Origin of the sequence: Micrococcus sp. IITD107, assembly GCF_041927415.1 — a bacterium.
Classification (GTDB): domain Bacteria; phylum Actinomycetota; class Actinomycetes; order Actinomycetales; family Micrococcaceae; genus Citricoccus; species Citricoccus terreus.
Genome location: NZ_JBHFFN010000001.1, coordinates 1 through 56,030, shown reverse-complemented (window position 1 = coordinate 56,030; position 56,030 = coordinate 1). Strand labels below are relative to the sequence as shown.

The following is a 56,030-nucleotide window of genomic DNA, read 5'->3' as shown; positions in this document are numbered from 1 at the left end:
TCCTCCGGCACCCGGGCGTCCTGGAAGGAGAGCGGGTGGGTGTCCGAGGCGTTCCAGCCGACCTTGTTGTAGGCCTTCTCGGCACGGAAGCCGGGGGTGTCCGTGGGGACCAGGATGGTGGAGATCTCCGGCTTCATCTGACCGTCGCGGCCCTCGCGCTGGCCGGTGACCGCGGTGACGGTGACCAACCGGGTGATGTCCGTGCCGGAGTTGGTGATGAACTCCTTGGAGCCGTTGATCACCCAGTGACCGTCCTCCAGCCGGGCGGTGGTGCGGGTGCCCCCGGCGTCGGATCCGGCACCGGGCTCGGTCAGGCCGAAGGCGGCGAGCGCCTGGCCGGAGGTGAGCTGGGGCAGCCACTGCTCCTTCTGGGCCTGCGTGCCGAAGCGGTAGACGGGCATGGCCCCGAGGGAGACACCGGCCTCCAGGGTGATGGCCACGGACTGGTCCACCCGGCCCAGCTGCTCCAGAGCCAGGGCCAGGGCGAAGTAGTCCCCGCCCATGCCGCCGTGCTCCTCGGGGAAGGGCAGGCCGAACAGGCCCATCTCCCCCATCTGGCGGATCACCTCGTAGGGGAAGGTGTGGGTCTCGTCGTGGTGGGCGGAGACCGGGGCCACCACCTCGTCGGCGAACTCGCGGACGGTGTCCGAGAGGGCCTGGTAGTCCTCGTCCAGTTCCAGATTCATGGGTGCCTCCTGGGCGGTGGTTCTCAGGGCGAATGCGGGGTGTGCAGTGGGGTGGTGCAGAGAGGTGCGGGGCTCGGTGTCAGACCGAGCCGTCCGCGGGCTGGACGGTGGCCAGGACCTGTCCCTTGCTGACCTGCTCGCCCACGCTGACATGGACGCTGACGGTGCCGTCCACACTGGCGGTCACGGGGTACTCCATCTTCATGGCCTCCACCCCCACCAGGGTCTGGCCGGCGGTGACGGTGTCTCCGTCCGCCACTGCCACGGAGACGACGGTGCCCGGCATCGGGGAGGTGGCCTCGGGACCGCCCGGACCGGCCCCTCCCCCGGCGGTGCCCAGTGCTCGGCGCACTCGGTCCTGACGGGTCAGTGCCGTGGCGGTGAAGCTGTGCCCGCCGTGCGAGACGTGGGCGGCCGGTCTGCCGTCGACGGTCCCCAGGCGGACCTCGGGTTCGGCCGCTGTGCCTGCACCGTCCTGAGCGTCCTGGTCACCCGGCGCACCCTCGTCAGGGACCTGCACGGCCTCGCCGTCGATCTCCAGCCAGCGCTCCGCGGAGACCCGGCCGGTGGCCCGCCAGCCGTCCAGTCGCCACGCGGCGCTCAGGTGACCCGAGGCCGAGCCGAGCCGGGCCTGCGCCGGTGCGTGGCCGTCGTCGGGAGCTGCGTCCTGGGCGGCTCCGCCGAGGGACCGTGCCGCGGACTGCAGGGCTGGACCGGTGGGCTGCGGGGTGATGAACGGGTCGCGCTCGTCCAGGAAGGTGGTGTGCAGGCGACCGGCGGACACGTCCGGGTCCGCGATCAGCTCACGCAGGTACGGGATGTTGGTGGTCAGCCCCAGCACGGCGGTGTGGGCCAGGGCCTGGTCCAGCCGAGCCAGTGCCTCGGCACGGTGGGCGCCATGGGTGATCACCTTGGCGATCATGGGGTCATAGTGTGAGCTGACCTCGCCCGGTCCGTCCAGCGAGCTGTCCACGCGCACGCCCGGGCCGGAGGGAAGCACGACGTCGGCCACGTCACCGACCGCGGGCAGGAATCCCTGGGCAGGGTCCTCGGCATAGACACGGGCCTCGATCGCATGGCCCTCCAGGGTCAGATCAGCGGAGGCGAAGGGCAGGGCCTGGCCGGCGGCGATGCGCACCTGCCATTCCACCAGGTCCAGCGGGTCTCCGTTCCAGCGGATGACCTCCTCGGTCACGGGGTGCTCGACCTGCAGGCGGGTGTTCATCTCCATGAAGAAGAACTCCTGAGGGTTCTCATCTGAGACCAGGAACTCCACCGTCCCCGCTCCCAGATACTGCACCGACCGCGCGGCGTCCACGGCGGCCTGCCCCATGCGCTCGCGCAGCTCCGGACCGTCCGGAAGGTTCTCGAACAGCGGCGCGGGGGCCTCTTCGATCACCTTCTGGTGGCGGCGCTGCAGGGAGCACTCGCGTTCGGCCAGGTGCACCGCGTGCCCCTGGGAGTCGGCCAGGACCTGGGCCTCGATGTGCCGTGGCCGCCGGACCAGACGTTCCAGGAACAGGGTGTCGTCGCCGAAGGCGCTGCGGGCGGTGCGTCGGGCGCTGGCCAGGGCCTCTGGGAGCTGCTCGGCGCTCTCGACGGCGAACATGCCCTTGCCGCCGCCTCCGGCCGAGGGCTTGATCAGCAGCGGGAACCCCACGTCCTGGGCGGCGTCCAGCAGCTGCTGATCGCTCAGTCCCGGCTCGGCGATGCCGGGGACCACCGGGACGCCGTGGGCGGTGACGTGCTGCTTGGAGCGGATCTTGTCCCCCATGGCGTGCAGCGAGTCCACGCTGGGGCCGATGAAGGTGATCCCGGCCTGGTCCAGGGCGCGCGCGAAGTCCACGTTCTCCGAGAGGAAGCCGTAGCCGGGATGGACGGCCTGGGCCCCGGAACGGCGGCAGGCCTCGATGACCGCGTCGATGTCCAGGTAGCTCTGGGCGGCCGGGGCCGGCCCCACCCGCTCGGCGTGATCGGCCTCACGGACGTGGAGTGCCTCGGTGTCCGCATCCGAGTGGATGGCCACCGAGCGGATCCCCAGGCGGCGCAGGGTGCGGATGATGCGGACGGCGATCTCGCCGCGATTGGCCACCAGGACGGTGTCGAAGAGGGGCTGGACGTCGGCGCTCACAGGGCTCACATCACTCACGGGGTCGGCAGGGCTGTTGGGGGTCTGGGTCATCGGAGCTGCACCGGTCACATGCGGAACAGGCCGAAGGAGGTGTCCGGCAATGGTGCCCGGGACACCACGTCCAGGGCCATGCCGAGCACGCGGCGCGTGTCCGCGGGGTCGATGATGCCGTCGTCCCAGAGACGCGCCGTGGAGTAGTAGGGGTTGCCCTGGTGCTCGTACTGCTCACGGATGGGCGCCTTGAACTGCTCCTCCGCCTCGGCGCTCCAGGACTCCCCGCGACCGTCGTACTGGTCGCGCTTGACCGTGGCCAGCACGGAGGACGCCTGGTTGCCGCCCATCACGGAGATGCGCGCGGCCGGCCACATCCACAGGAACCGGGGCGAGTACGCCCGCCCGCACATCGAGTAGTTGCCGGCCCCGAAGGATCCTCCGATCACCACGGTCAGCTTGGGCACCCGGCAGGTGGCCACGGCGGTGACCATCTTGGCCCCGTGCCGGGCGATGCCGCCGGCCTCGGCGTCCCGACCGACCATGAATCCGGAGATGTTCTGCAGGAACAGCAGCGGGATCCCGCGCTGGTCGCAGAGCTCGATGAAGTGAGCCCCCTTCTGAGCCGACTCAGAGAACAGCACGCCGTTGTTGGCCACGATCCCCACCGGGTGGCCGTGGATCGAGGCGAAGCCGGTGACCAGAGTGTCCCCATAGGAGGCCTTGAACTCATGGAAGTCGCTGCCGTCCACCAGTCGGGCGATGACCTCATGGACGTCATAGGAGGCGTTCACATCCGTGGGGACCGCCCCGTAGAGGTGCTCGGGGTCCACCGCCGGTTCGGCGTACTGCTGGGCCACCGCCCATGCGGCCTCCGGGGTGGGCGGGAGCGTGTCCACGATGTCCCGGACGATCTCCAGTGCGTGGTCGTCGTCCTCGGCCAGGTGGTCCACCACGCCCGAGACCTCGGCGTGCAGCTGACCGCCGCCCAGCTCCTCGGCGGTGACGACCTCGCCGATCGCGGCCTTCACCAGCGGCGGTCCGCCCAGGAAGATGGTGCCCTGGTTCCGCACGATCACCGTCTCGTCGCTCATCGCGGGGACGTAGGCGCCACCGGCGGTGCACGAACCCATGACGCAGGCGATCTGAGGGATCTTCGCCGCGGACATCTGGGCCTGGTTGAAGAAGATGCGGCCGAAGTGCTCGCGGTCCGGGAACACCTCGTCCTGCTGCGGCAGGAACGCCCCGCCGGAGTCCACCAGGTACAGGCAGGGCAGCCGGTTCTCCAGGGCGATCTCCTGGGCGCGCAGGTGCTTCTTGACCGTCATCGGGAAGTAGGTGCCGCCCTTGACCGTGGCGTCGTTGCAGACCACCATCACCAGCCGACCGCGCACCACGCCGATGCCCGCGATCACGCCGGCGGCAGGTGCGGCGTCGTCGTACATGCCGTGGGCGGCCAGCGCCCCGATCTCCAGGAACGGCGAGCCCTCATCCAGCACGCGGCGCACCCGGTCACGGGGCAGCAGCTTGCCGCGCTGGACATGCCGGTCGCGGGAGGACTCGGGGCCTCCGAGCGCGGCGGTCTCCAGACGCCGGTGCAGGTCCTCGGCCAGCTCCCGCTGGGCTCGGTCGTTGGACCGGTACTGGTCCGAGGACGGGTCCACCGTGGAGGACAGCACCGTCAGCGTGTTCGTCATGCCTGGTTCCGTCCGTCCCGATTCAGTGAATGATTCTTAACCGAAGTCACGCCGTCAGCGTAGGTGTGTGACATCACAGGTGTCAACGCAATGCCCCGCCAGACAGACCGCAGCCCCGTGATCTCGGACGATCATGGACACCCATCACCCAGAGGACTACCGTGGTTCCAGTTATCCCCCGATAACTGGAACCACAGGAACGAGGTTTGACATGCTCACCGGATCCTTCCGCGACCTGCAGGTCGGGCAGGTCCAGGGCTCACGGTCCAAGATCCTCTCCCAGGACGTGATCGAGGCCTTCGCCGAGATCAGCGAAGACCGCCACCCCCTGCACCTGGATGAGCAGTATGCCGCCGAACATCGCTTCGGCCGCCGGATCGCCCATGGGGCACTGCTGATCTCCACGTTCCTGGGCCTGGTCGAGCTGGATCCGCGTCATTTCGTGGCGTTCTACGGGATCGATCGGCTCCGCTTCATCGGCCCGACCTTCTCCGGGGACACCATCCACGCCGAGACTGAGGTCGTCTCCATCGAGCCGCGTCCCCGTGACGGCGGGGAGCCCGAGTCGGCCGTCGTGACCTACACCGCCACAGTGTTCACCCACCGGGACGAACCGGTCATGGTCGGCCAGTTCAAGATCCTCGCCCACTGAGCCCGCCCGCCCCACCTCGGAGACGCACCATGCCCGCACAGCCTCAGCCCTGGTGGCAGGACCTGGACACCACACCCTTCCACTGGCACATCCCCCAGCAGTTCAACATCGCCACGGCCTGCCTGGAGACCGCCGACCCCGAGGACCTCGCCCTGGTGGTGGCCACCGAGGACGGCCACCGCGAGACCACCTTCGGCCAGCTGCGCACTGAAACGCTGAGGCTGGCCCGGTGGATGCAGCAGGCCGGGCTGGAGCGTGGAGATCGGGTCGCCGTGCTGCTGCCCCAATGCCGCGAACTGGTGACCATGCATCTGGCCGCCTACGCGGTGGGCCTGGTGGTGGTCCCCCTGACCGTGAAATTCGGTCCCGACGCGGTGCGCTTCCGCCTCCAGGACTCCGGCAGCCGGACCGTGGTGCTCAGCGCCGCCGACCTGGACCGGTTCCAGGATGCGCTGGAGTCGTGCCCCGAGCTGGAGACGGTGGTGCTCACCGGCACCGACCTCCCGCATCCTGGACACCTCAGCTATGACCAGCTCGTGGCCGAGCATGAGGAGGCCACCGACTACGGTCGGGCGTCGGCCGAGGATCCGGCGCTGATCATCTACACCTCCGGGACCACCGGCAATCCGAAGGGGGCTCTGCACCCGCACCGTGTGCTCGCCGCCCATCTGCCCGGCGTGCGGATGACCCACGAGGCCTTTCCCCAGCCTGGTGACCGCATGTGGACCCCGGCCGAGTGGGCCTGGATCGGCGGACTGCTGGATGTGCTCTTCCCGAGCCTGGCCTGCGGCGTCCCCGTGGTCGCCTCCACCGTGAAGTTCTCCCCCGAACTGGTCCGGCGACTGGTCGAGGAGCTCGGGGTGCGCAACGCCTTCCTGCCGCCCACCGCCCTGAAGCAGCTGCGGGCCTCCGGACTCTCCCTCGGTGATCGGCGTCCCCGGACGGTGACCTCCGGCGGCGAGGCCCTCGGAGAGGAGCTGCAGGCCTGGGCGCGGGAGCACCTGGGCGTGCACGTCAATGAGTTCTACGGCCAGACGGAGATGAACATGGTCGTCGGCCAGGACCGGTCCAGCTGGGCGCCGGCGCCCGGCAGCATGGGCCGGGCCGTCCCCGGGTTCACGGTGGCCGTGCTGGACCCCCTGGGCGAACCCCAGCCGCCGGGCGAGGTCGGCGAGCTCTGCGTGCAGACACCGAATCCCGGCGAGTTCCTCGGCTACTGGAACCAGCCGGAGAAGACGGCCGAGAAGTACCTGAACGGCCATCTGCGCACCGGGGATCTGGGCAGCATGGACGACGACGGCCACCTCACCTTCCACGGGCGGGTGGACGATGTCATCTCCTCGGCCGGCTATCGGATCGGACCGGGTGAGATCGAGGAGTCCCTGATGTCCCACCCTGCCGTGGTCCAGGCCGCGGTGATCGGCCTTCCCGATCCGGACCGGGGCGAGGTGGTCGCCGCCTACCTGGTCCTGCGCGAGGACACCGAGCCCACGGACGAACTGCGGGAGGAGCTGCGGCAGCACGTCAAGCACCGTCTGGCGTTCTACCAGTACCCTCCCGTTATCGAGTTCCGCGACGAGCTGCCGATGACGCCCACCGGGAAGATCCAGCGTCGGCTCCTGCGTCAGACCTGACCGGCCGACCCGCTTCCGCCGCCCCACCGACGAGACGAGACACCGTGCCCCAGGCCCTGCCCGCCGACGCCTCCACCCCGCGTGCCGCCGCCAAGGCTGACCGACGCCAAGCCCTGCTCGAGGCCGCCGAGCGGCTCTTCGCCGAGCACGGGTATGAGGGGGTGCGCCTGGAGGACCTGGGAGCGGCCTGTGGGATCAGCGGACCGGGGATCTACCGTCATTTCTCCGGCAAGTCCGCCGTGCTGGGCACCCTGCTGGTGCGGGTGAGCCAGGACCTGCTGGACGGCGGGGAGCAGATCGAGCAGGAGGCCGAGCGGCTGGATCTGCCGCCGGAGCAGGTCCTGGCCCGGCTGACCACCTTCCAGACCGACTTCGCGTTGGACCACCGGGACATCATCACGGTCCAGTGGCGCGAGCGCCGCCACCTGGATCCTCCGGACGCCCGCGAGGTGTCCCGCCTGCAGCGGACCTACATCGCCGTCTGGGCCCGTCAGCTGCTGCGTCTGCACCCCCACGAGGATCAGGCCACGGCCGTCTTCCGCGCCCAGGCGGCCTTCGGACTGATCAACTCGACCCCGCACTCGGTCCGCCGCTCCCACACCGACCGGGCCGGTCGTCGTCGTCTGCTGGCCGAACTGGCCCTGGCGGCGCTGGTGCACCCCGGCACCCCGTAGAGTGGCACCAACCACAGTGTCCGATCGGCTTGGCCTGATCGACCACCCCCCGGTAGTGACGAGGAGGTCACCGACCCGTGCAGCTGCGTGAAGTCCGCACCGAGGATCTCGACCGTTTTTTCGAGCATCAGCAGGATCCCGAGGCCAACCTGATGGCCGCCTATGCCGCCCGCAACCCCAGTGATCGCGGTGTCTTCGACTATCACTGGTCCCGTCTGCTGCGTGACGAGGACACGATCGTGCGCACCATCGACCAGGACGGCGAAGTGGCCGGCGCCGTGCTCTGCCAGTTGGTGGACGGCGTCCCGGAGCTCTCCTTCTGGACCGCACGTCCGTTCTGGGGCCAGGGCATCACCACCGCCGCCGTGGACGCGTTCCTGGCCGAGTACCCCCAACGCCCCATCACGGCGCGGGTCCCGGCGGACAACATCGGCTCCCAGAAGGTGCTCACCCGCCGCGGCTTCGCCGTGACCGGCGAGGAGCAGTCCTTCTCCAATGCCCGTGCTGAGGTCGTCACCGAACTGCTGATGCAGCTGAACTGACGCCCAGCCGGCGAAACACCACGGCCGTGCCGCCCACTCCCTCGGGAGTCGGGCGGCACGGCCGTCTGGGTGCCCGGGGTCTAGCGGAGCATGGCCATCGCCGGGTCGCTGAGCAGCTGCCCCACATCGGCCAGGAAGCGTGAGCCCTGCTCCCCATCCACCAGACGGTGGTCGAAGGACAGGCTCAGCGTCATCATCTGCCGCAGGGCGATCTGCCCCTGGTGCTCCCAGGGCTGACGGCGCACCTGGCCCAGCGCCAGGATGCCGGCCTCGCCCGGATTGAGGATCGGTGTCCCGGCGTCCACGCCGAACACTCCCACATTGGTGATCGTGAACGTGCCGCCGGACATCGCCGCCGGAGCGGTCCTGCCGGCGCGAGCCGTCTCCGTCAGCTCCGCCAGCTCCCCGGCCAGCTCCTTCAGGTCCATGGCCTGAGCGTCCTTGACGTTCGGGACCATCAGACCTCGCGGAGTGGCTGCGGCGATCCCCAGGTTCACAAAGTGCTGCCCCACGATCTCCTGGGCCTGCTCGTCCCACCGGGCATTGATCTCCGGTGTCCGTTCCATGGCCAGGCAGACGGCCTTGGCGGCCAGGGTCAGCACCGTCACGCGCACGTCCCGGAACTCCCGGTGGCGCCGGATCCGCTCCAGCAGCTCCATGGTCTCGGTGACGTCCACGGTGAGGAACTCGGTGACGTGCGGTGCCGTGAAGGCGCTGGAGACCATGGCGGCCGCAGTGTGCTTGCGCACGCCCTGGACCGCGGTGCGCACCTCACGCTCGCGTCCGCACAGCGTCCTCACCCCGCCCGACGACGGCCCCTGGCCTGCCGCAGGCGACGTGCCGGCCCCAGCCTGGCTGGGTGACCCGGGCGCTGCAGGAGAGGCTCCCCCGGCAGCTGCTCGCTGGACATCCTCCCGCGTGATGAGCCCATCCCGTCCGGTGCCGGTCAGCGCCGTCATGTCCACGCCGAGGTCCTTGGCCAGCTTGCGCACGGGGGGCGTGGAGCGTGGCCGCTCCCCCGTCCCGTCGGTCGAGGGCGGTGTGCTGGCCGGCAGTGTGCTGACGGGCGGTGCGGGCTGGCTGGGTGCCGTGCCCTGGGGCTGAGGCGGAGCCTGCGTGCCGGCCCCTCCGGCCTTGGCGCGCCGCGCTGGTCGCTTGCCCGTGTCGGCCGCCGCCCCGTAGCCGACCAAGGTCGGAACCCGACCGTCAGGCAGCGCCTGAGTGCCGCCGTCGGGCCTGTCCTGCGCCGAGGCCTCGCCTGCAGGCGGGGACTCGCCACCGGACTCACCGGGCAGCTCGAAGGAGATGATCGGGGCGCCGACCTCCACCACCGTGCCGGGCTCAGCATGCAGACGGGCGATGGCGCCCTCGAAGGGGCTGGAGAGTTCGACGACGGCCTTGGCTGTCTCGACGTCGGCCAGCACCTGGTTCACGGTGACCTGGTCTCCCTCGGCGACCTTCCAGGTGAGGATCTCGGACTCGGTCAGTCCCTCTCCGAGATCCGGCAGGTTGAAGACTTTCAGCATGGGGTCAGGCTCCGTGGGTGTCGGCGGCGGACTGGGAGTTGGGGCGGTCCATCACACGGTCCACACCGTCCAGGATCCGATCCAGGTCGGGCAGATGATGGTGCTCGAGCTTGGCCGGCGGGTACGGGATGTCGAACCCGGTGATCCGCACGGGGGCGTGCTCCAGCCACTCGAAGCAGCGCTCGGTGATCTGGGCGGCGATCTCCGCGCCCACACCGCCGGTCAGCCCGGCCTCGTGTACGAGCAGCAGCCGCCCGGTTCGGCGGACCGAGGACTCGATCACGCCGTAGTCCACCGGGGAGATGCTGCGCAGGTCGATCACCTCCAGCGAGGTGCCCTCATCCGCAGCGGCCTCGGCGGCCTGCAGACACGTGGTCATGGGCGAGCCGTAGCTGACGACTGTGACGTCCGTTCCGGCCGCGGCCACAGCCGCCGCATTCATGGAGGGGCGATCCCGGTCCAGGTCCACCTGACCCTTGGCGTGGTAGCGGCGCTTGGGCTCGAGGTAGACCACCGGATCGTCGCTGGCGATCGCCTCGCGCAGCAGGTCATAGCCGTCCTGGGGAGTGGAGGGCGAGACCACGCGCAGTCCGGCCGTGTGCGTGAAGTAGGCCTCCGGCGACTCCGAATGGTGCTCCGGCGAGCCGATCCCGCCGCCGTAGGGGATGCGGATGGTGATCGGCATCTTCACATCTCCGCGGGTGCGGAAGTGTAGCTTGGCCACCTGGGAGACGATCTGGTCGAAGGAGGGATAGACGAACCCGTCGAACTGGATCTCCACCACCGGCCGGTAGCCGCGATAGGCCAGGCCCACGGCGGTGCCCATGATGCCGGACTCGGCCAGCGGGGTGTCGATCACGCGCTCGGGACCGAACTGCTGCTGCAGTCCGTCCGTGATGCGGAAGACCCCGCCCAGGGTGCCGATGTCCTCACCCATCAGCACGACCTGGGGGTCCTCCTCGAGGGCATCGCGCAGGGCGGAGTTGATGGCCCTGCTGAAGGTCATGGTCTGCGCTCCGGCGGGCTGGCCCTGTCCGGAGGAGCGGTCGGTGGTGGTGGCGGTCATCGGGTCAGTGATCCGTTCCGGAGGCGGTGGACAGGGCAGCGGCGTCCGAACGGGCCGACAGGGAATGGTCCCCGAACTGCTCCAGGTAGAGGCGGTAGTGCTCGCGCTGACGCTCGAGCTCGGAGTGCGGCTCGGCGTAGACGTGGTCGAACAGCTCGGCCGGGCCGGGCTCCGCGGACTGGGCCAGGCCGGAGCGGATCCGGGCGGCCAATGCGTCTGCGGCCTGCTGCGAGGCGTTCTTGACCGCGTCGAGGTCCTCACCGCGACGCTGGATCAGCTTCTCCACCCGATCGATCGGGTCCTTGGCGCGCCAGGCCTCCAGCTCGCCCTCGGGACGGTAGCGCTGGGGGTCGTCGGCGGTGGTGTGCGGGCCCATCCGGTAGGTGACCGCCTCGATGAAGGTCGGGCCGCCGCCGTTGCGGGCGCGCTCGGTGGCACGCCGGGTGGCTGCCAGCACCGCCAGCACGTCATTGCCGTCCACTCGCATGGACGGGATGCCGAAGCCCCAGGGGCGGTCGGCGATGTGTCGGCACGCCTGCAGGCCCACGGGCTCGGAGATGGCCCAGTGGTTGTTCTGGCAGAAGAAGACGACCGGGGCCTGGTAGCTGGCGGCGAAGACCATGGCCTCGTTGACATCGCCCTGGCTGGTGGCGCCGTCGCCGAAGTAGGCCACCGTGGCGCTGGCCTCACCGTCCATGGCCGCCCCCATGGCGTAGCCGACGGCATGGAGGGACTGGGCGCCGATGATGATCTGCTGGGCCCCCACGCGGTGCTCGCTGGGAGCCCAGCCGCAGAAGGTGGAGCCGCGCCACATCCGGATCAGTCCCAGCGGGTCCACACCGCGCAGATACAGGGCACCGTTCTCCCGGTAGGAGGGGAAGATGTAGTCCTTCTCCTGCAGGGCCAGCGCCGAACCCACCTGCGCCGCCTCCTGTCCGAGCAGCGGCGGCCACAGGGCCAGCTCGCCCTGCCGCTGCAGGTGGGTGGCCTCGGTGTCCAGCCGGCGGATCTCCGTCAGATGACAGTGCAGATCGGCCAGCAGTTCTGGAGTGACCTCCACCGCCCACGGGTCGAGGTCGTGCTCGGTGCTCAGCGTGCCCTCCGGGGAGAGCAGCTGCAGCAGGTCCGGCTCCGGCAGCTGTGGCAGTCCGGTCGGCGGGGTGTTCAGGGTGACGGAGCCCATGGCATCCTCCTCGGTCCGGCAGGTCGCTGGGTGCGGCGTCCTGTCCTGGGTCCACGCGGTCCGGGGTCTGGTCCGCAGTTCCTGTGATGCTAGTCACAGTGAGAGTGATGCACAATGTGTGGGAGCGAGATTCAGCATGTTGCTCACTCGTCGCGCGCGACACACCGAACAAGAAGGGCATCATGAGCACCTTGGACACCACCGCCCTGAGGATTTTGGCGGCTCTGGCAGCCGACCCCGATGCCACCACGGTGGCCCTGGCCACTCGGTTGAACCTGTCCCGCAACACCGTGCAGGCCAGACTGGCGGCCCTGGACCGAGACGGGGCCGTCCTGCCCTTCGAACGCCGGATCAGTCTGCACAGCCTGGGACATCCGTTGACGGCCTTCGTCCAGGTGCATGTGCGCCAGCAGCACCTGGGTCAGATCATCCAGGAGATCGCCACCATCCCGGAGGTCGTGGAGGCACACGGGCTGACCGGATCAGCCGATGTGCTGGCTCGTGTGGCCGCCCGTGACGCCGAGGACCTGTTCCGCATCCACACCAGGATCCTGGACATCGAGGGTGTGGAGCGTGCGGACACCTCCCTGGCGATGGCCGAGCTGGTCCCCTGGCGGACGGTGCCCCTGGTGGAGTCGCTCCTGGAGGACGGATCTGCCGGCGGACGCTGACCGAGGTGCTCAGCGGGTCAGGCTGCGGTCTTCACCGGAAAGGTACTCGATCACGGCATCCAGGAATGCATCCACCTGGGCCTCGTCGTAGCCGGGCTCGCCCTCCGCGGCCTCGAAGGTGCACCGGCGCACATCATCCACGGACACGGGGCGGCGCGCGCCACGCTGGACTCCGCCCACCGCCGGCGCAGGGTCGGCATCCAGGGTCAGGCCGATGCGCTCGCACAGGGCATCGACCTCTCGCTGGTCGTAGCTGGCGGCCTTGACCGCAGTCGGGCGTCGGAAGCGCTCCCCGGCTGGCCGGTTCAGCCGCCCCAGAAGCACCTCGCGTTCGGCGCGTCGGGACTCAGCCCAGGCTTGGATGCCCTCGGCGGCGATGCGCTCGTCGCGTTCGGCCTGGGCCAGCGTGTCCTCGAGCCGATCCAGAGCCTCGTCCACGGCCTCAGCCGAGTACCCACCCCGGACGGCGTCGAACACAGCATGACGGACCTCCCGCGCGGTCAGTCCGATCCCCTGCTCGTAGGCCTGGCGGGCACGGGTCATGAACTCCTCGACCTGGCCGCTGTGGTACCCGTAGTCCTTGCCGGAGACGCGGCCGAACGGCAGCTCTGAACTACCGGGTTCCACGGGGTCCGGAACCTGGGACGGGCCTGCGCTGTCCCCGGAGGGGGCCGGCTGAGACCGGGGCGAGAACGCCATCGAGTGCTCCTAGATGAGGGTGCTGGCGGGTCCAGACGGTCCTGCCTCGGACAGAGACCATGCTAGCCAGTCAGGTGAAGGGCAGGGCGAACACCATGTAGGCCACGGGGGCCGAGAAGACGAGGGAGTCCAGTCGGTCCATCGCGCCCCCGTGCCCGGGCAGCATCGAGCCCATGTCCTTGAGGTTGAGCTCACGCTTGACCATGGACTCGGAGAAGTCACCGGCGGTGGCCGAGGCGACGGTCAACGCCCCCAGCAGGGCGCCGATCCACCAGGGGTGGTCCAGCAGCAGCGCCACCGCGACCGATCCGACCAGCACCGAGCCCACGGTGGAGCCCAGGAAACCCTCCCACGACTTCTTCGGGCTGATCTTCGGTGCCATCGGGTGCCGTCCGAAGCGTGCCCCCACCAGGTAGCCGAAGGTGTCGTTGGAGACGACCATCAGCAGCATGCAGGCCACCATCAGGTTCCCGTCCTCCAGGCGCAGCAGCGCGACCGCAAAGGAGAGGAAGAACGGGACCCAGACGGCCACGAACACAGATCCCATGACCGACTCGCCTCGGCCGCCCGCTCCGCGGCTCACTCCCCACCCCAGGATGATCAGGATGGTCACGGCCAGGGCCAGCACCAGTGCCTCGATGCCCCCGAAGTACGCTCCGAGCGGCATCAGCACGGCTCCGATCCACAGGGGCACCACGGGGACCGGCACACCGCGGCTGGACAGCGCGTGGGCGGTCTCATAGACGCCCAGCAGCAGCAGGGCGATCACCAGGGCGGCGAGCACGATCGGCGCCCAGAGAAGCCCCACCAGTGCTCCGCCGAGCAGCAGGACGCCGACCGTGATGGCGGCCGGCAGGTTGCGCCCGGACCGGGATGCCCGGGCGGTGGTGGCTTCGGCCTCCTGCCGTTCCCGGCGTGAAGCGGGGACCTCGCTGGCGTCGGAGGGCATCTGAGGGGACGACGACGGCCCGGCCGGGCTGGGAGCCGCGGCCGGGCCGACAGTCAGGTCAGTGGGTTCAGACATCGATCCGAAGGCTCAGACCTCGAGCAGCTCTGCTTCCTTGCGCTTGGCCATCTCCTCGATGGTCTCGCTGTGCTTGCGGGTCATCGCGTCCAGTTCCTTCTCCGCGCGCATGCCCTCGTCCTCACCGGTCTCGCCGTCCTTGACCATCTTGTCGATGGCCTCCTTGGCCTTGCGGCGGGCGTTGCGCAGGGAGACCTTGTGGCCCTCGGCCTTGGACTTGACGAGCTTGACGTACTCCTTGCGGCGCTCGGCGGTCAGCTCCGGGGTGACCACACGGATGACCTTGCCGTCGTTGGACGGGTTGGCACCGATCTCCGAGTCGGACAGGGCCTTCTCGATGTTCCGCAGCGCGGAGACGTCGAACGGGGTGATCAGCAGGGTGCGGGCGTCCGTGGTGGTGAATGAGGCCAGCTGCTGCAGCGGCGTCATGGAGCCGTAGTAGTCCACCATCACCTTCGAGTACAGTCCGGGGTTGGCTCGCCCGGTGCGCACCGAGGCGAAGTCCTCGCTGGTGGCTTCGATCGTCTTCTCCATCTGCTCGCTGGCAGCCTGCAGGGTCTCCTGGATCACAATGTCTCCTCGGTGTGGTCGTGTCTGCTGTCAATCCTAGACGGTGTCCTCGGCGGTCCGTCTGCCGCGATCAGGCGGTGACGGTGGTGCCGATCCGTTCGCCGAGCAGGGCGCGCGTGACATTGCCCTCGCCCTCCATCCCGAACACCATCATGGGCAGGTCGTTGTCCTTGCACATGGTCATGGCGGTCAGGTCCATCACCCGGATGTTGCGCAGCAGCGCCTCATCGTAGGTCAGGTCGGTGTACTTCTCCGCGGTGGGGTCGGTCTTGGGGTCGGCGGTGTAGACGCCGTCCACGCCGGACTTGGCCATCAGGACCTCATCGGCTCCGATCTCCAGGGCGCGCTGGGCGGCCACGGTGTCCGTGGAGAAGTAGGGCAGTCCGGTGCCGGCTCCGAAGATGACCACGCGCCCCTTCTGCATGTGGCGGATGGCGCGCAACGGGATGTAGGGCTCGGCGACCTGCTCCATGTGGATGGCCGACTGCACGCGGGTGGAGACGCCGGCCTGCTCCAGGAAGTCCTGCAGGGCCAGGCAGTTCATCACGGTGCCCAGCATGCCCATGTAGTCCGCACGGCGGCGATCCATGCCGTTCTCCGACAGCTCGGCACCGCGGAAGAAATTGCCGCCGCCCACCACGATCGCGATCTCGACCTGTCCACGGGCATCGGCGATCTGCTGGCCGATCCCCCGGACGGTGTCCGGGTCCACCCCGATCTTTCCGCCGCCGAAGACCTCGCCGGAGAGCTTCAGGAGCACGCGCCGCTTGCCGGTGCGGCCGGTGTCGCCGTGCGTGTCGCCGGCCTGCGACTGCTGCAGGTCCTGGGCCTCGTGGAAGGAACGGGCGTCGCGGATGTCCGGAGTGTGGGTGGAGTCAGTGGTGGACAAGGCGGCCTCCTGGGGCAGATGAGTGGGAGCGGACAGAGCAAAGGGGGTGGTCACCAGTGATGGTGGCCACCCCCTTCGTCGGACTCGAGGTTCATTCGGGTCCGATCCTACCGGTCACCGGCACCCGCGGATGCCGGAGGGACCGATGGGTGTGATCAGTTGCCGACGCGGAAGCGGGCGAAGCCCACGACCTCGGTGCCGGCGTCGGAGAGGACCTTGCCCACGGTGACCTTGGGGTCCTTGGCGAAGGGCTGGTCCACGAGGACGATCTCCTTGAAGAAGCCGGTCAGGCGTCCCTCGACGATCTTCTCCAGGGCCTTCTCCGGCTTGCCCTCGGCGCGAGCGGTCTCATCGGCGATGCGGCGCTCGTTCTCGACGGTCTCGGCCGGCACCTCCTCACGGGTGAGGTAGGAGGGTGCGTAGGCGGCGGTGTGGACGGCGACGTCGTGCGCGGCGGTCTGGGCCTGCTCGGAGTCGGAGCCCACAGCCATCAGCACGCCCACCTGGGCGGGCAGGTCCTTGGAGGTGCGGTGCAGGTAGGCATCCACGTAGGTGCCCTCGACGCGGGCCAGACGGCGCACGACGACCTTCTCGCCCAGCACTGCGCCCTCTTCGGTGACGTGGTCACCCAGGGTGCGGCCGTTGTACTCGGCGGCCAGCAGGGTCTCCAGGTCGATCACGTCGTTGGCCACGGCGACCTCGAGCACGGTGTTGCCCAGTTCGATGAACTTGTCGGCCTTGGCCACGAAGTCGGTCTCGCAGTTGACCTCGACCATGATGCCGACGCCGTCCTTGACGGAGGCGGCGACCAGGCCCTCGACGGCCGAGCGGCCTTCGCGCTTGGTGGCGCCCTTGAGGCCCTTGACGCGGATGATCTCCATGGCCTTGTCGGCATCGCCGTTGGCCTCGTCCAGTGCCTTCTTGACGTCCATCATGCCGGCGCCGGTGCGCTCGCGCAGGGCCTTGATGTCAGCGGCGGTGTAGTTCGCCATACGTGTACACATCCTTACCTTGTGGGGAGTTCGTCCCGGGTGGTGCTGTGGTCTTGTTGCAGTCAGGCCGGGCCCTCAGGCCCGGTGAGACGGTCGGCCGGCCCACTGGGGGCCGGCCGACCGGTGTGTCACTGGGCGTCAGCCTCGGCGGCAGGAGCCTCAGCAGCAGGTGTCTCTGCGGCGGGAGCCTCAGTCTGCTCTGCCTCGGTGGCCTGCTCGGCGGGGGCCTCAGCGGTCTCGGACTTCTCGGCCTGCTGGGCGTTGTGCTGCTCGAGCAGCTCGCGCTCCCACTCGGCCATGGGCTCCTCCGCGGCGGCGCCGCCGGACTTGCCCTGGTTACGTGCCATCAGGCCCTCGGCCACGGCGTCGGCGACCACGCGGGTCAGCAGGTTGACGGAGCGGATGGCGTCGTCGTTGCCCGGGATCGGGTAGGTGACCTCATCGGGATCGCAGTTGGTGTCCAGGATGGCCACCACGGGGATGCCCAGCTTCTGGGCCTCGTCCACGGCGAGGTGCTCCTTCTTGGTGTCCACGATCCAGACCGCCGAGGGGGTCTTGGTCATGTTGCGGATACCGCCCAGGTTGGACTCGAGCTTGGTCAGCTCCCGACGCAGCAGCAGCAGCTCCTTCTTGGTGTGGCTGGAGCCGGCGACGTCCTCGAAGTCGATCTCCTCGAGCTCCTTCATGCGCTGCACGCGCTTGGCGACGGTCGAGAAGTTGGTCAGCATGCCGCCCAGCCAGCGGTGGTTCACGTAGGGCATGCCCACGCGGGTGGCCTGCTCGGCGATGGCCTCCTGGGCCTGCTTCTTGGTGCCGACGAAGAGGATGGTTCCGCCGTGGGCGACGGTCTCCTTGACGAACTCGTAGGCGCGGTCGATGAACGACAGCGACTGCTGCAGATCGATGATGTAGATGCCGTTGCGCTCGGTGAAGATGAAGCGCTTCATCTTGGGGTTCCAGCGGCGGGTCTGGTGGCCGAAGTGGACACCGGAGTCCAGCAGCTGGCGCATGGTCACGACAGGCATGACTCTCCTTCTGTGGCAGTGGCGGGCTCGACCCTGTCCCACTGCCGATGGTGGTTGGCGGTTGACGGCCTGGTCCTGGCGGACTGGCCCCTGGCATGGGCTGCGGGCGGACCCGGCCTCCCCACCACAACCCGGACCGGTCAGGATCAGAGATCGACCGGAGCGGGACCGACGGAGGGGATCTGCCGTGCTCTGGCGAGCCGGCACAGTCATGCGCGTAGTCAGACGTGGGCTCAAGGCACACACCTGCTGGAGAGATCTTACCCCATGGTGGTCTGCGCTCCTGCACAGTGAGCCGGCCCGCCACGGCGGTCCACATCCCGACGACGGCCGGTCCCCACGGCGTGAAGGGTGTCCGATGCTGGGGGCATGACACGGACGACTGCTCGGCGATGCCTCGCCCTGACGCTGATGTTCGGCATGGCCCTCATGGGCATCGGGTCAGCCTCGGCTGGCGCCTCCCCCGCCCACGGACCCCGGGCCGGTCGTCCTGCGGCCTCGCCGATGCCGACGGGCGCCTGGATCCCACCGGCCGGCACGGGCCCCGAAGACCTGGTGCTCCCCTTCGACCCGCCGCCTCGGCCCTGGTCCACGGGCCACCGTGGCGTGGACCTGTCCACCCTGGACGGTCAGGTCAGGGCACCGGCTCCCGGCGTGGTCCGGTTCGTGGGCATCGTGGTGGATCGGCCCGTCCTCACGCTCGCTCACCCCGGCGGCACGCTGAGCTCCTTCGAGCCGATCGAGACGGAGCTGGCGGTGGGCGACCGGGTGGTCGCCGGAGATCCCCTGGGGACGGTGGACGGTTCCGTCGCCCACTGCGAGGTGCCCTGCATCCACTGGGGCGTCCGCATTCACGACGGATGGACGGTGGGCTCCACGCTGCGTGACCGCTATCTGGATCCGGCGCTGCTGCTGGGCTGGTCTGGCCCGTCGGTGCTGTGGCCGCTGGAGGGAGATCCGCGATCGGGGACCTGACTCAGCGCGACGGTCTCCTGCGGCGCCCCCGGCGCACGGCGATGTCCTCGGCCAGCCTGACCAGCGCCCGGGCTGAGGAGTCCCAGCTGAAGGTGCCGGCCTGGGCCACAGCGGCTGACGAGGCCGCGGCGAACACCGCGGGGTCCTCGAGTTCACGGACCTTCGCGGGCCAGCCCCGCGCCGGATCCCCGTCCAAGCCGACGTAGCGGGCCGCCTGGCGGTCCGAACCTCCGATCTCGCGGAAGATCTCCAGATCCGAGAGGATCACCGGTGTCCCCTGGGACATCGCCTCGGCCACAGGCAGGCCATACCCCTCGGACCGGGAGAGTGTGACCAGGGCCGTGGCCCGGCGCAGCAGCTGCACATAGGTCTCATCCGTGACACCACGGTGGAAGACGACCCTCTGCTGCCCGGCCCCGGCGGCCTGCGCCAGAAACCTCAGCTCGGCCTCCCTGGCCGGAGTGATCCGAGAGAGCAGATGCAGGGTGTAGTCGGGCAGGGACGCCATCCCGCGGACCAGGTCCTCCACGTTCTTGTAGTCCATGAACGAGCCCATGTAGACGAGCGAGCGCTCGGGCACCGTGCGCGGATCGCGCGGCTGATCCACAGACTGTGGGGCGTTGCCGATCACCCGGATCTCCCGCCGGGTCAGCCGGTGCCGACGCATCAGCCGCTGGCTCGTCCTCGAGACCGTGGCCACGGCATCGGCACGGTCCAGGACCAGACGCTGCGGCCAATAGGCCAGGTGGAAGGCACGCCAGAGCAGCCGGACCGGTTCCGGCAGATCCCGCGGTGGGGTGCGGTGCTGGTAGTAGATCAGGTCGTGCAGGGTCAGGATCAGCCCGTAGTCGCGGCCCGCTGACCCGAAGGTCTGCATCGGACTGAAGACCACGTCTGGTCGGTGTGGATTGAGCTGGTGGGCCAGGAACGGCTCGGCGGCGGAGGTGGGAGCGCTGACCTTGATCCAGGGGATGCGCGGGGGAAGCATGCGCAGCTGGTCTTCGTCCGAGATCACCATCGTGACCTCGGCCAGGGGCGCCACGGCGGCGATCAGACTGGCTCCGTAGCGGGAGATGCCGTCATGGAAGTCCGTGCGGGTGTACCGGGCATCCATGAACAGCCGGAGCGAAGACCGTGTCCCCGAGTCGGGAGGGCCAGGGCGCGCGGAGGCGGCGCGAGCAGCGGTGGACATGCCAGCTACGCTACCGGCCCGGTCCGGCGGACGAATCGGCGTCCGGCCACGGGGCGCGCCTCGCCCTGGTGCTATCAGCAGCCCTGCTCCCTCGTGATCATGGTCACGCACAAGTGAAGTTGCCATAACGAATGTGTAGATTTGATAACGGATGGCCTGTCGACGGTTCTCGCCCGGGCCAGCGCACCGCCTCTCCGTCATCTGCCCGCCGGACGACACCCCCGGCGCGTGCCTGTTCCATCCCCGCACCTGAGAGTCCTGTCATGCCCTACACCACCCGACGTCAGCGCCGCCTCGCCGAACGGGCCGCCACCAGGAAGCGCCTGCACCAGCGCCTCGCCGCCGGCGCACTGAGCGCAGGAGTGCTCCTCGGCGGCACCATCGCCACCTCCCCCGAAGCCCTGGCCGCACCCGTCGCCGTCGTGGCCAGCCCCACGGGCACCGCATCGACCACCAGCGCCGTCAACATGCGCAGCGGCCCCAGCACCGGCTACCGGGTGGTACGCGTCCTAGCCCGCGGCGCCACGGTCACCAAGACCGGCATCGTGCGCGGAGGGTGGACCCAGGTTCGGGTCTCCGGCCGGACCGGCTGGGTCAGCTCCGCCTACCTGACGACCGCCCGGAGCACCTCAACGGGCTCCAAGGGCACCACGAAGACCGTGGCCAACGTCAACTTCCGCAGCGGCCCCAGCACCGGCTACCGGGTGATCGGCAAGCTCCACCGCGGCAAGACCGTCACGAAGACCGGGGCGGTGCGCGGCGCCTGGACCCAGGTCAAGGTCGACGGCCGGACCGGCTGGGTCAGCTCCCGTTTCCTGCGCGGCACCACGGCCACTCCCCTGGTGCGCACCTCGTCCACCTCAGCGTCCTGGAAGGCCACCGCCAGCTCCTGGGCCATCAACAAGGCCAACAACCGCTCGGTGCGCTATGTGTGGGGCGGCACCGGCCCCACCGGCTACGACTGCTCCGGCTTCACCCAGGCCGCCTACGCGGCCGCCGGGAAGAGCCTGCCGCGCTCCAGCCGTACTCAGTACACCAGCGCAGACCAGTTCGTCTCTCTGCGCAACATCCAGGTCGGCGACCTGGTGTTCTGGTCCAACAACGGCTCCGCCTCCGGGATCTACCACGTGGCGATCTACGTGGGCAACGGCAAGATCGCCCACGCCCGCAACCCCATCTCTGGCGTGAGTGTCACCAACCTCCACTACAGCCCGAAGAACATGCTGGGCACCGCCGCCCGCCACCGCTGACCCATCACCGAAGCACAGGAACGGCCCCCTCCTGACCCGGGCCAGGAGGGGGCCGTTCGCATGTCTCCGACGCCCGCTTACGTCACAGTACGAGCACCGGAGTGACGCATCTCACGACATTTAGTGACGTTTCGATAACGACGGGGTACATTAGTCACCGGCGAGGTTGTTCAACAGCTCTTCCACATCTGCCTCGCCGCAGAACCATGGCACTCGTCATCCCCCGGACGTTCGCGTCGAGACGGGTGTCGTGCCCTGTCCCCCGCACCTGAGAGTTCCCCTATGTCTTACACCACTCGCCGCCAGCGCCGCATCGCCGAACGAGCCGCCGCCAAGAAGCGCATGCAGCAGCGCCTCGCCGCCGGAGTCCTGAGCACCGGCGTCCTCTTCGGCGGCGCCGTCGCCACCTCCACCGGAGCGGTGGCAGCTCCGGTCTCCGTGACGGCCAGCCCCACTGGAACCGCCTCCACCACCACCTACCTGAACTTCCGCAGCGGACCGAGCATGTCCGACTCGGTGATCTCCGTGTTGTCTCCCGGCACCACGGTCACTCGAACCGGCTCCGCCAGCGGGTCCTGGGTCCAGGTCACCGCAGCCGGTCGCACCGGGTGGGTCAGCTCCTACTACCTGACCAGCGCCACCTCGACCGCGCCCGCACCGAGCACGGGAACGGCCGGCACGGCCCGGACCACCAGCGGCCTGAACTTCCGCACCGGTCCCAGCACCTCCTACTCCGTGATCTCCGTCCTGGCACAGGGCACCACCGTGTCCACCACTGGCACCAAGACCGCCTACTGGACACAGATCACCGTCAACGGCCGCACCGGCTGGGTGAGCACCGCCTACCTCACCACCGGATCCACAGCGACGGCACCGGCGCCCATCATCCGCGCAGGATCCACCTCGTCCTCGTGGAAGGCCACCGCCGCGAGCTGGGCCATCAACAAGGCCAACGACCCCAACGTTCGCTACGTCTGGGGCGGCAACGGCCCCACCGGCTACGACTGCTCCGGGTTCACCAAGGCCGCCTTCGAGGCCGGCGGCCAGACCCTGCCCCGCACCAGCCGTTACCAGTACACCTCCGCCGATCAGATCGTCTCCCTGAGCAACATCCAGGTCGGCGACCTGGTGTTCTGGTCCAACAACGGCTCCGCCTCCGGGATCCACCACGTGGCGATCTACGTGGGCAACGGCAAGATCGCCCACGCCCGCAACCCCACCACCGGTGTGCGCATCACGGACCTGTACTACAGCCCCAACAACATGTTGGGCACCGCTGCACGCTACAACTGAGTCCTTCCCGCACAGGGAACAAGCAGACGACGACGGTCCCCGACCAGGCATCTCGCCCGGTCGGGGACCGTCGTCGTGGTGGAGGCTTCGCCTCGTCCAGGGGTAGGGCGTGCGGGACTTGAACCCGCGACCCAAGGATTATGAGTCCTCTGCTCTGACCAACTGAGCTAACGCCCCGTGCTGCGGCGGGGGGGTGGTGCCCCACCGCGTGCCGTCGCCTGACCACTCTACTGGCCGGCCGCCGTCGGGCTGGAACCGACAGCTCGGTCCGGCTCAGAGCTGGGCATGGATCTGCTCAGGCGAGGCACCCCGGTAGAGCTGTTCGAACAGGGAGACCGTCTTCTCCTGGGAGTGCTGGACGGCCCGGGCGTGGGATGCCTCGCCCATCCGCTCCCGGTCTGCTGGAGATGCGCTGAGAACGGCGCTGAGCTTCTCCGCCAGATCCTGTGCGTCGCCGGGAGCGAACAGGTAACCGTTCTCCCCGTCCTCCACCAGGTGGGGCAGAGCCAGCGCGTCGGCCAGCACCACGGGCTTGGACGCGCTCATCGCCTCTAGGGAGACCAACGACTGCAACTCGGCGGTGCCCGGCTGGCAGAACAGGTCGGCGTGCAGATACAGGCGGTGCAGCTGTGCGTCCGTGACGTGACCGTGGAAGGTCACCCGCTCACTCATTCCGAGCTCGGCGACCAGCTCGCGCAGCACGGTGCGCTGTTCGCCGTCGCCCACGATCTCCAGATGGGCGTTCAGGGCCGGGTCCATCAGCGCCAGCGCACGGATGAGCACGTCGATGTTCTTCTCCACCGCCAGACGGCCCACGAACAGCACGACCGGGTGGTCGGCCTTCTCCACGGTCTCCCCCGGTGCCTGTTCGTACGCGGAGGAGTCGATGCCGTTGGAGATCGGCAGCACATGGTCCAGGCCGGCGTGCTCGGACATGGTGCGCGCAGCCAGCCCCGTGGGAGTGGTCACCGCGGCGGCCTTGCCCATCAGCCGCCCCATGTCCCGCCAGGAGGTCCTCGAGACGATGTCCCGGAACCACTGCGGGAAGGGCAGGAAGGGCTCCAGGTTCTCCGGCATGAAGTGGTTGGTGGCGATGGTGCGGATGCGCCGCCGTTCAGCCTCATTGATGGCGGCCTCGCCGATCATGTAGTGACACTGGACATGCACCACGTCCGGCCGCAGCTCATCCAGCAGCCGTCCGATCGAGCGGTTGGCGTGCCAGGGGAAGACCAGCCGGTAGTACTCATGCGTGGGTGCCGGCACCGACTGAAGACGGTGGACGGTGGCCTCCTCGGTCCGCTCCACCGAATCCGGACCAGCGTCGTTCCGGGCGGCGACCACATGGACGTCATGACCGCGCTGGTGCAGCGCTCGAGCCAGACGGTGGCAGAACACCGCGGCTCCGTTGACATCCGGCGGGTAGGTGTCGGCCGCGATCAGCACGGTCATCGGGCGTTGCGTCTGTGTCGGCACGAGGTGGCGACTCCTGTCCAGGGTTCGTGTCAGGTTCATCAGGGGGCGTCAGGCCGGCCCACACCGGCTCGGCACACGTGACCGTCCGCCGGATCGCTCTGCGCGATCGATCAAGACGCTCCTGCGGTTCCCCCCGCGGCCGCTGCCGCCGCCTCCCGGCGAGCCACCACATCCGGGTGGTGACGAGACAGCGCGACCACCCCCAGGGTAGCAACGGCACCGGCCGCCACCATGCACAGACCCACCCAGACCGGCAGCCCCGGCTCCAGCTCGCCCAGGACCAGGATGCCCACCAGCACGCCCACCATCGGGTCGATCACCGTCAGTCCGGCCACCACCAGATCCGGCGGACCATGCTGGTAGGCACTCTGCACGAAGTAGACGCCCAGGCCAACCGAGGCGACCAGGATCGCCACTTCGAACCACGGAACCCCCAGGCCCAGCACGCCACCGGTGTCCCCCCGCAGGATGTGGATGGAGGCCAGGCGCACGCAGACCGCCACGAACCCGAACAGCACGCCGGCGCCGAGGATGTAGACGAACGCACTGGGACGGCGCCGCAGCGCCAGAGCCAGCAGGGCGAACAGGGCGGTGGCCGCCGCCGCGATCCAGGCCGTCACCACCTCTTGACTCCGGGTGGGTGCCGGGTTCTCCTGGGTGGCGAGGATGGCCACCAGGACGAAACCGGCCGATCCGAGCACACAGGCCGAGATGGCCTTGACGGTGGTGCTGCTGGGACGCACCCGCTGGGTGCGCGCGTGCAGGAGCGTGGTGATGACCACGGCCAGCGCGCCGATCGGCTGCACCACGGTCAGCGGAGCAGTGGCCAGGGCGTAGACGTTCAGGGCGATTCCGGCCAGCATCAGCAGCCCGCCGAGCAGCCACGGCCAGGACCCCAGCAGCCGCAGATAGCCCCTCGGATGCAGGCGGATCTCCGCCGCATGGGCCCGTACGCCCACCGACTGCCGTTCCGATCCCAGGGCCAGACAGATCGCACCGGCCAGGGCCGCGGCCACGGAGATCCACTTCATGCGTTGCTCCAGCCGGCCCGGTCCCGGGGGTCCAGTCCGGCCCGGCGCAGCCTGCGGTGCTTGGCCACGCACTGTGCCAGGTAGTCGCCCGAGGCCCACAGGTGCCCCAGGCACCCCGGGATGAGCAGGCACAGGGCGATCGTCTCCACCAGCTGCTGGTCCGGCCCGGGGACGCGGGAGAGCAGCAGCGCCGGGGTGCCGGCCAGGAGCAGGGCGGTGCGGATCTTGCCGATCGCACTGACCTGCAGCTTCGGGCTGCCGCCGAACAGCGCCAGCGAGGTGCCCGCCAGGATCAGGTCCGGGACGATCAGGGCCAGGGCCAGCCACCAGGGGGCGATCCCGCTGACCACGAGCGTGACCGCCACGACCATCAGGGAGAGCCGATCGGCGAGCGGGTCCAGCCACTGCCCCACCGTGGAGATCTGGTTGAAGCGCCGGGCGATGTACCCGTCCACCCAGTCCGTGCTGGAGAGCACCGCCAGCACGATGAACGCCTCGAGGTTCTCCTCGCCGGCCACCAGGGCCACGAAGACCGGCACCAGGCAGAAGCGGACGAGCGTGATGATGTTGGGGACCGTCCAGAACCGGTCGGTGACCACGTACTCGATGTCCTCGCGGGTCCCCGCTCCCATCAGTCGCATCGGAGGCCTCCTCCCCGGTGTTCTCGTCCCCTGAGACGACGGCGGCGCCCCGGTCAGAGACCAAGGCGCCGCTGTCCATGTGCTCGGCGTGCTTACTTCTTGCCCAGCTGGCGGGCGAAGACGGCCAGGGCGGTGGTGGAGGCGCCGAGCAGGGCCAGCGGCTGCCACCGTTCCTTGACGTAGTCGCCGGCCTCGTTGACCTTCTCGCCGGCACGCGCGCCGGTGCTGTACGGGGCGGTGGGAGCCGTGGGGTCCCCCGCCTGGACGGCGCCGTAGCGGCGCGGACGGCCCAGCTGGGAGGTGAAGGCGTTGACCTGAGACTTGACGTCGGTCTTCTCCTCCAGGCCGGAGCGGATGTCGCCCAGGTGCTGGCGGCGCAGCTGGGTGCGGCGGCGCAGCTCGTCGTAGGAGGGCTCGGAGCTCTCGTGGTGTTTGGGGGCCTCGCCGCGCTTGACGGCCTCCTGGTTCTCCTTCTCGGCCTGCTTCCGCCGCTCGGCCTCGCGGGCCTGGGCCGCCTTCTTGTCCTCGGCGCGCTGGGCCTCCTGCCGATCGAACTCGGCCGGGTTGAAGGCGTTGCCCTCCTTGAGGTAGCCGAGATCGTGCTTGAAGCCGCGGACGGTCTCCGCCGGGACCAGAGGCATGGCCGCCTTGATGCGCAGCGCTCCGATGAGGAGGAAGATCAGGGCCAGCACCAGGGCGCCGGCGGCCACCATCAGGGCCCAGAACCAGATGGGCTGCTCCTGGGCCAGGCCGCCGATGAGCGCCACGATCAGGGCCACGACCATCACGAAGAGGAAGGCCAGGCCGACGATCGCGATGCCCGCGCCGATCCCGATGGTCACACCCTTCTTGGTCAGCTGGCTCTTGGCCATGGTCAGCTCGTCCTTGAGCTGCTTGGGGACGAGCCGCAGCCCGGTGGAGGCGAGATCGGTCAACGAGCTCGAACGAGTCTGGTCCGAAACTCTGGGGGAACCCTGCAGGGCCATCGGTTCGTGCCTTCCCTCGGTGGTCTGGTGGGGTGTGGTGTCGTGTGATGATCACACAGACATGTCCAAACTACCACTGCTCAGCTTCTCGACCGCCGCCCTTCCGGCCGGACCAGCACTGCTGCCCCCAGCCGAGACAGCCTGCTGACGGCAGCCTCGATCGGTCCGCGGCCGACCGCCCGCTGCCAGGCCATGGCCAGCAGGATGCCGAGCACCACTTGCCCCCAGAACCAGAGCCAGGGGTGGTGGTCCACGTGCACGGAGGCCAGCACCACCAAGTGGATGGTGTAGCCGGTGAGGGTCATGCTGCCCAGAGAGGCCAGGGGCCAGAGCAGCTGGCCTGCACTGCGCGAGACCCACAGGGCCCCGCCCACGACCACCAGCGCCATTCCCGCACTGGCGGCCCAGGACAGCGTGGTGTTGGAGTGGGGTCCGACCACCAGCTGCCACCACGGGGAATCCGACGGCAGAGCAGGGTCTCCCCCGAACAGCATGGCCCGCCGGACACTGTCTGCTGTGGCACCGTGACTCTCCGAGACGATCCGCCCCGACCCGCCCCACGCGTGGACAGCCAGCCACGAGATCCCGTTGCCGAGCAGCATCAGGAGTCCGCCGGTTCCCAACAGACCCAGCTGGACAGAGCGACGTTGCAGCATCATCCGCCCCAGGGCCATCCCCAGCAGGATGAAGGCCATCCAGGTCACCGCCGGATACACGCCCGTTAGCAGCAACGAGAGCAGCAGTCCCGCCGGATCCAGGACGAGGTCAACCAGCGTCGGATTCGACAGCGTCGCCGCCCCGAAGGTCTGCAACGCCAGGTGCCGCGCCCAAGGTCCCAGCACCGCGAAGACGACAGCTGCCGCGATCAGGTGCCTCATCCGCAGCCCCGTGAACGGCAGCGCGAACAGGAACAGGACAGCGTAGTACGGGAGGATGTCGTAGACAGGCAGAGGAAGCGCGTTCAGCCCCAGCCCCCACACCAGCAGCAGCAGCGCCCGCACCAGCAGGCCGACGCGCGCACGCAGCAGCAGCCTCCGACATGTCTTCGGACGGCGGGCACCCATCATGAAGGCCACGGCCACACCGGCAAGCACCGCGAAGAGGGCAGAGGCGTGGCCGCCGAAGAGCAGCCACGACAAGGTGGGAGCTCCGGTCACCGGGTCAGCCTCGGGGAGAGTGTGGACCGCCACCATGCCGATCAGCGCAGCCCCCCGAGCCGCATCGACACCGGTGATGCGACGTCGAGTCCGGCTGCCATCGCGCGTGGGAATGTTCAGGACTGCACCACCGCCCCAGCCGGCCCGCCGACGCCTGCGCAAGGGAGCCGACGTCGTGATCTGCTCTGAGTCGGTGGGCTCTCCCTCTCCGGTCCACGCGACGCGTGGGGGCCGGCGGCCGGGCCGCGGACGGTCACCCGGCGGCAGATCTCCCTCGGGAACCTGCTGGGCGGGGATGGGGATGGGCGCCGGGATCCGCGGCTCCGTGGCGTTCATGCCCGACTCCCAGCACGATGCCGGGGATACCGGGCATGCCGGGCGTGCCTGACGTCCACGTCCGGCAGCTGATCCTGCGTGACATGGCGCACCGGGTTCCCGGGGCAGCGGAGCGAACTTCTCAGCGTCCTTGGCCTGGTCCAGGTAGCGTCCCAGGCCCACACCGGCGATCACCAGCTCTCCGGTGTCACCCCAGCGCACCGGGACCCCGTCCGGATCCACCACAGCCAGTCGCCACCCGGGAACAGGCCGACCGATCCGGATCGGCGGCTCCACGCTGAGCAGCTGCCCCGAGGCGATCACCGTCGTCTCAGTGGGCCCGTACGTGTTCCACACCTCGCGGCCCGGATGCGCCAAGCGCTGAACCAGGGACATCGGACACGCCTCGCCGCCGAAGATCAGCAGACGGACGGCGCTCAGCGACTCGGAGGGCCAGAGGGAGGCCAGCGTGGGGACGGTGGAGACTGCGGTGATCCGCTCCTGCACGATCCAGCGTCCCAGGTCCTCACCGGAGCGCACGAACTCCCGGGCGGCAGCCACCAGGGTGGCACCGTGCCGCCAGGCCAGCCACATCTCCTCACAGGAGGCATCGAAGGCCACAGAGAGTCCAGCCATCACCCGGTCGTCCGGACCCAGGGGGCCGGTGGCGCAGGTACATGAGTGCTTCTGCATCCACCAGGGCCGCTGCGCTGCGGTGAGAGACCGCCGCGCACTTGGGCGTGCCGGTCGAGCCGGAGGTGAAGATGATCCACGCATCGTCCGTGGAGCTCGGTGGCCCCGGGTCGCCCTGGGGCTCGGCGGTGCCCGAGCTCAATGAGAGCCCCGGCCCGAAGACGGCCGCCACCTGAGCCTCCGACCAGACCGTCTGCGCTCGAGAGTCCGGATCGTCCGCGTCCACCGGCACGTAGGCCGCACCGGCGGCCAGGGTGGCGAGGATGGCCACGTACAGGTCGGTGGTCCCCGAAGGGACCCGGATGCCCACCCAGTCACCCCGCCCGATGCCCGGGTCTCAGAGCCGCTGAGCCTGGATGTCCACGAGTTCCTCGAGCTCCTGATAGGTGATCTCGTCGTCCTCGCCCTGGATGGCGACGGTCTCCGGATGGTGCTGGCAGGTCTCCTGGAAGATGTCCACGAGAGTGCGGACCCGCGGAGGGCGCTCCACGGCATAGACGGCCAGGTCCGGATGGTCCTGCTCTGCGCTCCACCCCCCAGGCAGCGCGCTCAGCTCGGTGACCGTGTCCCGGTCCGCAGCCGTCAGATCCCCGTGTTCAGGCGTCGTCAACGACACCACTCCCCCCAGAGTGCATGCACCCGTTCTGGCACCCCGCATGTTGCCTGGCGGGATGACCGGGGAGCGGAGCAGAAGGATCTCAACACCCATCTGGACCCACTGCCCCGGCGGTGACAGGCATTGACTTCATGAGAGGAGCCGGTGCAGGAGACGCCTTAGCCAGCCGCACCGGGCGTGTCCACGATCTCGGCCTCCACGCTGGCCTCAGACCAACGGGCATCCCTGCTGCAGGAGGCGGTCCATCCACCCCGACTGGGGCAGGGAGAGGTGGTCCTCCCCGGGAACCACCTCCAGGCCGACCTGGGCGAATCCGAGGCGCCGATACCGGGAGGCGCCGTCCCGGGACGCGGCCAGCGCGTCGAACTCCTGTCCCGGGCGGGAGCCATCGTCCTCCTCGCCCACGATCCATTGCAGACAGGCACCCTCACGCACCGAGGCCGGGGCCGTCGTCGTGGTCCATCCTGGATCTCCCCCACCGCCGAGCAGCACGGCCCCGCCGGTGACCAGCTCAGGGTCCTCGGGCAGGATCCCGTAGGAGAGCATCTCGGCCCCACCTGAGTAGCCCATCCACCAGATGCGCTGGGGGTCCACACCCAGCTGCTCGACCTGGGTGCGCACCAGGGAGGTCAGCCAGGCACGGTTCTGATCCAGTTCCATCCACCAGGTCCGCTCGTTGGAGCCGTCCGGAGTGAGCGGGGTCAGCAGGACCAGATTGTGGCTGGCGGCCTCGGCGGCCAGGCAGGTCAGCAGCCTCTCCGGGACGGTGTACTCCTCCGCCCCGTCCCCGTGCAGACGAACCAGCAGCCCGACCGGACGCTCCCAGTCGATGCCCTCGGTGAACAGGTGGAACCGACCGCGCAGGCCATCCTCACGATGGCGGACGGCCAGGTGCACCTCCGGTGACGAACGGTCCAGTGCGGCATCGGCACGCGGGTCCGCGGCGTCCAGACCGAAGGCGGCGCAGTGCCCGGAGACCTCCGGTTCGGCGGTGCGGCAGGAGGTGAGGCCGGCCAGACACAGCCCGACGACGGCCAGCAGGGTGAGCGTTCGCCTCCCCCCGGGTGCCACCTGGCCAGCGCCCCCTGCGCGGCGCCAGGTCAGGTCGGTCTGCGTGCATGCAGTCAGCGTGATGCGTCCGGGAACGGTCGTGGCCCCCACCCTGCGGTGCAGGATGAGGGCCACGGTGAGCTCCCCCGGTTGGACTCGAACCAACAACCCTTCGATTAACAGTCGAATGCTCTGCCAATTGAGCTACGGGGGATCGACAGCAGAAGAGACTGTACCAGCCTTCGGGCCGTGGCATGAAATCGAGACTGGCGGACCCCTGGGTGCCGGCTGCACGTTCTCATGGAACGCTCATGCGCAACGGGCAGGATGGGGTCATGACGAAGAACACCGCGACCCAGTCCCTGACCGCCAAGCCGCTGCTGTTCACCGGCACCGGGGTGCTCGCCCTGGCCCTGCTGACCGGCTGCAGCACCGCCGCCGATGACCCGGCCACCACCCCCACCCCGGAGCAGGCCACCACGTCGGCGCCGGCCGAGGCGGAGTCCACGACCCCCGCGGCCGATGAGTCCGGCACTCCGGCCGATGAGCAGCAGCCCAACGCCGGGGGCAACGACCCGGTGTTCGACGCCATCGCCGCCGTGACCGCCGAGCATGCCGACGGCTTCATCGTCAGCATCGACCGCGACGATCGCGATGAGCACTACGAGATCGACGTGGTCGTCGGCGAGCAGGTCCTGGACCTGAAGGTCGGCCTGGACGGTGCCGTCACCGAGGACGAGCAGGACAGCGACGACGACGACATCCAGAAGGCCCAGCAGGCCACCGTCGACGCCGAGACCGCCCTGAAGCGCGCCTTCGAGAGCCGCGCCGAAGGCCTGACCGTGGACGATGTCGAGCTGGACGAGGACGACGACCGCCTGGTGTGGGAGATCGACTTCGACGACGCTGACGGCAAGGACTCCGACGAGGTCGTCATCGACGCCCAGGACGGCTCCGTGGTCCGCGACTCCGCTGCCTGATCCTCCGTTCCGTCTGATCTGGACTGAACCGCTCTGACCAGAGCTCCACAGGCCCGGTCCCGTCCCTGACGGTGGCCGGGCCTGTGCTCAGTCCCGAGTGCGCAGGGAGCGGCGGGTGACCTCCAGCTCCACCAGCTGGCGGTTCAGGGAGGCGAACTCCTCCGGGTCCCCACTGGGTCCCATCCGCTGCAGCCGCCCCATCAGCTCGGCCTTCTGGTGAGTGATCTGCAGCTCGAAGAGCCGGTTCATGATGTCCCGGCAGTACCGGACCAGGTCCTCGTCCGTGCGCGCCGGCAGCGCCGTCACGGCCAGCTCGGAGACCAGCGAGGCCAGCTCCGCCGGAACCTCCTCGCGCACCTGCTCCACCCAGTGGGCCGGAGTGGCACCTGCCCGGCCGGCCGCCATCACCCCGGAGTGCACCGCAGCGTAGGCCGGCACCTTGAACTGGGCAGCGTAGAAGGACTGCCACTGTTCGGCCGAGAGCATGGTCGGCTGCTGCAGCACCACCTCCAGGGCCTCCTTCTCCATCCGCGCCGCCGGGTCCCGCAGATCCGGCCTGAACGGGGTGGCCGGGCTGCGGGAGGGCTCCTCCGCGCTGGGGCCGGACCCTCCGGTCATGCCTCGGTCCGGACCTCCTCCTCGGGCGGGGTCCGGCCGGCCGGGGCCCTCCCCAGACTGCCCCGACGACGGCCGGTGGGTCTGCGGACCATGGCGCCCCAGCGCGGGGTCGGCTCGCAGTGCGTCCTGCACGGCCCGGTGCACCATGGAGGGATCCATGCCCAGCCATCCAGCCAGTTCGCGTTCGTATCCCGGCCGGAGCACGGAGTCGCGGATCCCCGCCACGATGGGTGCCGCGTGCCGCAATGCCCCGGCACGCCCTTCCACGGTGTTCAGATCGAAGTTCTTCATGCCCGTCTGGATGGCGAACTCGAACAGCGGACGGCGGGACTCGATCAGGGCCACCACGGCTTCAGGGCCCTGCTGCTGACGCAGGTCACAGGGGTCCATGCCGCTGGGCTCCACGGCCACGTAGGTCTTGGCCAGGAAACGGTGGTCCTCCTCGAAGGCACGCAGGGCGGCCTTCTGACCGGCGGCGTCGCCGTCGAAGGTGAACACCACCTCTCCCCCGGTGCCGTCATCCGAGATCAGCCGGCGGGCGATCTTGATGTGGTCGGCCCCGAACGCCGTGCCGCAGGTGGCCACGGCGGTGTCCACCCCGGACAGGTGCGCGGCCATCACATCCGTGTACCCCTCCACCACCACGAGCTGACGCTTCTTGGCGATCTGCCGTTTGGCCAGATCGATCCCGTAGAGCACCTGGGACTTGCGGTAGAGCTGGGTCTCCGGGGTGTTCAGGTACTTGGGGCCGGGGTCGTCCTCGAAGAGCTTGCGCGCACCGAAGCCGATGGTGGATCCGGTCATGTCCCGGATGGGCCAGGTCAGCCGTCCGCGGAACCGGTCGTAGATCCCGCGCTGGCCCTCGGAGAACAGTCCGGTCAGCTTCAGCTCGTCGTCCCGGAACCCCTTGCCGCGCAGATGCTTGAGCAGCCCGTCCCAGCCCTTCGGCGCGAAGCCGACACCGAAGTGGGCGGCGTGCTCGGCGGTGAATCCGCGTTCGCGCAGGAACTCCTGTCCCACGGCCGCCTCAGGCCCCTTCAGACCGGCCTGGAAGAACTCGTCGGCGATCTTGTGCGCCTCCAGCAGCCGCTGCCGCCGCCCCACCTGGTCCTTGTCCGGGCCGGTGCCGCCGTCCTCATAGTGCAGTTCCACGTTGGTCTGCGCGGCCAGTCGCTCCACCGTCTCGGAGAAGGAGGTGTGCTCCATCTTCATCACGAAGGAGATCACGTCCCCGGACTCACCGCAGCCGAAGCAGTGGTAGGTGCCCACCGATGGGCGGATGTGGAACGAGGGGCTGCGTTCGTCGTGGAAGGGGCACAGCCCCTTGTACGATCCCACGCCGGCGGTGCGGAGCGTGACGTAGCCGTCCACGATCTCTTTCAGGTCCGCGCGCTCCCGGACCAGATCGATGTCCTCGCGTTTGATCAGACCTGCCATGCCCCCGAGTCTAGGTCCGCCGCCGAGCCTGATCTGCCCCGACGAACGCCCAGGGCCCGGACTCGTGGATGAGTCCGGGCCCTGGGTCCGCTGTGCAGGAGTCACCCCCGCCGCTCCGGCGGGGCGCTCCCGGTGCCGTGCGCTGGGAGGCACCGGCCGTCGTCGGGAATCCGCAGGTCAGCCGTTCTGACCGGCGGCCTGGTCCTGCAGGGACCGCTCGTCCCGCCGCACCGTCTTCAGGGCGGACGCCGCCACACCGCCCAGGGCGCCCACCGCGGCGAAGGCGAAGAAGCCCCACGGGTAGGCCAGTCCGGCGGTGAGCAGGGTGCCTCCCACGATCGGGCCGGAGATCGCACCCAGGCGTCCCACACCGGCGGACATGCCCAGGGCGGTGCAGCGCACCTTCGGCGGGTAGTTGGTGGCGGTGAAGGCGTAGATCAGGTTCTGGGCGGAGAACTCGAAGCAGCCGGTGATGAAGACCATGATGTAGATCCCCAGCAGCGGCATCTTGATCGCCAGGGCGGCCAGCAGGGCGGCCGAGCCGATGAACCAGATGATCGCGGCGTTGCGCGGGGTGATCCGGTCCCCCACCCGTCCGGCCACCAGCAGACCGGCCACGGCACCGGCGTTGAGCACCACCAGGAAGCCCAGCGAGTTGCCGAGATCGTAGTCTGCGGCGCGCATGATCTGCGGCAGCCAGGTGTTCAGGCCGTACACCAGCAGCAGGCCCATGAACGAGGCGATCCAGACGAGCACCGTGTTGCGGCGGTAGCCACCGGAGAGCAGCAGCGCCGCCCCCTGCTTCTCGCCCTGGCCGTCTCCGACTCGCTCCGGATGCGCGTCGGCGAAGGCCCGCTCCGGGTGCTCGTCCACGTCCACGCCGTAGTGTTCGGCCACGGTCTTGGCCTCGGCCACGCGCCCCTTGGAGGCCAGGTAGTCCGGCGACTCCGGCAGGAAGAGCCACATCAGCGGGACCAGGACCAGGGAGGGCAGTCCACCCAGGAAGAACATCTCGCGCCAGCCGGTGGCCGTGGCGGTGGCCGCCCAGATGGCCAACAGCGCGGTCAGCGCGGCGCCCACGTGGTAGCCGGTCATCACCAGGGTGGTGGCGTGGGAGCCCTTCCGATGGCCGGCGAACTCGGTGACCATGGAGATGGCCGTGGGCAGGCAGCCGCCCAGCCCCACGCCGGCCAGGAACCGCAGCAGGCCCACCGTGAAGCCGTCCTGGGCGAAGCCGGTGACGAAGGTGAGCACGGAGAAGGCGATCACCGCACCGATCAGCAGCTTGCGCCGGCCGAACCGGTCCGTGGCCCAGCCCATGCCGAGCGCGCCGATCATCATGCCGACCAGTCCTGCTGTGGCGATCACGGTCCCGGTGGCGTTGTCGATCCCCATGGTGGGGTCCTCGGTCAGCTTGGGCATGATGGCGCCCAGGACCACGGCGTCGAAGCCGTCCATCAGCACGGCCAGCCAGCACAGTGGTGCGACCCAGCCGCGACCGCGCAGGATCAGGTTCGAGGTGCGGCCGGCAGGAGCCACAGCAGGTGTTGTGGACATACGGATGCTCTTCCGGACAGGGGGGTGACGGCGGCACGAGCGTGAGGCCAGTCACAGGGTCGCGGTCCAGCACATAGGACGTACACCAACCAGTGGAGTGTGCCAGGGTGGAGCCATGACATCAGACCGGTCAGACCAGGACGTGCCGACGACGGCCCCGCACCTCCCAGCAGAGCTCGCCGAGGCGGTGCACTCGGCCCGGCGGGTGGTGGTGCTCAGCGGAGCCGGGATCAGCGCGGAGTCAGGGGTCCCCACCTTCCGCGACGCCCAGACCGGCCTGTGGGAGAGGTTCAGCCCGGAGCAGCTGGCCAGCGAAGACGCCTGGTGGGCGGACCCGGCCCTGGTGTGGAGCTGGTACCAGTGGCGGGCGCGGATGGTGCGGGCCTGCGCGCCGAACCCTGGTCATCAGGCAGTGGGGCGCTGGCAGCGGGCCCTGGCTCGTGAGGGCGGCTCCCTGCAGGTGGTGACCCAGAACGTGGACGATCTCCACGAGCGCGGCGGAGCCGAGGTGCTCTCGCACCTGCACGGCTCGCTGTTCGAGTACCGCTGCGCCGAGTGCGGCGAACCCGCCGAGCATGATCCCGGGGTGGCTGGAGCGCGCGAGGACGGCGCGGCCCTGGCCGGCCACGAGGACGATCTGGAGCAGCTGATGCGCGTGCCGCCTCCTCGGTGCGGGCACTGCCAGGACGGACTGCTGCGGCCAGGGATCGTCTGGTTCGGGGAGATGCTGCCCAGTGAGGCCCTGGAGCGCGCCTACACGGCACTGGAGCAGTGCGACCTGGCCGTGGTGGTGGGCACTTCGGCCGTGGTGCAGCCGGCGGCCTCGCTGCCGTTCGTGGCGCTGGGAGCCGGCGCGGCCGTCGTCGAGGTCAATCCTGAGGTCACCGAGTTCAGCTCCGCGGCGACCTGGCACCTGGCCGGCCCCGCGGGAACCGTCCTGCCCGCCCTGGCCGACCTGGTGGATCCGGCCACCCCTCACCCCTGATCACGTGTACGGCGGAGGTCGAGACGCGCCGAGGGAACCTGTCCGGATCGTTCACGTGATCGGAGGGGGTGAGGGACCTGCGTCCTACACCCAGACGCGGTGGAACTGCTCGCCGCGCACCAGGGTGGCGTGCCACTCCAGCGCCGTGGAGTCGGTCAGCGAGGCGACCTGGTCGATCACCACGCGGCGCCGAGCGGAGTCGTCCTGCGCCTCACGCCAGTCCGCGGCGAACATGGGGTCCAGGTAGAGGTCCTCGGTGGAGAGCAGCAGCTGGACCAGCTCGGTGAGGATCTCGCGCTGCCGGGCGTAGAGGGGCTGACGGGCCTCGGCGGACATCACGTAGGCCGCGGCGATCCCCTTCATGGTGGCGATCTCCACCTCGGTGTCCGGCGGGACGATCACCTCAGCGTCGTGCCGGGTCAGCGGCTCGTTGCCGAACACCTCGCGCGTGGCGTCGAACGCTGCGGTGCTGAACCGACCGATCAGCTGACTGGTCATGTCCTTCAGGGCTGCGGCGGCGCGGCGGGAGCCATCGGCCTCCTCCACCCACACGGGGGTCTGCTCGAGCCGAGCCAATGCCTCCTCGACCACCTCGGCCTCGGTGCGCGGCAGGTACCACTGCTGGGTGCACTCGATCACGCGGGCACGCTGGGCGGGGTCCCGGAGCCAGTTCAGCTGGAACTGCCCGTTGACGATCCCGTCCTCCACGTCATGCACCGAGTAGGAGATGTCATCGGCCAGGTCCATCACCTGGGCCTCCATAGACCGGCGGCGCCCGGACACCCCGTGCCGGAACCACTCGAAGACGGTCAGGTCATCGGTGTAGACACCGAACTTGCGGCTGCGCGAGCCGTCGGGCTTCAGCGGCGCCTCGTCACGCGTCCAGGGGTACTTGCAGGCGGCGTCCAACGAGGCGCGCGTGAGGTTCAGGCCCGCCGAGCGGCCGTCCTCGAACGTCTTCTTGGTCTCCAGCCGGGCCAGCAGGCGCAGGGTCTGGGCGTTGCCCTCGAACCCGCCGATGTCCTGGCACAGCGCGTCCAACGCCTTCTCACCGTTGTGTCCGAACGGCGGGTGGCCGAGGTCGTGCGAGAGGCAGGCGGTGTCCACTACGTCCGGGTCGCAGCCCAACGAGCGCCCGAGCTCACGGCCCACCTGGGCGACCTCCAGCGAGTGGGTCAGCCGGGTGCGGGCGAAGTCGTCGGCGTCGGGCGCCACCACCTGGGTCTTGGCCCCCAGTCGGCGCAGAGCCGAGGAGTGCAGCACGCGCGCGCGGTCCCGTTCGAAGTCCGAACGATAGGAGCTCTTGGACGGCTCGGGCAGCCACCGCTGGCGGTCCCACTCGGTGTAGCCGGGCGTGGCCGTGGGCCGGCCCGCATAGGGCGGCCGCCCCTCCGGACCGAAGAGCGCCCCCTGGTGCCCAGCACGGGTGCCGCTCGGTGCGTCCCGACGACGGCCACTCACCTGATCAGCCACCGGAGACATCCAGCTCGGCCGCCTGGATCATCGCCCGCTGGTCCTCGTTCAGCTCTCGTGAGGCCAGCCAGCCGTCCGGCAGGTGTGGGCGCTTGGGGGCGCCGGCGCGGCCCCGCGGACCTTCGGCGTCGGGTCCCGGGTACGGCGCAGTCCGGTCCAGCTGGGCCAGCAGGTCACGCAGCTGGGCCAGGTCCATCACCTGGGCGAGGTCCGCGCGCAGTTGACCGCCCACCTGATAGCCCTTGAAGTACCAGGCCACATGCTTGCGGATGTCCCTCAGGGCCTTGGCCTCGTCGCCGCCGAAGGTGTCCACCAGCAGCTCAGCGTGTCGGTAGAAGGAGTCGGCCACCTGGCCCAGGTCCGGACGGAAGCGGTGGTCCGAGCCCTCGAAGGCGGCCTGGATGTCCCCGAACAGCCAGGGCCGGCCCTGGCAGCCGCGGCCGATCACCACGCCGTCCACGCCGGTGCGCTCCACCATGGCGATCGCGTCCTCGGCGGACCAGATGTCCCCGTTGCCCAGCACCGGGATGTCCGGCAGGGCCTCTCGCAGCCGGGCGATCGCGTCCCAGTCGGCCTGACCGGAGTAGAACTGCTCGGTGGTGCGCCCGTGCAGGGCCACCGCGGCCACCCCCAGGTCCCGAGCGGTGCGTCCGGCGTCCAGGTAGGTCAGGTGGTCCTCGTCGATCCCGCGGCGCATCTTCACCGTGACGGGGATGTCCTTCTTGGAGGCCTCCCGCACGGTGGCGGCGATGATCGAGGCGAACAGCTCCGACTTCCACGGCAGGGCAGAACCCCCGCCGCGCCGGGTCACCTTGGGCACCGGGCAGCCGAAGTTCAGGTCGATGTGATCGGTCCGGTCCTCCTCAACGAGCATGCGCACGGCATGGCCGGTGGTGACCGGGTCCACCGAGTAGAGCTGGACCGAGCGGGGGGTCTCGTCCGGGTCGTGGTGGATGATGCGCAACGACTCCGGCCGGCGTTCCACCAGGGCACGGGCGGTCACCATCTCATTGACGTACAGCCCGCCGCCGTACTCGCGGCAGAGCCTGCGGAAGGCCGTATTGGTGATCCCGGCCATGGGGGCCAGCACCACGGGCACGTCGATGGTCAGAGGCCCCAGCTTCAGCGGGGGCAGGTTCAGGCGCCCGGGCGCGGTGGAGCCGGGGCGCGTGAGAGTGGTCTGGGAAGCGTCAGTCACGGCGGTCATCACCGTCCATTCTCTCAGAGCGGCACGGATCTCAGCGCCCGATCGGCCGCACTGTGGAAGAACTCTCACCCACGGGGCGTTGCACCGAACATGAGCACTGTGAAGCGGATCGGATTCCTGAACTTCGGCCACTGGAGCGCCGTTCCCGGGACCCGCACCCCGGACCCCGCCGCCACCCTGACCCAGACCGTGGAGATGGCGGTGGCCGCCGAGGAGGCCGGACTGGACGGGGCCTGGATCCGCTCACACCACTTCCAGCACATGATCTCCTCCCCGTTCCCTCTGCTGGCCGCCATGGCAGCCCGCACCTCGAACATCCAGCTGGGCACCGGGGTGATCGACCTGCGGTACGAGAACCCGCTCTACTTCGCCGAGGAGGCCGCCACCACAGACCTGATCTCCGGTGGACGGCTGCAGCTGGGCATCTCCCGCGGATCCCCCGAGGCCGCACGGGACGGCCAGCACCAGTTCGGCTATGACCTCCAGCCGGATCAGAGCTGGTCTGATCTGGCCCAGGAACGCGGTCAGCGGATCCGCCAGGCACTCTCCGGGGAGGGGATCGCCCAGGCCGACCCGGACTCCGGCTGGGCTCCGCCGGGCTCAGACCGGCTCTCCACCCAGCCCCAGTCCCCCGGCCTGCTGGGCCGGCTGTGGTGGGGATCGGGCAACACCGCCTCCGGTGTCCGCGCCGGTGAACAGGGCTACAACCTGGTCTCCTCCACCCTGTTGCTGCAGGACGACGGCCGCCCCTTCCACATCCAGCAGGCAGACCAGCTGCGTCAGTACCGCGCGGCCTACGCCGCCTCCGGTCACACCACCGGCGGCATGACCGCGGTGACCCGCTCGGTCTTCCCCGTGGTCACCGACACCGATCGCCTCTACTTCGGCGGACGCTCCAGCCGAGAGGACTCCGCCGGCATGTTGGAGGGAGGCCGGGCCCGGTCCGGACCCACCTACTCCGGCACTCCCGAGGAGGTCGCCCAGATGCTGCGGGAGGACGAGGCCGTCCAGGAGGCCGACTGGGTGCTGATGGCCAATCCGAACCAGCTGGGCGTGGAGTACAACGCCCACCTGTTCCGGCAGTGGAACGCCGTGGCCACGGAACTGGGCTGGCGCTGAGCCCGTCGTACAGTGGTGCTGGTCACACGATCGCCGAGGGGGCGATCGTCAGGAGGGATCCCCATGCACAGCCCACGTCGCACTGCTGCTTCAGCCGCCTCCCATCGGACCCTACCCCGCACCCTGGCGACCGGGCTGCTCACCCTGAGTGCCGTCGTCGGGATGTCCGGATGTGCCGCAGGCACCGATCCGGAGCCCGCTCGGACCAGCTCCCCGGTCCATCCCAGCCCGAGTTCCTCCTCCACGCCGTCGACGCCGAGTCCGTCAGGGACGGTGGACCCTGACCGGTGGATCGACCTGGAGCAGGAGCTGCCGACCGGCGACTTGGATCCTCACTCCAGGCAGACCTATGAGGGCGAGCCCCGGCGGCTCGACGACGTCCATCACCAGGACTGCCTGGACGCCTTCGCGGACGGCCAGCAGGTCCCGGAGCGGGAGGGTGAACCGGATCAGGGCGTGAGCCCGTGGACCGCCGCGGAGACCACCGTGGTGCCCGAGGGATGGAAGCTGTGCAGCCCGGGGGCCCTCTCCTCGTTCGCGGTCCCTGCCCACTTCACGCCCGAGGTGGAGATGGGCAAGGGCGATCGGGTGTACATCCGGGTGCTGGACGGCAACGGCCGCCTCATCGGCGGGCTGAAGGACGTGGGCGCCGGAAGCCCGTCGCGCGAGACCGGGCTGCTGCGCGTGGTGGACATCCAGCGGCTGCCCTCCATCACAGCGCACGGTGGCGAGACCGCCTATCTGAGAACCCTGGTGGTCCAGGCCCGGTCCGGGCCCCAGCTGCTGGTGGACATGGTCTCCGCGCCGTTCGGCGAGGACCCGGCCTCGCTGGATGTGTGGGACCTGGCCATCTCGGAGGAGGGCCGCCGGGCTCTGGTCTGGGCGGCTGTCCCCCTGGCTTCTCCGGCGGATGCCGACCAGGTGATCGACTCTCGTCTGCACGAGGTGCTGCAGCAGATGGTCAGCTCCTTCCGACCGGTCCGATCGTGATGTCCGAACACGGACCGTGACACGTCCGTGTTCGCATCGATACCCTGCCGTTGCCGCGATGTGGTGGACATCACTCGGAGGTTCCCTAGGGTGGAAGACGGTGGCCTCAACGCGCTACCTGTATAGGGAGGGACCCTTCTCATGCAGTACCCCATCCACCAGCCCACCCGCTCGCAGCGCCTCCGCCGGCCCGGACGGACCTTCGCGGCAGCCGCGGCCCTGTCCGCCAGTGCGCTGGCGTTGACCGGATGTGTGGACGCTGGAGATCCAGCGCCCGCCGAGTCCGCCTCGCCGACGGACACGGCATCACCGACCGCCTCGGCCACCTCCAGCGAGTCCGCGAGCCCCTCGGAGTCCGCGTCCGAGACACCGACCTCGTCCGCCTCAGGCTCACCGACCGCCTCGGCCACCGAGACCCCCGAGGCCGGCGCCATCGACCTGGACCAGGAGCTGCCGAGTGAGGATCTGGAGTTCGGCCACTACGACGGACCGCCACGAAGAATCGCCGACGTGAACCACCTCTCCTGCGTGGAGGCGCTTGCCGGCGAGGCCGACGTGCCGGAGATGGAGCCGGGTCCGGACGAGGAACTGAGCCTGTTCAGCCAACTCGGCGACATCTCGGTGTCTGAGGGCTGGAAGCTGTGCCCGCCGGAGGGCGTGGCCTCCTTCGGCGTTCCGGCCTCTTTCTCGGTGGAGGCCGAGCCGGGTGAGCGCAGCTTGAGCACTCTGCGGATCTTCGACGCCGACGGTCAGCGGATCGGGGGCCTGATGGACGTCGGCTCGGGATCCGATGCCGGTGAGACGGAGCTGATCAAGGTCATCGAGATCGAGGAGGTCCAGCCCTCTCCCTCCCACGGCGACGAGACCGCGTATCTCCGCTCCCTGGTGGTCGAGGGCACCTCCGGTCCGCAGCTGCTGGTGGACCAGGTGTCCTCCACGGCTGGCGAGGACCCGGAGAGCCTGGACGTCTGGGATATGGCGTATGGCGGCCCTGAGGGGCGGGCCCAGGTCTGGGCAGCCATTCCACTCGATTCGGCGGAGGACGCCGACGAGGTCGCCGACTCCCGCATGCACGAGGTGCTGCGCCAGATGGTCGGCTCCTACAGCCCGCCCATCCAGTAGACCGGCACCTCACGAACGCCACCAGGTGAGGGGCACCGTTCCGCGCGGACCGTCCCACCGGTGCGATGGCCCGGCTCAGCCCTTGAGCCGGGCCATCGTGTTGCGGGTCTCCAGCACCACGGTGCCGTCCGTGGAGGTCACGGTGATGTCCACCAGTCGGGTGCTGCGGGTGCCGGAGCCCAGCCGCGCCGTGGCGGTGAGGACCTGACCGGTGCGCCCCGGTGCCAGGAAGTTCGAGGCTGACTGCGAGGTCACCCAGCGGGGGGTCTCCTCCCCCGTGTTCAGGGCGTAGGCCGCAGCTGTGTCCGCCAGGAACATGGTGATCCCGCCGTGGCAGATCCCGTGCGAGTTGCACTGCTCAGCGCGCACCGTCAGGGACATCTGACACCCCTCGTCATCGCCGCGGACGAACTCGATGCCGTGATCGGTGACCGGGGTGTCCACGGAGAGGATGGCGGCGGCCCGCTCGGCGCGAAGCTGCGGATCGGCGGGCGCCGGGAACTCTGGAGTCTGCGTCATGGACCACATGATTCCACCCCTGACACCGATGCGGAAACGACATCCGATCGTGGCCGTACCGTGGCTGAATCCTGCCAGGTCAGTCCCTAGGGTGAAGTCACTGACCGCACGGAGGGTGCGGTCCTTCTCTGAACGGACACCCCCATGAACCACCAGCTCACCGGCCGTCGTCTGATCGCCGCGCCTGCCCTGCTCACCGCCGGGTTGCTGGCCCTGACCGCCTGATCCGGAGGGGCGGACACCGCGCCGACGACACCTGCCCCGACGAACAGCTCGACCTCTGCGTCCACGTCGGCATCGGCCTCACCCTCGGCCTCCGCGAGCCCGAGCACCAGCTCGCCCGCGGTGCCCACCTCCGCCAGCCCCAGCGCGTCCGAGACGGTGGCCGCCGCCGGTATCGACCTGGACCAGGATGTGCCCGGCGAGCCGCCTGTGGTGACCCAGTACGACGGTGAGCTGCGGCCCCTGGCGGAGATCCACCACATGGAGTGCCTCGAGGCCGCCGCCGGTGACCAGGAGGTCCCCACTGTGGAGACCGGTGACCAGAGCAACGAGCAGGACGGCCTGGTGGTCAACGCCTGGTCCGCCACCGAAGGCCTGGCCCCCCGGCGGACTGGAAGTTCTGTGTGGACGGCGCCGGCGGATACCTGGTGGTGCCCGCCAGCTTCTCCGTCGACGTGGAGGAGTACGGTGAGGGCGGTCTGACATCGGCCGTGATCAGCGACGCCGACGACGTCTCTCTGGTGACCTTCACCGATCAGCTCAGCGAGCCGTCCTTCCCCACTCCAGAGGAGTTCACGGTGCTGGACGTCTCCGACGCGGAGTACATGCACACTCTGGACGAGCAGGCCACCGAGCATCTGCGCACCTCCGTCTCACAGAGCGATGGAGACCACGTGATGCGCGTGGAGCCGATCAGCGTACCGGCCGGGGAGGACCCTGAGTCAGCGGACCACTGGGGATTCGGCGAACTCAGCGATGCCCGGAAGGAGTACGTCGCCACCATTCCGGTCTCTTCCCCAGACCGTGCCCAGGAGGTCATGGACGCCCCGGTCTACGGCACCATCACCCAGATGCTGCACAGCTATCAGCCGCCCGTGCAGTGATCTGCTGACCGCCGCCTGACCCCGCCGGTCCTGCCCCCAGGGTGGGACCGGCGGAGGCATGTCACGGGAGAGGTCAGTCCTCGTCCAGCTCCCCGGCCAGGGCCCGTGCCGCCAGCTGCTCCTCGGTGGCGGTCTCCCAGACCTCCTTGGCCGCCGTGGCGTTGAGCACCACGATCAGCACTCCCAGCACCAGGTCCGGCCAGCCGGAGAGGGTCCACGCCGTCACCAGCCCCATCACGATGATCGCGGCGTTGGCGATGACGTCATTGCGGGCCGCGAGGAACGCCGCCGTGGTGAGGGAGCCGCCGTCGTGCCGAAATCTGGAGAGCAGCACGGTGCAGATCAGGTTCACCAGCACCGCTCCTCCGGCGGTGACCACCAGGGCGAGGGGGTCCGGCGGTTCGGGATCGCCGAACTTCACCACGGCCATCCAGCCGGCCGCGAGCGCGGGCAGCAGGATGATCACCGCCATCACCTTGCCCAGGGCGGCCCGGCGTTGCAGGGACCAGCCCAGGGCGAGGAAGATCAGCAGGTTCACTGCGAAGTCCTCGAAGAAGTCCACCGAGTCCGCGAAGAGGGACACCGAGCCCACGGCCAGGGCGACGGACATCTCCACCACCATGTAGCCCAGGTTCAGCAGGGCCACCGTCAGCACGGTGCGCTTCAGAGCCCGGACGAGCACGGGATCGGTGCCGCTCACGGGCGTGGCTCCGGCGGCTGCAGATCTGCCTGCTCGTCCCGCTGCACCGCCTTGGCCACCCCGACCGCGATCGCCGTGGTGGCGGGGATGGCCAGCACCAGGCCCATCGAACCGACCAGGATGCGCACGATCTCCTCCACCAGTTCCCCGGAGAGCAGGGTGTCCAGCATGCTGCGCTCGTACAGGGAGACCACCATCAGGATCGGCAGCGCGGCCCCGGCGTAGGCGAAGGCGATGGTGTAGACCGTGGAGGCGATGTGGTCCCGGCCGATCCGCATGGCCGAGGAGAACAGCTGCCGGGCCGAGGCGTGTGGGTCAGCGCTCTGCAGCTCCCACACGGCCGAGGACTGGGTGATGGTGACATCGTTGAGCGCACCCAGCCCGGCCACCAGCAGTCCGCACAGCACGATCCCGCTCAACCGGACCTCGGGCGCCACGGTGCTGAGCACATATCCGTACTCGTCCCCCATGCCGGTCAGGGCGGCGGCGTCGGTCCCCCAGGCGGCCAGCACAGCGGTCAGTCCCAGACCGATCAGCGTTCCCAGCAGCGCGGTGGTGGTGCGCAGCGAGAACCCGTGGGCGAAGTAGAGCACGGCCACCATGATCAGGCTCGAGCCCACCAACCCGATCCACAGCGGCGGCCCGCCCTCCAGCAGCGCAGGGATCATGAACCAGAACAGCACCGCGAAGGCCAGGCCGAGGCCCAGCACCGCGCGCAGTCCGCGCCAGCGGGCCACGGCCACCACCACCAGGGCGTAGAGCAGCGCCAGGATCAGCACGGGGACACTGCGCTCGAAGTCCACGAACACATAGTCCGCTCCCCCGCCGGTGCCGCCTCCGGGCAGGGTGGTCAGATCCAGCGCCTTGATCCGGTCTCCGGCCTGCACGTCCATGGAGGCACTCACCGCGGGAGGGATGGGCACGCTCAGCGCCTCCTGCCCACCCCCGTCCGGGTCCACCAGCACGTCCACGCAGGTGCGCTCCACTGACGGCGGAGTCCCGACGACGGCCCCTGAGGGGGTCTCCAGCGTTCCGGTCTGCGGGCCGCAGTCCCGTGTCTGCACCGCGGTGACGGTCCCGGAGAACAGGGTCACTCCCTGCGTGGTCCCGTAGGGGTCGGCCAGGGACATCTCCCGGTGCTGGCCCGAGGGCCACAGCAGCACCATGGCGGCGATCATCGCCAGGGTGAGCGGGACCAGGATGGCGGTCAGGGCGGTGATCACTCGGCGGCGCGTGGACCCGCCCCGACCGGTCAGCGCGTGGTCAGCGTCCGGGCCGGCCGGCAGTGAGTGTCCGTGTCCGGAGTGTGATCCGTGCGCGGTGTCCTGGGGATCAGGCCGGCTCGGCATCAGTGGCCCAGATCCGCGTGTCCAGCAGCACCTGGGCATGCCCGGACTCCACGAGTGGCTCCACCACGGCCAGCAGGGCGCTCATGGAGTCATCCACCTCCAGCTGCACCGCATACTGGGCGGTCAGCAGGGACAGCAGCGTGCGCACAGACTCGGTGGCGCTCTGCTCGTCCAGCTGCGGGTTCCAGCCCAGGAGCACGTCGGCCGGATCGTCCGTGCGCTCAGGGGTGTAGGAGATGGCAAAGGCCTGGATGGTCCCGCCCTCGGCCTTCGGACGGTCCCGCAGCACCACAGCACCGGAGGCCCCGGTGGAGTCGGCCAGCAGCAGCTGCTGGGCCCGGCCCACGCTCATCTGCGCGGGGTCCCACGCGTGCACGGCCTCGTAGAACGCCGCCACGGTCTGGGTCAGCTCCACCGACCCGGTGGCCAGGTCCTCGATGGCCGGCTGATCCGCCTCGGACTCCACCTGCGGCAGGGCCAGGGCACCCGGCCCCACAGCGATCCGGCGGGACCGCTGCAGCGGAGCCAGGCCGGATCCGGTCAGGAACGCCTCGGTGGCCTGCTCGGCCCCGGCCTTCTCCCCGGTCCCGACGGCGAAGCGCGCCTTGAGCTCCACGGCCCCCGACGACGCTGAGCTCAGGTCATGCCCCGCCGAGACGGCCAGGGAGGCTGCCTTGCGCAGGGCCGTCACCACTGCCGTGCCGATCCCCCGGCCCCGCTGTTCCCGGGCGGTCTCCACGTAGAGCCAGAGTCGCTGCGGGTGCACCGTCGAGGTGGCCACCGTGCCGGCGGCCACGGCGACGCCGTCGTCCTCGGCCACCAGGCATACCGACCATCCCTGACCGGACGTGGCAGGTGAGGCGGTCACCGAGGTGACGGAGCCGTCGTCGGGGTCCGCGCAGACCTCCGCGGCCAGGCGCGGGTCCAATGACTCGCGCAGCAGGGTGCGGTCCTGGTGCTGCTGCGGCGTGTCCGGGTCGCCCCAGATCTCCAGCAGCCGCAGGTCATCGCCCTCCTGCCAGGGACGCAGGGTGATTCCGGCCGGGACGGTGGCACTCACTTGACCAGGCGCTCCAGCAGGTAGGTGCGGACCTGGTCCAGGGAGACGCGCTCCTGGGACATGGTGTCCCGCTCGCGGATGGTGACCGCGTGGTCCTCGAGGGAGTCGAAGTCCACGGTGATGCAGTACGGCGTGCCGATCTCGTCCTGCCGGCGGTAGCGGCGGCCGATGGCCCCGGCGTCGTCATAGTCGATGTTCCACAGTCCGCGCAGCTCCGCGGCCAGGTTCTTGGCGGTGGGCACCAGCTCCTCCTTGCGGGAGAGCGGCAGCACGGCGGCCTTGACCGGGGCCAGGCGCGGGTCCAGCTTCAGCACGGTGCGCACGTCCACGCCGCCCTTGGAGTTGGGAGCCTCGTCCTCCTCGTAGGCGTCCACCAGGAAGGCCATCATGGAGCGGGTCAGGCCGAAGGAGGGCTCGATCACGTACGGGGTGTAGCGCTCCCCGGTGCCCTGATCGAAGTACTGCATCTTCGTGCCGGAGGCCTCGGTGTGGTTGGAGAGGTCGAAGTCGGTGCGGTTGGCGATGCCCATCAGTTCGCCCCACTCCGTACCTTGGAAGCCGAAGCGGTACTCGATGTCGATGGTGGCGGCCGAGTAGTGGGCACGCTCGCCGTCCGGCACGTCGAAGCGGCGCATGTGGTCCGGATCGATCCCCAGGTCCACGAACCAGTTCCAGCAGGCCTCGACCCACTCCTCGTAGGAGGCCACGGCCTGGTCCGGGTGGGTGAAGTACTCGATCTCCATCTGCTCGAACTCACGGGTGCGGAAGATGAAGTTGCCCGGGGTGATCTCGTTGCGGAACGCCTTGCCGATCTGGCCGATGCCGAACGGGGGCTTGCGGCGGGCGGAGTTCACCACGTTCAGGAAGTTCACGAAGATGCCCTGTGCGGTCTCCGGGCGCAGGTAGTGCAGGCCCTCCTCGTTGTCCACGGGGCCCAGGAAGGTCTTCATCAGGCCGGAGAAGGTCTGGGGCTCGGTCCACTGGCCGCGGGTGCCGCAGTCCGGGCAGACGATCTCGTCCATGGACTCCGAGGCACGGCCCTTCTTGGCCTCGAACGCCTCCTGCAGGTGGTCCTGGCGGTGGCGCTTGTGGCAGGAGGTGCACTCCACGAGCGGGTCCGTGAAGGTGTCCACGTGGCCCGAGGCCTGCCACACGGCGCGGGGCAGAATGATGGAGGAGTCCAGTCCGACCATGTCCTCGCGGCCGCGCACGAAGGTCTTCCACCACTCGGCCTTGATGTTCTCCTTCAGCTCCACCCCCAGGGGCCCGTAGTCCCACGCGGACCGCGAACCGCCGTAGATCTCACCGGCCTGGTAGACGAAGCCGCGCCGCTTGGCGAGGGAGATGACGGAGTCGAGAGTGGACTTGGGGGCCATGAGGGCATCACATCCGTGTCTGGTACAGGGCCGCTGGCGGCGGCCTGCGCACTGGCGCGTGGTGGGGTTCAGTACAGCGGCCGGAGTCGCTCCGGCCCGGACCATTCTAGGGGGATGCAGGGACCGCACTGTCCTGGCCAGGACGGACCGCCTGACGCCGGGCCCGAGGAGCTCTCCGGCCCCGGCATGCCTGGCATTTGCGCTCGAAAGGTGAAGAATGGGGACATGGAACATCACGCCCCGGCCAATCCAACCTCTCATCCGGCACCGCTGCAGATCCGCGATGAGTCCATCAAGCTGGGCCAGGCCCTGAAACTGGCCAATCTGGTGGAGGACGGAGCGGACGCCCGGGCGGTGATCGACGCCGGCCTGGTCCACGTGAACGGCACCCCGGAGATGCGCCGCGGACATCAGCTGCGCCACGGTGACGTGGTGGACTACTCCGGCGAGGCGTTCAAGATCGTCTCTGCCCTGCAGCAGTGACCGGCGTGGCCTGACCGGCCGGTCATCACCTGACCATGTAGTCCAGGTACTCACCGACGTGCCGCAGCTCCTGCGGCCCGATCCCGTGGCCGATGCCTGCGTAGAGCACCTTGGTCAGGTCCATATGCTGGGTCACCCAGGCGTGCGTGTACTCGATCTTCTCAGGGGAGATCACCGGGTCCTCCTGGTCACGGCCCCAGAACATCTTTGGCTGGGCCCGGGCCACAGCTGCGTCATCGAAGAACCCTGCCAGCGGACCGGTCCCCCGCTGTGCCGGCTCCAGGCCCGCATCGGGGTCGATGGCGAATCCTGACAGCCCCACGGTGCAGGCGTAGGCGGTGGGGTCCAGACGCATCAGCGAGGTCGCCATGGACATGCCCATGGAGAACCCCAGGAGCGAGACGCTGGAGAACTTGGGCGCCTGGTCCAACACCCACGCCCGAAGGTCTTCGATCGACGCCCGCACCTGCAGCGGATCCGCCATCAGGGTCTGCGTCACCGGGAACCAGGTGTATCCGCCGTAGTCCAGTGCCATGGGCGCCCGCACAGAGGCGACGGTGAACTTGGACGGCAGCTCAGGGACGATCCCGAACAGATCATTCTCATCAGCGCCCAGTCCGTGCAGCATCACCAGCAGGTGACTGCCCTCGCGCTCCTCCTCAGGGCGTGACCAGCGGACGGTGGGCTCGCGATGTGATGCAGTGCTCGACGTCATGCACACCAGCCTACTGAGTGATCACCCGTTGCCGGCCCGGACACCGGGGACGGTCCGGTCCCTCCCCGCCGCCTCAGCTAGGGTGGTATTCCGTGCCACAGTCTGAACAGCCCCCGCAGCCCGCCCTCACCGCCGATCACGCTGACCAGGGACCCCACCCGTGGCGCCGCTATGTGGCCCTGGGCGACTCCTTCACCGAGGGCATCGGTGACCCGGATCCTCGCCACCCCGGCTATCACCGCGGCTGGGCGGACCGGGTGGCCCAGGAGCTGGCACGGCAGGTCCCGACGACGGCCGGCGCCACCCCGGAGCAGCGCCAGTTCGCGTATGCGAACCTCGCGGTGCGCGGCAAGCTGATCGACCAGATCGCCGCCGACCAGGCTGAGCCGGCGATCGCCCTGAACCCGGACCTGATCTCGCTGTGCGCCGGCGGCAATGACGTCATCCGCCCCAGTGGCGACCCGGACCGCACCGCCGAGAAGCTCGACGAGCTGGTCGGCCGCCTGACCGAGACCGGTGCCACCATCGTCCTGTTCAACGGGGCGGACATCCGTGACACCCCCGTGGTCGGCAAGATCCGCGGCAAGGTGGCGATCTTCAACGAGAACATCAGGGTGGTCGCCCGCCGGCATGACGCCGTGGTGGCGGACATGTGGGCGCTGCGTGAGTTGACCCGCCCGGAGATGTGGGACGCGGACCGTCTGCACTTCTCCAGCATCGGCCACCACACGATCGCCCGCATGGTGCTGGACACCCTGAACGTCCCCCATGGGCTGGATCCGGCCGAGCCCACGGCGCCCGAACCCCGCACCTGGCGTCAGGCACGGGCCGAGGATGCCCGCTGGGCCCGCGAGCACCTGGGTCCCTGGGTGCTGCGCCGCCTGCGCGGCCAGTCCTCCGGGGACGGCCGGTCTGCCAAGCGGCCTGAGGCCGGGCCCATCATCGATCTGGTCGAGGCGAACTTCGGTGAGTCCATGCCGCTGGGCGCAGGACCGGACGGAGACTGATCACTCCAGGAGCCCCGGACCGTGGGACCCCTACAGCTGCAGCGTCTGCACCAGTTCTGGGTAGATCTGCTCCAGGTCGGTGAGGAATCCGTCGTGTCCGATCGCGGAGTCGATCAGGTGGACCGGGACGCCCGCGTCCCCGTCGGCCCCGGCCGCGTGGCCCAGCCGCCGGGCGAGGTCCTGGGACTGCTCGGGCCAGTACAGCCGGTCTGAGTCCACGGCGGCCACGAAGGCCCGCGCGGTGACCGCAGCGAGCGCCGCGCTCTCCCCGCCACGTCCCCGGCCGACGTCGTGACTCATCAGGGCCTCGGTGAGCACCAGGTAGCTGTTGGCGTCGAACCGCCGCGCCAGCTTGCCGGCCTGGTGGTCCAGGTAGGACTCCACCTGGTAGCGCCCGCCGCGGGCCACGGGGTGACCGAAGGGGTCCTCACCGGGCTGGTGCTCCCGCCCGAACCGGACCTGCAGCTCGGCCTCGGAGCGGTAGGTGATGTGCGCGATCCGCCGAGCGATGCCCAGGCCGCCCTCCGGCACCGGGCCTGCGTAGTAGTCCCCGCCGGCGAAGTGCGGATCCAGGCGAATGGCCGCGGTCTGGGACTGGGCGAAGGCGATCTGCTCCGCGGTGGAGTGCGCACCGCAGGCGATCACCGCCACTCCGGCCACCCGGTCCGGGAACGTGGCGGCCCATTCCAACGCCCGGGCTCCGCCCATGGATCCCCCGACGACGGCGTGGAACCTCTGGATGCCCAGCGCATCAGCCAGCAGGGCCTCCGCGCGCACCGAGTCACGGATGGTGGTGAAGGGGAAGCGGGAGCCCCAGGGGGTCCCCTCCAGATCCAACGACGACGGCCCGGTGGTCCCGTAGCATCCGCCCAGCATGTTGGGGGCCAGGACGAACCACTTGTCCGTGTCCAGGGGGCGACCCGGACCGACGAGTCCTTCCCACCACCCCGGCTCCGGATCCGCCGCGGTGGCCGCCACATGAGTGGACCCGGTGAGGGCGTGCAGGATCAGCACCGCGTTGGAGCGGTCCGTGTTCAGGGTGCCCCAGGTCTCGTAGGCGATCTCCACGTTCGGCAGCCGTCCGCCGGTCTCGAACTCGAAGGGGCCGATGCTGTGCGTGCGCAGGGCGCTCTCCGGCACGGGCGGGCCGTCCTTCACGGGCGTGCTGTGCGTCAGGGTGTCCGTCATGGCGCTCCCGTTCCTCAGGCTCCGGCCCCGGAACCCGCCGCGGCGAACCCACGGTCCAGGTCGGCCAGGATGTCCTGGATGCTCTCCAGGCCCACCGAGAGCCGGACCAGCCCGGGGGTGACTCCGGCGGCGCGCTGTTCGGCCTCGGTCAGCTGGGAATGAGTGGTGGAGGCCGGGTGGATGACCAGGGAGCGGACATCGCCCACATTGGCCACATGGTGGTGCAGGGTCAGCGCGTCCACGAACCGCGCACCGGCCTCGCGGCCCCCCTCGATCTCGAAGGACAGCACCGCCCCGGTCCCGTTCGGCAGGTAGGTCTGGGCCCGCTCGTGCCAGCGGCTGGAGGCCAGCCCCGGGTAGGTCACCCCGCTGGCCTGGGCGTGGTCCTCCAGGTACTGGGCCACGCGCTGGGCGTTGGTCACATGCCGTTCCATGCGCAGGCTCAGCGTCTCCAGACCGAGGTTGATCAGGAAGGCGTTGAAGGGGCTGATGGTGCTGCCGTAGTCGCGCAGCAGCTGCACGCGGGCCTTGAGGATGAAGGACAGGTTCGCCCCGAAGGCGCTGCCCACGCCCAGGTCCCGGGCGAAGACCAGCCCATTGTAGGACTCGTCGGGCTGGTTGAACCCGGGGAACCGGTCCGGGTGCTGGGCGTAGTCGAAGCTGCCGCCGTCCACCAGCACCCCGCCCATGGCAGCGGCGTGTCCTCCGAGGTACTTGGTGGCCGAATGGACCACGATGTCCGCGCCGTGCTCGAACGGGCGCACCAGGTAGGGCGTGGTCAGCGTGGAGTCCACGGCCAGCGGCACCCCGGCCTCGTGGGCCACCTGAGCCACGCCGGCGATGTCCAGCACGTCTCCACGGGGGTTGCCCAGCACCTCACCGAAGAGCAGCTTGGTGTTCTCCTGGACGGCGCCGCGCCACTCGTCCAGGTCGTCCGGGTCCTGGATGAACGTGGTGCTGATCCCGATCTTGGCCAGCGTGTGCTTGAACAGGTTCTGGGTGCCTCCGTACAGGGAGGCCGAGGCCACCACATGATCACCCGCACCGGCCACGTTGAGCACGGCGAAGGTGGTGGCGGACTGGCCGGAGGCGAGCAGCAGGGCGCCGACTCCACCCTCGAGTGCGGCGATCTTGTCCTCCACTGCGCCGGTGGTGGGATTGCCGATCCGGGTGTAGATCGGCCCCAGGTCCTGCAGGGCGAAGCGGTCCGCCGCGGTCTGGGCGGAGGGGAAGTCGAAGGAGGTGGTCTGGAAGATCGGCAGCGCCGTGGCCCCAGTGGTGGGGTCGGCGTGCGCGCCAGCGTGGACCTGACGGGTCTCGAAGCCCCAGCTCTCGGGCCCTGCAGTCTGCGCGGTCTCTGCAGTCTCTGCAGCCTGCTGCTCGGGGGTGTGCTCCTGCGTCATGGTGACTCCTGATCTCTCAGGGCCTGTCCGCCAGCTGCGGTCACCGCCCCTGGATCAGTCCGCGTCCGAGGATCACCCGGAGCGCGCTGTGGAGCGGCTCACCGGCAGCCAGGGCGTGGGCCCGCGCTTGCCTGCACCGTTGTGGTGCCTGCCTGGTCCTCACCCGGGGCACCCCACCGCGAGTTGGAGGGTTGCCGGCCAGCGAGCCGGGGCTTGACGCTGACACTCATGACCTGCCCTCAGTGTGCCAGATCCACCCGGTCCGGATCACCCCGTGGAGCCCATGCGACACACTGTGACGCAGCTCGCAAAGTTAGGTGACCCTAAGTCGTCGCCTCCCCCTGAAAGTGGGACGATGAACACATGATGCGCCTGGACCACGTCTCGTACGCCGCCGGACCGGAAGGCCTGACGGACACCGTCGCCCGAGTGGCCGATGCCCTGGGCATCGAACGCGTCAAGGGCGGCATCCACCCCCGCTTCGGCACCCGCAATGCGATCTTCCCCCTGGCCAACCGCCAGTACCTGGAGGTCGTGGAGGTGCTGGACCACCCCGCTTCGGAGAAGGCGGCGTTCGGCCAGGCCGTGCGTGCCCGCTCGGAGATGGGCGGCGGCTGGCTGGGTTGGGTCGTCGCCGTGGACGACCTCTCCCCGTTCGAGCAGCGCCTGGAGCGCAACGCCGTGCCGGGCAACCGCAAGTTCCCGGACGGCCGCGAGCTGACCTGGCAGCAGATCGGCATCAAGGGCCTGATCGCCGATCCCCAGGTCCCCTTCATCATCAAGTGGGATGAGGGCACTGAGGACCTGCATCCCTCCTTGGCGGCCCCCGCAGAGGCCGCCCTGAAGACCGTGACCATCGGCGGCTCCCGCGATCGGGTCCGCTCCTGGCTGGGCCTGGAGAACTCCGATCAGCTCGTCGAGGACCTGGACATCGAGTTCGTGGCCCCCTCCGGTACCCCGGGCATCATGTCCGTGAGCTTCGAGACGCCGAAGGGCACCATCACCCTTTGAGTCCCTGCCGGTCCGGTGCCAGCTCAGGTGCCGAACCAGCCCAGCTGTGCCAGCAGCGGGTATCCGACGAACCCGGCCACGTCTAACAGCAGGTGGGCCACCACGAGCGGCATCACCCTGCGGTACTTCAGGTAGAAGACGGCGAAGACCAGCCCCATGACCAGGTTGCCGATCCCCGGGCCCAGACCTTGATACAGGTGGTAGCTGGCGCGCACCAACGAGGAGATCACGACGACGGCCCACGGGTTCACCGGCCAGAAGGCACCGGAGGTGCCCGCCGAGTGAACGCCTGAGCGCAGCCGCTGCAGGTAGGACAGGCGGTCGATCAGCCAGGCCACCACGATCACCTCCTCCAGCAGGGAGTGGCGCAGGGCGGAGAGGATCAGCACCGGCGTGGTCCACCAGTGCTCGTTCATGGCACTGCCCACCACGGCGGTGGTCACACCTGCCGAGCGCCCCACCGCATAGACCAGCAGCGTGCCCAGCCCCATGGCCAGGAACAGCAGGGCGCCCCAGCCAAGATCGCGTGCGGGCCGGCGCAGGTCCAGTCCGAAGGTCCGGAAGGGGTTGCGCCCGTGGATCCAGAGCAGGTGGAAGACCAGCAGGACCGGGACCAGGGCGAAGCCGATGCCCAGCAGCTGATAGGTCAGATCGAACAGGGGCCGGGGAGCCAGGGGCGGGTTGAGCGTGGTGACCTGGTCCCGGAGCGGTGCACGGGTTATCTTCTCGATCAGGTCCACGATCGCGTAGACGCCCGAACGTCCCAGGGACAGGGCCAGCACGATCCCGATCTCCCAGCCCACGGCGCGTGCGGACGGAGCAGGCAGGGCTCGCCCCAGCTGGCCGGGCAGGTGCCCGGCGGACTGTTCGGAAGATGCAGGACGGCGGTGGCTCACCCGGACAGTGTAGGAGCAGGCCCTGACAAGAGAGGACAGGACGAGACAGGACGTGGGACTACGGTGGGGGCATGGCCTCTGCACCGACCCCCGCTGACCTGGAGCTGGCCGTCCGCACCGCTGCCCGGCCCCTCCCCTGGCTCTCCCCCGCCGCCCGCGATCGACTGACCCGAGTGGACTGGTCCGAGGGCACCGTGGAGGAGGGCGGACAGTTCCACCGCGTGCTGGTGGTCCCCGGCCAGGGCGTGCTGCGGATGACCCGGAGCCCCCAGGCCGCCGGGCTGCTCCCGCGGCGCGTGGCTCTGCTGGAGGCGCTGGCCACCCAGAACCTGGCCATCTCCCTCCCCCGCGCCCTGACCGAGGTGACCTCGAATGAGAAGGGGACGGCCGCCGTCGTGCAGGACTATGTCCCGGGGACCGCACACCCGCCGCATTCCGGTGACCCCCGCGTGCTGCGGGAGCTGTGTGAGCGCCTGGCCCGCGTGGACGTGGAGCCGCTGCGCCCGCATCTGGCCGAGGCGTTCTCCTTCCGCGGTCCGTGGACCCCGGAGAAGTCGGCGGCGGTGCGGTTGCTGCCGGATGTGCTCGGCGAGCGCTGGCCGGACTGGTTCGAGGCCACTCTGCCTGGCTCCTGGGGTAGCACGGTGGACGCGCTGACGGATGCCGCACGGCGCTGGACCGCAGAGCCGGTGGTGGAGCCGTCCCTGGTGCACGGAGATCTGGGCGGGCACAACATGCGCTGGGCGCCCGTGGGGAGCCCGGCGGTGCGGCAGCTGGTGGAACGGGAGGGACCGGACGTGCGGCGACTGGGCCTGGCGGCGGGCGGTCGGGACGAGGCGAGTGGTCAGGGCGAGGCCTCCGGCTGGGTGCTGCTGGGCATCCTGGACTGGGACCTGGCCTGCGTGTGGGACCCGGCGCTGAACCCGGCGTACCTCTCACTCTGGCACGGCGAGGAGAAGCTCGAGGCGATCGCGCGGGATGCGTTCGAAGCCCAGCGAGGACGCGTGTGGCTGGGCGTGATGGCGCTGGAGTCGCTGTACGACGCCTCCCTGCGTGAGGGCACTCCGAGTCCGGCGAACTGGGGGAAGCTGCTGCGCAAGACCCTGCCGAGGATCGGCCGGGCCATGGACGCCCTGCGCTGAAAGTGGAACCTTCAACTACACTGGTGAGCAACCTCACTTCCACTGACGAGTAACACCCCCCGGTCGCCCGTCACCCGCTGTCATCGCGCCCGCGGTGAGGTCATCGCATCTGAGAGGACCTCATCATGGCCGCCCACCTGAACGCGCCCTTCGCGTCGCTCGCCTCTGCCGCACTGGCGGCGTCGATCACCGTGGGGATGGCTCCGCCCGCTCTCGCTCTGGCTTCGGTCTCCACCACCGCGCCCGTGGTGTCCGCCGTCCCG

50 protein-coding genes, 2 tRNA genes, 2 pseudogenes and 1 riboswitch (1 of these 55 running past the window's edge) are annotated in these 56,030 nt (G+C 69.6%); of the genes and pseudogenes, 19 read left to right on the top strand and 35 right to left on the bottom strand.

Annotated features, from left to right (window positions below; translation table 11 throughout):
• The 3 genes from ACEXHE_RS00270 to ACEXHE_RS00260 all read right to left on the bottom strand — a co-directional run.
• Window positions 1–686, bottom strand: partial view of an acyl-CoA dehydrogenase family protein gene (locus ACEXHE_RS00270; protein WP_374784324.1) — the 5' portion only. The gene continues 475 nt to the left of window position 1, outside the view; 686 of the gene's 1,161 nt are visible here — the first part of the coding sequence; its start codon is at window positions 684–686; its stop codon lies off the left edge, out of view.
• Window positions 687–765: 79 nt separating this feature from the next.
• Complete coding sequence (locus tag ACEXHE_RS00265; protein WP_374784323.1) at window positions 766–2,868, bottom strand: biotin carboxylase N-terminal domain-containing protein; 2,103 nt, start codon at window positions 2,866–2,868, stop codon at window positions 766–768.
• A gap of 14 nt (window positions 2,869–2,882) precedes the next feature.
• A complete protein-coding gene (locus tag ACEXHE_RS00260) occupies window positions 2,883–4,505 on the bottom strand; it encodes a carboxyl transferase domain-containing protein (RefSeq protein ID WP_374784322.1) in 1,623 nt (540 codons plus the stop codon).
• Between the two features lie 211 nt (window positions 4,506–4,716).
• Here ACEXHE_RS00260 and ACEXHE_RS00255 point away from each other — a divergent pair, with 211 nt between their 5' ends.
• The 4 genes from ACEXHE_RS00255 to ACEXHE_RS00240 all read left to right on the top strand — a co-directional run bounded on the left by ACEXHE_RS00255 (window position 4,717) and on the right by ACEXHE_RS00240 (window position 8,007).
• Window positions 4,717–5,157, top strand: a complete 441-nt coding sequence (locus ACEXHE_RS00255; protein WP_374784321.1) for a MaoC family dehydratase — start codon at window positions 4,717–4,719, stop codon at window positions 5,155–5,157.
• A 29-nt stretch (window positions 5,158–5,186) separates the two neighbouring features.
• Window positions 5,187–6,791 carry an acyl-CoA synthetase gene (locus tag ACEXHE_RS00250; RefSeq protein WP_374784320.1) on the top strand — a complete coding sequence of 535 codons (1,605 nt, stop codon included), beginning with the start codon at window positions 5,187–5,189 and terminating at the stop codon, window positions 6,789–6,791.
• A 44-nt stretch (window positions 6,792–6,835) separates the two neighbouring features.
• Window positions 6,836–7,465 carry a TetR/AcrR family transcriptional regulator gene (locus tag ACEXHE_RS00245; protein ID WP_260061007.1) on the top strand — a complete coding sequence of 210 codons (630 nt, stop codon included), beginning with the start codon at window positions 6,836–6,838 and terminating at the stop codon, window positions 7,463–7,465.
• Between the two features lie 77 nt (window positions 7,466–7,542).
• Window positions 7,543–8,007, top strand: coding sequence for a GNAT family N-acetyltransferase (locus ACEXHE_RS00240; RefSeq protein ID WP_260061006.1), 465 nt, complete (start codon window positions 7,543–7,545; stop codon window positions 8,005–8,007).
• An 80-nt stretch (window positions 8,008–8,087) separates the two neighbouring features.
• Here the strand turns inward: ACEXHE_RS00240 and ACEXHE_RS00235 are convergent, their stop codons facing one another.
• Genes ACEXHE_RS00235 through ACEXHE_RS00225 form a run of 3 tightly spaced genes read right to left on the bottom strand, consistent with a single transcriptional unit; the run spans window position 8,088 to window position 11,782 of the window.
• On the bottom strand, window positions 8,088–9,533 hold the full coding sequence (locus ACEXHE_RS00235) for a 2-oxo acid dehydrogenase subunit E2 (protein WP_374784319.1): 1,446 nt from the start codon (window positions 9,531–9,533) through the stop codon (window positions 8,088–8,090).
• A 4-nt stretch (window positions 9,534–9,537) separates the two neighbouring features.
• Complete coding sequence (locus tag ACEXHE_RS00230; RefSeq protein WP_374784318.1) at window positions 9,538–10,599, bottom strand: alpha-ketoacid dehydrogenase subunit beta; 1,062 nt, start codon at window positions 10,597–10,599, stop codon at window positions 9,538–9,540.
• A 4-nt stretch (window positions 10,600–10,603) separates the two neighbouring features.
• The gene (locus tag ACEXHE_RS00225) at window positions 10,604–11,782 is read right to left on the bottom strand and encodes a thiamine pyrophosphate-dependent dehydrogenase E1 component subunit alpha (protein WP_374784317.1); all 1,179 of its coding nucleotides are present in this window, start codon (window positions 11,780–11,782) and stop codon (window positions 10,604–10,606) included.
• A gap of 182 nt (window positions 11,783–11,964) precedes the next feature.
• On the opposite strand from ACEXHE_RS00225, the gene ACEXHE_RS00220 reads away from it, so the two are divergent.
• Window positions 11,965–12,453: an Lrp/AsnC family transcriptional regulator gene (locus ACEXHE_RS00220; RefSeq protein WP_336703884.1), complete on the top strand. Its 489-nt coding sequence runs from the start codon at window positions 11,965–11,967 to the stop codon at window positions 12,451–12,453.
• A 9-nt stretch (window positions 12,454–12,462) separates the two neighbouring features.
• On the opposite strand, the gene ACEXHE_RS00215 is transcribed toward ACEXHE_RS00220, so the two are convergent.
• The 6 genes from ACEXHE_RS00215 to rpsB form a co-directional block, all read right to left on the bottom strand.
• Window positions 12,463–13,152: a DivIVA domain-containing protein gene (locus tag ACEXHE_RS00215; protein ID WP_374784316.1), complete on the bottom strand. Its 690-nt coding sequence runs from the start codon at window positions 13,150–13,152 to the stop codon at window positions 12,463–12,465.
• 70 nt (window positions 13,153–13,222) lie between these two features.
• A complete protein-coding gene (locus ACEXHE_RS00210; RefSeq protein WP_374784315.1) occupies window positions 13,223–14,176 on the bottom strand; it encodes a phosphatidate cytidylyltransferase in 954 nt (317 codons plus the stop codon).
• 12 nt (window positions 14,177–14,188) lie between these two features.
• Window positions 14,189–14,746, bottom strand: coding sequence for a ribosome recycling factor (frr, locus tag ACEXHE_RS00205; RefSeq protein WP_374784314.1), 558 nt, complete (start codon window positions 14,744–14,746; stop codon window positions 14,189–14,191).
• 70 nt (window positions 14,747–14,816) lie between these two features.
• Window positions 14,817–15,566 (bottom strand): UMP kinase, encoded by a 750-nt coding sequence (pyrH, locus tag ACEXHE_RS00200; protein ID WP_091695432.1) that lies wholly within the window; start codon window positions 15,564–15,566, stop codon window positions 14,817–14,819.
• A gap of 224 nt (window positions 15,567–15,790) precedes the next feature.
• The gene (gene tsf, locus ACEXHE_RS00195; RefSeq protein ID WP_260062977.1) at window positions 15,791–16,627 is read right to left on the bottom strand and encodes a translation elongation factor Ts; all 837 of its coding nucleotides are present in this window, start codon (window positions 16,625–16,627) and stop codon (window positions 15,791–15,793) included.
• Between the two features lie 128 nt (window positions 16,628–16,755).
• Window positions 16,756–17,652 carry a 30S ribosomal protein S2 gene (gene rpsB / locus ACEXHE_RS00190; protein WP_374784313.1) on the bottom strand — a complete coding sequence of 299 codons (897 nt, stop codon included), beginning with the start codon at window positions 17,650–17,652 and terminating at the stop codon, window positions 16,756–16,758.
• Between the two features lie 369 nt (window positions 17,653–18,021).
• On the opposite strand from rpsB, the gene ACEXHE_RS00185 reads away from it, so the two are divergent.
• On the top strand, window positions 18,022–18,627 hold the full coding sequence (locus tag ACEXHE_RS00185; RefSeq protein WP_374784312.1) for a peptidoglycan DD-metalloendopeptidase family protein: 606 nt from the start codon (window positions 18,022–18,024) through the stop codon (window positions 18,625–18,627).
• Window position 18,628: 1 nt separating this feature from the next.
• Here the strand turns inward: ACEXHE_RS00185 and ACEXHE_RS00180 are convergent, their stop codons facing one another.
• Window positions 18,629–19,741 carry a glycosyltransferase gene (locus ACEXHE_RS00180; RefSeq protein WP_374784825.1) on the bottom strand — a complete coding sequence of 371 codons (1,113 nt, stop codon included), beginning with the start codon at window positions 19,739–19,741 and terminating at the stop codon, window positions 18,629–18,631.
• A gap of 341 nt (window positions 19,742–20,082) precedes the next feature.
• On the opposite strand from ACEXHE_RS00180, the gene ACEXHE_RS00175 reads away from it, so the two are divergent.
• Window positions 20,083–21,069, top strand: coding sequence for an SH3 domain-containing protein (locus tag ACEXHE_RS00175; protein WP_374784311.1), 987 nt, complete (start codon window positions 20,083–20,085; stop codon window positions 21,067–21,069).
• A gap of 282 nt (window positions 21,070–21,351) precedes the next feature.
• Window positions 21,352–22,362 (top strand): SH3 domain-containing protein, encoded by a 1,011-nt coding sequence (locus ACEXHE_RS00170; RefSeq protein ID WP_374784310.1) that lies wholly within the window; start codon window positions 21,352–21,354, stop codon window positions 22,360–22,362.
• A 103-nt stretch (window positions 22,363–22,465) separates the two neighbouring features.
• Here ACEXHE_RS00170 and ACEXHE_RS00165 read toward each other — a convergent pair.
• The 9 genes and pseudogenes from ACEXHE_RS00165 to ACEXHE_RS00125 all read right to left on the bottom strand — a co-directional run bounded on the left by ACEXHE_RS00165 (window position 22,466) and on the right by ACEXHE_RS00125 (window position 30,538).
• Window positions 22,466–22,539 (bottom strand) — tRNA-Ile (locus ACEXHE_RS00165).
• A 96-nt stretch (window positions 22,540–22,635) separates the two neighbouring features.
• Complete coding sequence (locus ACEXHE_RS00160; protein WP_374784309.1) at window positions 22,636–23,874, bottom strand: glycosyltransferase; 1,239 nt, start codon at window positions 23,872–23,874, stop codon at window positions 22,636–22,638.
• A 71-nt stretch (window positions 23,875–23,945) separates the two neighbouring features.
• Window positions 23,946–24,866 carry a DMT family transporter gene (locus tag ACEXHE_RS00155; RefSeq protein ID WP_374784308.1) on the bottom strand — a complete coding sequence of 307 codons (921 nt, stop codon included), beginning with the start codon at window positions 24,864–24,866 and terminating at the stop codon, window positions 23,946–23,948.
• A complete protein-coding gene (locus ACEXHE_RS00150) occupies window positions 24,863–25,507 on the bottom strand; it encodes a CDP-alcohol phosphatidyltransferase family protein (protein ID WP_374784307.1) in 645 nt (214 codons plus the stop codon). Before ACEXHE_RS00150 ends, ACEXHE_RS00155 begins: the two co-directional genes overlap by 4 nt.
• 92 nt (window positions 25,508–25,599) lie before the next feature.
• Window positions 25,600–26,442 (bottom strand): phage holin family protein, encoded by an 843-nt coding sequence (locus tag ACEXHE_RS00145; protein WP_374784306.1) that lies wholly within the window; start codon window positions 26,440–26,442, stop codon window positions 25,600–25,602.
• A gap of 131 nt (window positions 26,443–26,573) precedes the next feature.
• Window positions 26,574–27,719 (bottom strand): annotated as a pseudogene (locus ACEXHE_RS00140) (heparan-alpha-glucosaminide N-acetyltransferase domain-containing protein); the annotation flags it as partial.
• Between the two features lie 369 nt (window positions 27,720–28,088).
• Window positions 28,089–29,118, bottom strand: a pseudogene (locus ACEXHE_RS00135) (AMP-binding protein); the annotation flags it as partial.
• A 363-nt stretch (window positions 29,119–29,481) separates the two neighbouring features.
• The gene (locus ACEXHE_RS00130; RefSeq protein WP_374784305.1) at window positions 29,482–30,459 is read right to left on the bottom strand and encodes a hypothetical protein; all 978 of its coding nucleotides are present in this window, start codon (window positions 30,457–30,459) and stop codon (window positions 29,482–29,484) included.
• 6 nt (window positions 30,460–30,465) lie between these two features.
• A tRNA-Asn gene (locus ACEXHE_RS00125) sits at window positions 30,466–30,538 on the bottom strand.
• 121 nt (window positions 30,539–30,659) lie between these two features.
• Here ACEXHE_RS00125 and ACEXHE_RS00120 point away from each other — a divergent pair.
• A complete protein-coding gene (locus ACEXHE_RS00120) occupies window positions 30,660–31,304 on the top strand; it encodes a PepSY domain-containing protein (RefSeq protein ID WP_374784304.1) in 645 nt (214 codons plus the stop codon).
• 87 nt (window positions 31,305–31,391) lie between these two features.
• Here ACEXHE_RS00120 and dnaG read toward each other — a convergent pair whose 3' ends face one another.
• Complete coding sequence (gene dnaG, locus ACEXHE_RS00115; protein WP_374784303.1) at window positions 31,392–33,359, bottom strand: DNA primase; 1,968 nt, start codon at window positions 33,357–33,359, stop codon at window positions 31,392–31,394.
• A gap of 177 nt (window positions 33,360–33,536) precedes the next feature.
• A complete protein-coding gene (locus tag ACEXHE_RS00110) occupies window positions 33,537–34,916 on the bottom strand; it encodes an MFS transporter (RefSeq protein ID WP_374784302.1) in 1,380 nt (459 codons plus the stop codon).
• A 115-nt stretch (window positions 34,917–35,031) separates the two neighbouring features.
• Between ACEXHE_RS00110 and ACEXHE_RS00105 the strand changes: the two genes are divergently transcribed.
• The gene (locus ACEXHE_RS00105) at window positions 35,032–35,901 is read left to right on the top strand and encodes an NAD-dependent deacylase (RefSeq protein ID WP_374784301.1); all 870 of its coding nucleotides are present in this window, start codon (window positions 35,032–35,034) and stop codon (window positions 35,899–35,901) included.
• A gap of 84 nt (window positions 35,902–35,985) precedes the next feature.
• On the opposite strand, the gene ACEXHE_RS00100 is transcribed toward ACEXHE_RS00105, so the two are convergent.
• Together ACEXHE_RS00100 and dusB are read right to left on the bottom strand one after the other, a co-directional pair.
• Window positions 35,986–37,374: a deoxyguanosinetriphosphate triphosphohydrolase gene (locus ACEXHE_RS00100; protein ID WP_374784300.1), complete on the bottom strand. Its 1,389-nt coding sequence runs from the start codon at window positions 37,372–37,374 to the stop codon at window positions 35,986–35,988.
• Window positions 37,367–38,581 (bottom strand): tRNA dihydrouridine synthase DusB, encoded by a 1,215-nt coding sequence (dusB, locus tag ACEXHE_RS00095; RefSeq protein WP_277245573.1) that lies wholly within the window; start codon window positions 38,579–38,581, stop codon window positions 37,367–37,369. Before dusB ends, ACEXHE_RS00100 begins: the two co-directional genes overlap by 8 nt.
• Window positions 38,582–38,671: 90 nt before the next feature.
• Here dusB and ACEXHE_RS00090 point away from each other — a divergent pair, with 90 nt between their 5' ends.
• The 3 genes from ACEXHE_RS00090 to ACEXHE_RS00080 all read left to right on the top strand — a co-directional run bounded on the left by ACEXHE_RS00090 (window position 38,672) and on the right by ACEXHE_RS00080 (window position 41,812).
• On the top strand, window positions 38,672–39,700 hold the full coding sequence (locus tag ACEXHE_RS00090; RefSeq protein ID WP_374784299.1) for an LLM class flavin-dependent oxidoreductase: 1,029 nt from the start codon (window positions 38,672–38,674) through the stop codon (window positions 39,698–39,700).
• Window positions 39,701–39,973: 273 nt separating this feature from the next.
• The gene (locus ACEXHE_RS00085; protein WP_374784298.1) at window positions 39,974–40,690 is read left to right on the top strand and encodes a hypothetical protein; all 717 of its coding nucleotides are present in this window, start codon (window positions 39,974–39,976) and stop codon (window positions 40,688–40,690) included.
• 141 nt (window positions 40,691–40,831) lie between these two features.
• Window positions 40,832–41,812, top strand: a complete 981-nt coding sequence (locus ACEXHE_RS00080) for a hypothetical protein (RefSeq protein ID WP_374784297.1) — start codon at window positions 40,832–40,834, stop codon at window positions 41,810–41,812.
• Between the two features lie 75 nt (window positions 41,813–41,887).
• Here the strand turns inward: ACEXHE_RS00080 and ACEXHE_RS00075 are convergent, their stop codons facing one another.
• Window positions 41,888–42,331, bottom strand: a complete 444-nt coding sequence (locus ACEXHE_RS00075) for a PaaI family thioesterase (RefSeq protein ID WP_260062549.1) — start codon at window positions 42,329–42,331, stop codon at window positions 41,888–41,890.
• A gap of 345 nt (window positions 42,332–42,676) precedes the next feature.
• On the opposite strand from ACEXHE_RS00075, the gene ACEXHE_RS00070 reads away from it, so the two are divergent.
• On the top strand, window positions 42,677–43,036 hold the full coding sequence (locus ACEXHE_RS00070) for a hypothetical protein (protein ID WP_374784296.1): 360 nt from the start codon (window positions 42,677–42,679) through the stop codon (window positions 43,034–43,036).
• Entirely contained in the window at window positions 42,958–43,437 is a 480-nt protein-coding gene (locus tag ACEXHE_RS00065) for a hypothetical protein (RefSeq protein WP_374784295.1), read from the top strand. Before ACEXHE_RS00070 ends, ACEXHE_RS00065 begins: the two co-directional genes overlap by 79 nt.
• 73 nt (window positions 43,438–43,510) lie before the next feature.
• Here ACEXHE_RS00065 and ACEXHE_RS00060 read toward each other — a convergent pair whose 3' ends face one another.
• From ACEXHE_RS00060 to ACEXHE_RS00045, 4 genes are read right to left on the bottom strand one after another with little or no spacing between them, the layout of a single operon-like run.
• Window positions 43,511–44,137: a cation transporter gene (locus ACEXHE_RS00060; RefSeq protein WP_260062547.1), complete on the bottom strand. Its 627-nt coding sequence runs from the start codon at window positions 44,135–44,137 to the stop codon at window positions 43,511–43,513.
• Window positions 44,134–45,486: a YibE/F family protein gene (locus ACEXHE_RS00055; protein WP_374784294.1), complete on the bottom strand. Its 1,353-nt coding sequence runs from the start codon at window positions 45,484–45,486 to the stop codon at window positions 44,134–44,136. Before ACEXHE_RS00055 ends, ACEXHE_RS00060 begins: the two co-directional genes overlap by 4 nt.
• Window positions 45,470–46,546 (bottom strand): GNAT family N-acetyltransferase, encoded by a 1,077-nt coding sequence (locus tag ACEXHE_RS00050; RefSeq protein WP_374784293.1) that lies wholly within the window; start codon window positions 46,544–46,546, stop codon window positions 45,470–45,472. Before ACEXHE_RS00050 ends, ACEXHE_RS00055 begins: the two co-directional genes overlap by 17 nt.
• Entirely contained in the window at window positions 46,543–47,922 is a 1,380-nt protein-coding gene (locus ACEXHE_RS00045; RefSeq protein WP_374784292.1) for a glycine--tRNA ligase, read from the bottom strand. The genes ACEXHE_RS00050 and ACEXHE_RS00045 overlap by 4 nt, the downstream gene beginning before the upstream one ends.
• Before the next feature lie 225 nt (window positions 47,923–48,147).
• Here ACEXHE_RS00045 and ACEXHE_RS00040 point away from each other — a divergent pair, with 225 nt between their 5' ends.
• Entirely contained in the window at window positions 48,148–48,405 is a 258-nt protein-coding gene (locus ACEXHE_RS00040; protein ID WP_260062542.1) for an RNA-binding S4 domain-containing protein, read from the top strand.
• 25 nt (window positions 48,406–48,430) lie between these two features.
• On the opposite strand, the gene ACEXHE_RS00035 is transcribed toward ACEXHE_RS00040, so the two are convergent.
• Window positions 48,431–49,120 (bottom strand): alpha/beta hydrolase, encoded by a 690-nt coding sequence (locus tag ACEXHE_RS00035; protein WP_374784291.1) that lies wholly within the window; start codon window positions 49,118–49,120, stop codon window positions 48,431–48,433.
• 92 nt (window positions 49,121–49,212) lie between these two features.
• On the opposite strand from ACEXHE_RS00035, the gene ACEXHE_RS00030 reads away from it, so the two are divergent.
• Window positions 49,213–50,127, top strand: coding sequence for an SGNH/GDSL hydrolase family protein (locus ACEXHE_RS00030; protein ID WP_374784290.1), 915 nt, complete (start codon window positions 49,213–49,215; stop codon window positions 50,125–50,127).
• A gap of 30 nt (window positions 50,128–50,157) precedes the next feature.
• On the opposite strand, the gene ACEXHE_RS00025 is transcribed toward ACEXHE_RS00030, so the two are convergent.
• Together ACEXHE_RS00025 and ACEXHE_RS00020 are read right to left on the bottom strand one after the other, a co-directional pair.
• Entirely contained in the window at window positions 50,158–51,315 is a 1,158-nt protein-coding gene (locus ACEXHE_RS00025; protein ID WP_356969383.1) for a homoserine O-acetyltransferase, read from the bottom strand.
• 14 nt (window positions 51,316–51,329) lie between these two features.
• Window positions 51,330–52,718 carry a PLP-dependent transferase gene (locus ACEXHE_RS00020; RefSeq protein WP_356969381.1) on the bottom strand — a complete coding sequence of 463 codons (1,389 nt, stop codon included), beginning with the start codon at window positions 52,716–52,718 and terminating at the stop codon, window positions 51,330–51,332.
• A 118-nt stretch (window positions 52,719–52,836) separates the two neighbouring features.
• A riboswitch (SAM riboswitch) is annotated at window positions 52,837–52,952 on the bottom strand.
• 129 nt (window positions 52,953–53,081) lie between these two features.
• Between ACEXHE_RS00020 and ACEXHE_RS00015 the strand changes: the two genes are divergently transcribed.
• Window positions 53,082–53,729, top strand: coding sequence for a VOC family protein (locus ACEXHE_RS00015; RefSeq protein ID WP_374784289.1), 648 nt, complete (start codon window positions 53,082–53,084; stop codon window positions 53,727–53,729).
• Window positions 53,730–53,752: 23 nt separating this feature from the next.
• Here the strand turns inward: ACEXHE_RS00015 and ACEXHE_RS00010 are convergent, their stop codons facing one another.
• Window positions 53,753–54,580, bottom strand: a complete 828-nt coding sequence (locus ACEXHE_RS00010) for a CPBP family intramembrane glutamic endopeptidase (RefSeq protein ID WP_374784824.1) — start codon at window positions 54,578–54,580, stop codon at window positions 53,753–53,755.
• A gap of 116 nt (window positions 54,581–54,696) precedes the next feature.
• Here ACEXHE_RS00010 and ACEXHE_RS00005 point away from each other — a divergent pair, with 116 nt between their 5' ends.
• The gene (locus tag ACEXHE_RS00005) at window positions 54,697–55,767 is read left to right on the top strand and encodes a phosphotransferase family protein (RefSeq protein ID WP_374784288.1); all 1,071 of its coding nucleotides are present in this window, start codon (window positions 54,697–54,699) and stop codon (window positions 55,765–55,767) included.
• Window positions 55,768–56,030 lie beyond the last annotated feature (263 nt).

Bases quoted from the DNA above. Each gene is read 5' to 3' on its own strand.
- ACEXHE_RS00265 (WP_374784323.1), bottom strand. From the start codon at position 2,868: ATGACCCAGACCCCCAACAGCCCTGCCGACCCCGTGAGTGATGTGAGC.
- ACEXHE_RS00260 (WP_374784322.1), bottom strand. From the start codon at position 4,505: ATGACGAACACGCTGACGGTGCTGTCCTCCACGGTGGACCCGTCCTCG.
- ACEXHE_RS00255 (WP_374784321.1), top strand. From the start codon at position 4,717: ATGCTCACCGGATCCTTCCGCGACCTGCAGGTCGGGCAGGTCCAGGGC.
- ACEXHE_RS00250 (WP_374784320.1), top strand. From the start codon at position 5,187: ATGCCCGCACAGCCTCAGCCCTGGTGGCAGGACCTGGACACCACACCC.
- ACEXHE_RS00235 (WP_374784319.1), bottom strand. From the start codon at position 9,533: ATGCTGAAAGTCTTCAACCTGCCGGATCTCGGAGAGGGACTGACCGAG.
- ACEXHE_RS00230 (WP_374784318.1), bottom strand. From the start codon at position 10,599: ATGACCGCCACCACCACCGACCGCTCCTCCGGACAGGGCCAGCCCGCC.
- ACEXHE_RS00225 (WP_374784317.1), bottom strand. From the start codon at position 11,782: ATGGGCTCCGTCACCCTGAACACCCCGCCGACCGGACTGCCACAGCTG.
- ACEXHE_RS00220 (WP_336703884.1), top strand. From the start codon at position 11,965: ATGAGCACCTTGGACACCACCGCCCTGAGGATTTTGGCGGCTCTGGCA.
- ACEXHE_RS00215 (WP_374784316.1), bottom strand. From the start codon at position 13,152: ATGGCGTTCTCGCCCCGGTCTCAGCCGGCCCCCTCCGGGGACAGCGCA.
- ACEXHE_RS00210 (WP_374784315.1), bottom strand. From the start codon at position 14,176: ATGTCTGAACCCACTGACCTGACTGTCGGCCCGGCCGCGGCTCCCAGC.
- tsf (WP_260062977.1), bottom strand. From the start codon at position 16,627: ATGGCGAACTACACCGCCGCTGACATCAAGGCCCTGCGCGAGCGCACC.
- rpsB (WP_374784313.1), bottom strand. From the start codon at position 17,652: ATGCCTGTCGTGACCATGCGCCAGCTGCTGGACTCCGGTGTCCACTTC.
- ACEXHE_RS00185 (WP_374784312.1), top strand. From the start codon at position 18,022: ATGACACGGACGACTGCTCGGCGATGCCTCGCCCTGACGCTGATGTTC.
- ACEXHE_RS00180 (WP_374784825.1), bottom strand. From the start codon at position 19,741: ATGGATGCCCGGTACACCCGCACGGACTTCCATGACGGCATCTCCCGC.
- ACEXHE_RS00175 (WP_374784311.1), top strand. From the start codon at position 20,083: ATGCCCTACACCACCCGACGTCAGCGCCGCCTCGCCGAACGGGCCGCC.
- ACEXHE_RS00170 (WP_374784310.1), top strand. From the start codon at position 21,352: ATGTCTTACACCACTCGCCGCCAGCGCCGCATCGCCGAACGAGCCGCC.
- ACEXHE_RS00160 (WP_374784309.1), bottom strand. From the start codon at position 23,874: ATGAACCTGACACGAACCCTGGACAGGAGTCGCCACCTCGTGCCGACA.
- ACEXHE_RS00155 (WP_374784308.1), bottom strand. From the start codon at position 24,866: ATGAAGTGGATCTCCGTGGCCGCGGCCCTGGCCGGTGCGATCTGTCTG.
- ACEXHE_RS00150 (WP_374784307.1), bottom strand. From the start codon at position 25,507: ATGCGACTGATGGGAGCGGGGACCCGCGAGGACATCGAGTACGTGGTC.
- ACEXHE_RS00120 (WP_374784304.1), top strand. From the start codon at position 30,660: ATGACGAAGAACACCGCGACCCAGTCCCTGACCGCCAAGCCGCTGCTG.
- dnaG (WP_374784303.1), bottom strand. From the start codon at position 33,359: ATGGCAGGTCTGATCAAACGCGAGGACATCGATCTGGTCCGGGAGCGC.
- ACEXHE_RS00110 (WP_374784302.1), bottom strand. From the start codon at position 34,916: ATGTCCACAACACCTGCTGTGGCTCCTGCCGGCCGCACCTCGAACCTG.
- ACEXHE_RS00105 (WP_374784301.1), top strand. From the start codon at position 35,032: ATGACATCAGACCGGTCAGACCAGGACGTGCCGACGACGGCCCCGCAC.
- dusB (WP_277245573.1), bottom strand. From the start codon at position 38,581: ATGACCGCCGTGACTGACGCTTCCCAGACCACTCTCACGCGCCCCGGC.
- ACEXHE_RS00090 (WP_374784299.1), top strand. From the start codon at position 38,672: ATGAGCACTGTGAAGCGGATCGGATTCCTGAACTTCGGCCACTGGAGC.
- ACEXHE_RS00080 (WP_374784297.1), top strand. From the start codon at position 40,832: ATGCAGTACCCCATCCACCAGCCCACCCGCTCGCAGCGCCTCCGCCGG.
- ACEXHE_RS00075 (WP_260062549.1), bottom strand. From the start codon at position 42,331: ATGACGCAGACTCCAGAGTTCCCGGCGCCCGCCGATCCGCAGCTTCGC.
- ACEXHE_RS00055 (WP_374784294.1), bottom strand. From the start codon at position 45,486: ATGCCGAGCCGGCCTGATCCCCAGGACACCGCGCACGGATCACACTCC.
- ACEXHE_RS00045 (WP_374784292.1), bottom strand. From the start codon at position 47,922: ATGGCCCCCAAGTCCACTCTCGACTCCGTCATCTCCCTCGCCAAGCGG.
- ACEXHE_RS00040 (WP_260062542.1), top strand. From the start codon at position 48,148: ATGGAACATCACGCCCCGGCCAATCCAACCTCTCATCCGGCACCGCTG.
- ACEXHE_RS00035 (WP_374784291.1), bottom strand. From the start codon at position 49,120: ATGACGTCGAGCACTGCATCACATCGCGAGCCCACCGTCCGCTGGTCA.
- ACEXHE_RS00025 (WP_356969383.1), bottom strand. From the start codon at position 51,315: ATGACGGACACCCTGACGCACAGCACGCCCGTGAAGGACGGCCCGCCC.
- ACEXHE_RS00020 (WP_356969381.1), bottom strand. From the start codon at position 52,718: ATGACGCAGGAGCACACCCCCGAGCAGCAGGCTGCAGAGACTGCAGAG.
- ACEXHE_RS00015 (WP_374784289.1), top strand. From the start codon at position 53,082: ATGATGCGCCTGGACCACGTCTCGTACGCCGCCGGACCGGAAGGCCTG.
- ACEXHE_RS00005 (WP_374784288.1), top strand. From the start codon at position 54,697: ATGGCCTCTGCACCGACCCCCGCTGACCTGGAGCTGGCCGTCCGCACC.